The sequence below is a fragment of the Hymenobacter cellulosilyticus genome (assembly GCF_022919215.1).
Taxonomy (GTDB): Bacteria; Bacteroidota; Bacteroidia; order Cytophagales; family Hymenobacteraceae; genus Hymenobacter; species Hymenobacter cellulosilyticus.
On sequence record NZ_CP095047.1, the window covers coordinates 1 to 56,236 of the forward strand.

Annotated in this window: 55 protein-coding genes, 6 pseudogenes and 1 riboswitch (1 of these 62 cut by a window edge); of the genes and pseudogenes, 28 read left to right on the forward strand and 33 right to left on the reverse strand. The window is 55.5% G+C overall.

Going from position 1 to position 56,236, the window contains the following annotated elements:
- Positions 1-143 precede the first annotated feature (143 nt).
- Positions 144-1,682 carry an aldehyde dehydrogenase family protein gene (locus MUN79_RS28520; RefSeq protein ID WP_244678473.1) on the forward strand — a complete coding sequence of 513 codons (1,539 nt, stop codon included), beginning with the start codon at positions 144-146 and terminating at the stop codon, positions 1,680-1,682.
- Between the two features lie 183 nt (positions 1,683-1,865).
- On the opposite strand, the gene MUN79_RS28525 is transcribed toward MUN79_RS28520, so the two are convergent.
- Both MUN79_RS28525 and MUN79_RS28530 read right to left on the reverse strand, forming a co-directional pair.
- Positions 1,866-2,030: a hypothetical protein gene (locus MUN79_RS28525; protein WP_244678474.1), complete on the reverse strand. Its 165-nt coding sequence runs from the start codon at positions 2,028-2,030 to the stop codon at positions 1,866-1,868.
- Positions 1,988-2,830: an SDR family oxidoreductase gene (locus tag MUN79_RS28530; RefSeq protein ID WP_262923097.1), complete on the reverse strand. Its 843-nt coding sequence runs from the start codon at positions 2,828-2,830 to the stop codon at positions 1,988-1,990. The genes MUN79_RS28525 and MUN79_RS28530 overlap by 43 nt, the downstream gene beginning before the upstream one ends.
- A 57-nt stretch (positions 2,831-2,887) precedes the next feature.
- Between MUN79_RS28530 and MUN79_RS28535 the strand changes: the two genes are divergently transcribed.
- Entirely contained in the window at positions 2,888-3,280 is a 393-nt protein-coding gene (locus MUN79_RS28535; RefSeq protein WP_244678539.1) for a winged helix-turn-helix transcriptional regulator, read from the forward strand.
- 391 nt (positions 3,281-3,671) lie between these two features.
- Here the strand turns inward: MUN79_RS28535 and MUN79_RS30500 are convergent, their stop codons facing one another.
- Positions 3,672-3,794, reverse strand: a complete 123-nt coding sequence (locus MUN79_RS30500; protein ID WP_262923098.1) for a hypothetical protein — start codon at positions 3,792-3,794, stop codon at positions 3,672-3,674.
- A 240-nt stretch (positions 3,795-4,034) separates the two neighbouring features.
- On the opposite strand from MUN79_RS30500, the gene MUN79_RS28540 reads away from it, so the two are divergent.
- Complete coding sequence (locus MUN79_RS28540) at positions 4,035-4,730, forward strand: aldo/keto reductase (protein WP_244678476.1); 696 nt, start codon at positions 4,035-4,037, stop codon at positions 4,728-4,730.
- 181 nt (positions 4,731-4,911) lie between these two features.
- Positions 4,912-5,841: a helix-turn-helix transcriptional regulator gene (locus MUN79_RS28545; protein ID WP_244678477.1), complete on the forward strand. Its 930-nt coding sequence runs from the start codon at positions 4,912-4,914 to the stop codon at positions 5,839-5,841.
- Positions 5,842-5,877: 36 nt separating this feature from the next.
- On the opposite strand, the pseudogene MUN79_RS28550 reads toward MUN79_RS28545, so the two are convergent.
- Positions 5,878-6,775: pseudogene (locus MUN79_RS28550) on the reverse strand (alpha/beta hydrolase family protein).
- A gap of 258 nt (positions 6,776-7,033) precedes the next feature.
- Here MUN79_RS28550 and MUN79_RS28555 point away from each other — a divergent pair.
- Positions 7,034-7,845 (forward strand): annotated as a pseudogene (locus MUN79_RS28555) (IS5 family transposase).
- A gap of 6 nt (positions 7,846-7,851) precedes the next feature.
- Here the strand turns inward: MUN79_RS28555 and MUN79_RS28560 are convergent.
- Entirely contained in the window at positions 7,852-8,790 is a 939-nt protein-coding gene (locus MUN79_RS28560) for a replication initiation protein (protein ID WP_244678478.1), read from the reverse strand.
- A gap of 1,212 nt (positions 8,791-10,002) precedes the next feature.
- Between MUN79_RS28560 and MUN79_RS28565 the strand changes: the two genes are divergently transcribed.
- From MUN79_RS28565 to MUN79_RS28580, 4 genes are all read left to right on the forward strand, one after another.
- Positions 10,003-10,332 (forward strand): hypothetical protein, encoded by a 330-nt coding sequence (locus MUN79_RS28565; protein ID WP_244678479.1) that lies wholly within the window; start codon positions 10,003-10,005, stop codon positions 10,330-10,332.
- A 156-nt stretch (positions 10,333-10,488) separates the two neighbouring features.
- On the forward strand, positions 10,489-10,848 hold the full coding sequence (locus tag MUN79_RS28570; RefSeq protein WP_244678480.1) for a hypothetical protein: 360 nt from the start codon (positions 10,489-10,491) through the stop codon (positions 10,846-10,848).
- 124 nt (positions 10,849-10,972) lie between these two features.
- Entirely contained in the window at positions 10,973-11,254 is a 282-nt protein-coding gene (locus MUN79_RS28575) for an antitoxin VbhA family protein (protein WP_244678481.1), read from the forward strand.
- A 62-nt stretch (positions 11,255-11,316) separates the two neighbouring features.
- Positions 11,317-12,423: a Fic/DOC family protein gene (locus MUN79_RS28580; protein WP_244678482.1), complete on the forward strand. Its 1,107-nt coding sequence runs from the start codon at positions 11,317-11,319 to the stop codon at positions 12,421-12,423.
- 12 nt (positions 12,424-12,435) lie between these two features.
- Here the strand turns inward: MUN79_RS28580 and MUN79_RS28585 are convergent, their stop codons facing one another.
- From MUN79_RS28585 to MUN79_RS28595, 3 genes and pseudogenes are all read right to left on the reverse strand, one after another.
- Positions 12,436-13,254, reverse strand: coding sequence for a DinB/UmuC family translesion DNA polymerase (locus MUN79_RS28585; RefSeq protein WP_375378286.1), 819 nt, complete (start codon positions 13,252-13,254; stop codon positions 12,436-12,438).
- An 84-nt stretch (positions 13,255-13,338) separates the two neighbouring features.
- Positions 13,339-13,733: pseudogene (locus MUN79_RS32155) on the reverse strand (Y-family DNA polymerase); the annotation flags it as partial.
- Positions 13,734-13,735: 2 nt separating this feature from the next.
- The gene (locus tag MUN79_RS28595; protein WP_244678485.1) at positions 13,736-14,203 is read right to left on the reverse strand and encodes a LexA family protein; all 468 of its coding nucleotides are present in this window, start codon (positions 14,201-14,203) and stop codon (positions 13,736-13,738) included.
- 249 nt (positions 14,204-14,452) lie between these two features.
- On the opposite strand from MUN79_RS28595, the pseudogene MUN79_RS28600 reads away from it, so the two are divergent.
- The 6 genes and pseudogenes from MUN79_RS28600 to MUN79_RS28625 all read left to right on the forward strand — a co-directional run.
- Positions 14,453-14,599 (forward strand): annotated as a pseudogene (locus tag MUN79_RS28600) (hypothetical protein); the annotation flags it as partial.
- 81 nt (positions 14,600-14,680) lie between these two features.
- On the forward strand, positions 14,681-15,556 hold the full coding sequence (locus tag MUN79_RS28605; protein WP_244678540.1) for a hypothetical protein: 876 nt from the start codon (positions 14,681-14,683) through the stop codon (positions 15,554-15,556).
- A gap of 98 nt (positions 15,557-15,654) precedes the next feature.
- The gene (locus MUN79_RS28610; RefSeq protein ID WP_244678486.1) at positions 15,655-16,248 is read left to right on the forward strand and encodes a hypothetical protein; all 594 of its coding nucleotides are present in this window, start codon (positions 15,655-15,657) and stop codon (positions 16,246-16,248) included.
- 2 nt (positions 16,249-16,250) lie between these two features.
- The gene (locus tag MUN79_RS28615) at positions 16,251-18,347 is read left to right on the forward strand and encodes an N-6 DNA methylase (RefSeq protein ID WP_244678487.1); all 2,097 of its coding nucleotides are present in this window, start codon (positions 16,251-16,253) and stop codon (positions 18,345-18,347) included.
- Positions 18,347-21,631: a class I SAM-dependent methyltransferase gene (locus MUN79_RS28620; RefSeq protein WP_244678488.1), complete on the forward strand. Its 3,285-nt coding sequence runs from the start codon at positions 18,347-18,349 to the stop codon at positions 21,629-21,631. Before MUN79_RS28615 ends, MUN79_RS28620 begins: the two co-directional genes overlap by 1 nt.
- Positions 21,632-21,781: 150 nt before the next feature.
- Positions 21,782-22,174, forward strand: coding sequence for a hypothetical protein (locus tag MUN79_RS28625; protein WP_244678489.1), 393 nt, complete (start codon positions 21,782-21,784; stop codon positions 22,172-22,174).
- 194 nt (positions 22,175-22,368) lie between these two features.
- On the opposite strand, the gene MUN79_RS28630 is transcribed toward MUN79_RS28625, so the two are convergent.
- The 4 genes from MUN79_RS28630 to MUN79_RS28645 all read right to left on the reverse strand — a co-directional run bounded on the left by MUN79_RS28630 (position 22,369) and on the right by MUN79_RS28645 (position 26,325).
- Positions 22,369-23,667, reverse strand: a complete 1,299-nt coding sequence (locus MUN79_RS28630; protein WP_375378287.1) for an ABC-three component system protein — start codon at positions 23,665-23,667, stop codon at positions 22,369-22,371.
- A gap of 452 nt (positions 23,668-24,119) precedes the next feature.
- A complete protein-coding gene (locus tag MUN79_RS28635) occupies positions 24,120-24,359 on the reverse strand; it encodes an ABC-three component system middle component 6 (protein WP_244678491.1) in 240 nt (79 codons plus the stop codon).
- Positions 24,356-25,270 carry an ABC-three component system protein gene (locus tag MUN79_RS28640; RefSeq protein WP_244678492.1) on the reverse strand — a complete coding sequence of 305 codons (915 nt, stop codon included), beginning with the start codon at positions 25,268-25,270 and terminating at the stop codon, positions 24,356-24,358. Before MUN79_RS28640 ends, MUN79_RS28635 begins: the two co-directional genes overlap by 4 nt.
- Before the next feature lie 95 nt (positions 25,271-25,365).
- On the reverse strand, positions 25,366-26,325 hold the full coding sequence (locus MUN79_RS28645) for a site-specific integrase (RefSeq protein WP_244678493.1): 960 nt from the start codon (positions 26,323-26,325) through the stop codon (positions 25,366-25,368).
- A 224-nt stretch (positions 26,326-26,549) separates the two neighbouring features.
- Between MUN79_RS28645 and MUN79_RS28650 the strand changes: the two genes are divergently transcribed.
- The 5 genes from MUN79_RS28650 (at position 26,550) to MUN79_RS28670 (ending at position 33,570) form a co-directional block, all read left to right on the forward strand.
- Complete coding sequence (locus MUN79_RS28650) at positions 26,550-27,482, forward strand: toxin-antitoxin system YwqK family antitoxin (RefSeq protein WP_244678494.1); 933 nt, start codon at positions 26,550-26,552, stop codon at positions 27,480-27,482.
- Positions 27,483-27,596: 114 nt separating this feature from the next.
- On the forward strand, positions 27,597-28,223 hold the full coding sequence (locus MUN79_RS28655) for a hypothetical protein (RefSeq protein WP_244678495.1): 627 nt from the start codon (positions 27,597-27,599) through the stop codon (positions 28,221-28,223).
- 1,015 nt (positions 28,224-29,238) lie between these two features.
- The gene (locus tag MUN79_RS28660) at positions 29,239-29,511 is read left to right on the forward strand and encodes a helix-turn-helix transcriptional regulator (protein ID WP_244678496.1); all 273 of its coding nucleotides are present in this window, start codon (positions 29,239-29,241) and stop codon (positions 29,509-29,511) included.
- A gap of 70 nt (positions 29,512-29,581) precedes the next feature.
- The gene (locus tag MUN79_RS28665) at positions 29,582-29,770 is read left to right on the forward strand and encodes a hypothetical protein (protein ID WP_244678497.1); all 189 of its coding nucleotides are present in this window, start codon (positions 29,582-29,584) and stop codon (positions 29,768-29,770) included.
- Positions 29,771-29,940: 170 nt separating this feature from the next.
- Positions 29,941-33,570, forward strand: a complete 3,630-nt coding sequence (locus tag MUN79_RS28670; RefSeq protein ID WP_244678498.1) for a PIN domain-containing protein — start codon at positions 29,941-29,943, stop codon at positions 33,568-33,570.
- A gap of 325 nt (positions 33,571-33,895) precedes the next feature.
- Here the strand turns inward: MUN79_RS28670 and traN are convergent, their stop codons facing one another.
- The 15 genes from traN to MUN79_RS28745 all read right to left on the reverse strand — a co-directional run bounded on the left by traN (position 33,896) and on the right by MUN79_RS28745 (position 44,709).
- Positions 33,896-34,759 carry a conjugative transposon protein TraN gene (gene traN, locus MUN79_RS28675; RefSeq protein ID WP_244678499.1) on the reverse strand — a complete coding sequence of 288 codons (864 nt, stop codon included), beginning with the start codon at positions 34,757-34,759 and terminating at the stop codon, positions 33,896-33,898.
- Between the two features lie 14 nt (positions 34,760-34,773).
- Positions 34,774-35,973, reverse strand: a complete 1,200-nt coding sequence (gene traM / locus MUN79_RS28680; RefSeq protein WP_244678500.1) for a conjugative transposon protein TraM — start codon at positions 35,971-35,973, stop codon at positions 34,774-34,776.
- A 12-nt stretch (positions 35,974-35,985) separates the two neighbouring features.
- Positions 35,986-36,600, reverse strand: a complete 615-nt coding sequence (gene traK / locus MUN79_RS28685; protein WP_244678501.1) for a conjugative transposon protein TraK — start codon at positions 36,598-36,600, stop codon at positions 35,986-35,988.
- A gap of 39 nt (positions 36,601-36,639) precedes the next feature.
- Positions 36,640-37,620, reverse strand: coding sequence for a TraJ family protein (locus MUN79_RS28690; RefSeq protein WP_511177095.1), 981 nt, complete (start codon positions 37,618-37,620; stop codon positions 36,640-36,642).
- Positions 37,530-37,751: a hypothetical protein gene (locus MUN79_RS28695; RefSeq protein WP_244678503.1), complete on the reverse strand. Its 222-nt coding sequence runs from the start codon at positions 37,749-37,751 to the stop codon at positions 37,530-37,532. Before MUN79_RS28695 ends, MUN79_RS28690 begins: the two co-directional genes overlap by 91 nt.
- A 33-nt stretch (positions 37,752-37,784) precedes the next feature.
- Positions 37,785-38,231 carry a hypothetical protein gene (locus MUN79_RS28700; protein WP_244678504.1) on the reverse strand — a complete coding sequence of 149 codons (447 nt, stop codon included), beginning with the start codon at positions 38,229-38,231 and terminating at the stop codon, positions 37,785-37,787.
- Between the two features lie 40 nt (positions 38,232-38,271).
- Positions 38,272-38,913, reverse strand: coding sequence for a hypothetical protein (locus MUN79_RS28705; protein WP_244678505.1), 642 nt, complete (start codon positions 38,911-38,913; stop codon positions 38,272-38,274).
- 27 nt (positions 38,914-38,940) lie between these two features.
- Positions 38,941-39,588 carry a hypothetical protein gene (locus MUN79_RS28710; RefSeq protein WP_244678506.1) on the reverse strand — a complete coding sequence of 216 codons (648 nt, stop codon included), beginning with the start codon at positions 39,586-39,588 and terminating at the stop codon, positions 38,941-38,943.
- 21 nt (positions 39,589-39,609) lie between these two features.
- The gene (locus MUN79_RS28715; protein WP_244678507.1) at positions 39,610-42,105 is read right to left on the reverse strand and encodes a TraG family conjugative transposon ATPase; all 2,496 of its coding nucleotides are present in this window, start codon (positions 42,103-42,105) and stop codon (positions 39,610-39,612) included.
- A 26-nt stretch (positions 42,106-42,131) separates the two neighbouring features.
- Complete coding sequence (locus MUN79_RS28720; protein ID WP_244678508.1) at positions 42,132-42,464, reverse strand: DUF4133 domain-containing protein; 333 nt, start codon at positions 42,462-42,464, stop codon at positions 42,132-42,134.
- Between the two features lie 10 nt (positions 42,465-42,474).
- Complete coding sequence (locus tag MUN79_RS28725; protein ID WP_244678509.1) at positions 42,475-42,792, reverse strand: DUF4134 domain-containing protein; 318 nt, start codon at positions 42,790-42,792, stop codon at positions 42,475-42,477.
- A 60-nt stretch (positions 42,793-42,852) separates the two neighbouring features.
- Positions 42,853-43,311 carry a hypothetical protein gene (locus MUN79_RS28730; RefSeq protein ID WP_244678510.1) on the reverse strand — a complete coding sequence of 153 codons (459 nt, stop codon included), beginning with the start codon at positions 43,309-43,311 and terminating at the stop codon, positions 42,853-42,855.
- 53 nt (positions 43,312-43,364) lie between these two features.
- Complete coding sequence (locus tag MUN79_RS28735) at positions 43,365-43,673, reverse strand: hypothetical protein (RefSeq protein WP_244678511.1); 309 nt, start codon at positions 43,671-43,673, stop codon at positions 43,365-43,367.
- Between the two features lie 322 nt (positions 43,674-43,995).
- The gene (locus MUN79_RS28740) at positions 43,996-44,346 is read right to left on the reverse strand and encodes a helix-turn-helix domain-containing protein (protein WP_244678512.1); all 351 of its coding nucleotides are present in this window, start codon (positions 44,344-44,346) and stop codon (positions 43,996-43,998) included.
- Between the two features lie 51 nt (positions 44,347-44,397).
- A complete protein-coding gene (locus MUN79_RS28745) occupies positions 44,398-44,709 on the reverse strand; it encodes a type II toxin-antitoxin system HigB family toxin (RefSeq protein WP_244678513.1) in 312 nt (103 codons plus the stop codon).
- A gap of 233 nt (positions 44,710-44,942) precedes the next feature.
- On the opposite strand from MUN79_RS28745, the gene MUN79_RS28750 reads away from it, so the two are divergent.
- Positions 44,943-45,206: a hypothetical protein gene (locus MUN79_RS28750; protein ID WP_244678514.1), complete on the forward strand. Its 264-nt coding sequence runs from the start codon at positions 44,943-44,945 to the stop codon at positions 45,204-45,206.
- Positions 45,207-45,293: 87 nt separating this feature from the next.
- Here the strand turns inward: MUN79_RS28750 and MUN79_RS28755 are convergent, their stop codons facing one another.
- The 5 genes from MUN79_RS28755 to MUN79_RS28775 all read right to left on the reverse strand — a co-directional run bounded on the left by MUN79_RS28755 (position 45,294) and on the right by MUN79_RS28775 (position 49,513).
- Positions 45,294-46,058: a LytR/AlgR family response regulator transcription factor gene (locus MUN79_RS28755; RefSeq protein ID WP_244678515.1), complete on the reverse strand. Its 765-nt coding sequence runs from the start codon at positions 46,056-46,058 to the stop codon at positions 45,294-45,296.
- A gap of 41 nt (positions 46,059-46,099) precedes the next feature.
- The gene (locus tag MUN79_RS28760; protein ID WP_244678516.1) at positions 46,100-46,285 is read right to left on the reverse strand and encodes a hypothetical protein; all 186 of its coding nucleotides are present in this window, start codon (positions 46,283-46,285) and stop codon (positions 46,100-46,102) included.
- Positions 46,286-46,295: 10 nt separating this feature from the next.
- Positions 46,296-46,892: a sensor histidine kinase gene (locus tag MUN79_RS28765; RefSeq protein ID WP_244678517.1), complete on the reverse strand. Its 597-nt coding sequence runs from the start codon at positions 46,890-46,892 to the stop codon at positions 46,296-46,298.
- A 561-nt stretch (positions 46,893-47,453) separates the two neighbouring features.
- Positions 47,454-47,640: riboswitch (cobalamin riboswitch) on the reverse strand.
- 402 nt (positions 47,641-48,042) lie between these two features.
- On the reverse strand, positions 48,043-48,294 hold the full coding sequence (locus tag MUN79_RS28770; RefSeq protein ID WP_244678518.1) for a hypothetical protein: 252 nt from the start codon (positions 48,292-48,294) through the stop codon (positions 48,043-48,045).
- Between the two features lie 409 nt (positions 48,295-48,703).
- The gene (locus MUN79_RS28775) at positions 48,704-49,513 is read right to left on the reverse strand and encodes a ParA family protein (protein ID WP_244678519.1); all 810 of its coding nucleotides are present in this window, start codon (positions 49,511-49,513) and stop codon (positions 48,704-48,706) included.
- A gap of 770 nt (positions 49,514-50,283) precedes the next feature.
- Here MUN79_RS28775 and MUN79_RS28780 point away from each other — a divergent pair.
- The 3 genes from MUN79_RS28780 to MUN79_RS28790 all read left to right on the forward strand — a co-directional run bounded on the left by MUN79_RS28780 (position 50,284) and on the right by MUN79_RS28790 (position 52,438).
- Entirely contained in the window at positions 50,284-50,604 is a 321-nt protein-coding gene (locus MUN79_RS28780) for a plasmid mobilization protein (protein ID WP_244678520.1), read from the forward strand.
- Between the two features lie 103 nt (positions 50,605-50,707).
- Positions 50,708-51,133 (forward strand): relaxase/mobilization nuclease domain-containing protein, encoded by a 426-nt coding sequence (locus tag MUN79_RS28785; protein WP_244678521.1) that lies wholly within the window; start codon positions 50,708-50,710, stop codon positions 51,131-51,133.
- Between the two features lie 771 nt (positions 51,134-51,904).
- On the forward strand, positions 51,905-52,438 hold the full coding sequence (locus MUN79_RS28790) for a hypothetical protein (RefSeq protein ID WP_244678522.1): 534 nt from the start codon (positions 51,905-51,907) through the stop codon (positions 52,436-52,438).
- A 149-nt stretch (positions 52,439-52,587) separates the two neighbouring features.
- Here the strand turns inward: MUN79_RS28790 and MUN79_RS32160 are convergent.
- Positions 52,588-52,728: pseudogene (locus MUN79_RS32160) on the reverse strand (integrase core domain-containing protein); the annotation flags it as partial.
- A 426-nt stretch (positions 52,729-53,154) separates the two neighbouring features.
- On the opposite strand from MUN79_RS32160, the gene MUN79_RS28795 reads away from it, so the two are divergent.
- The 4 genes and pseudogenes from MUN79_RS28795 to MUN79_RS28805 all read left to right on the forward strand — a co-directional run.
- On the forward strand, positions 53,155-53,397 hold the full coding sequence (locus MUN79_RS28795; RefSeq protein WP_244678523.1) for a hypothetical protein: 243 nt from the start codon (positions 53,155-53,157) through the stop codon (positions 53,395-53,397).
- Between the two features lie 529 nt (positions 53,398-53,926).
- Complete coding sequence (locus MUN79_RS28800; protein ID WP_244678524.1) at positions 53,927-54,904, forward strand: hypothetical protein; 978 nt, start codon at positions 53,927-53,929, stop codon at positions 54,902-54,904.
- 343 nt (positions 54,905-55,247) lie between these two features.
- Positions 55,248-55,817: pseudogene (locus MUN79_RS32165) on the forward strand (LamG domain-containing protein); the annotation flags it as partial.
- Positions 55,818-55,850: 33 nt separating this feature from the next.
- Positions 55,851-56,236 carry the start of an RHS repeat domain-containing protein gene (locus MUN79_RS28805; RefSeq protein ID WP_244678525.1) on the forward strand. It continues 2,620 nt past the right edge of the window, so 386 of the gene's 3,006 nt are visible here — the first part of the coding sequence; it begins with the start codon at positions 55,851-55,853; its stop codon lies off the right edge, out of view.

The following is a 56,236-nucleotide window of genomic DNA, read 5'->3' on the forward strand; positions in this document are numbered from 1 at the left end:
GTTTAATTTTTTCAATAACGCTGCTTCTCGCAGCCTTAAAAGACTGAGCCCGGACTTAACCAGTAGAGGATAGTGGAACGCGATGGTGTAAGCCAGTGGCGCGCCTATTCCTACGCTATGGGCTCACTTGTTTTTTCGTTACCATGACCAAAATTGTTTCGCCTCAGGTCGCCTTTAGTGGCTTGCTGGCGCAGGTTCAGCAGATTGCGCCCGAGATAGTCAACCAAAACGGGCAGTTTCTCAACTTACTGGAAGCCCGTTGGCAGGAGCCCGGGACGCCCCGACCAGTTACCTCGCCCATTGATGGAACCCCGTTGGGCGCATTGCCCATGCTGGACCACGCTACGGCCCAGCGCGCCGTTGTTTTCGCCAAGCGGGAGGCGGGCAGCTGGGCAGCCGTTGAGCTAGACGAGCGCCGCGCGCAAGTGCAGAAGTGCCTCGCCCTCTTGCGGACGCACGCCGAGCTCATCGGCAAGCTGCTGATGTGGGAAATCGGCAAAACATATAAGGCCGGCTTCACCGACATCGACCGCGCCATTGAGGGCGTGCACTGGTACGTTGATAATATCGAAGGCCTACTGGGTAGTCGAACCCCGTTGGGCCTGGTCAGCAACATTGCCTCCTGGAACTACCCCATGTCGGTGCTGTTGCACGCCGTGCTGGTACAGGCCCTTTGCGGCAATGCCGTGATTGCTAAAACGCCTACGGATGGCGGCTTTATTTCCTTGAGCTTAGTCTTTGCGCTGGCGCGCCGGTGTGGCCTGCCCGTCACCCTGGTCAGCGGCTCCGGCGGCGAGCTGAGCGAGGTGCTGGTACGCCACAAGGCGGTCGACTGCCTCTCCTTCGTGGGCGGGCGCTACAACGGCCGCGTCATTGCCGACGCTCTCACGCAGCACCAGAAGCGCTACATGCTGGAGATGGAGGGCGTCAATACCTACGGCATCTGGGACTACACCGATTGGAAGAGCTTGGGCGAGCAGCTCAAGAAAGGCTACGACTACGGCAAGCAGCGGTGCACGGCCTACGTACGCTTCGTGGTCGAGCGGCGGCTGTTTCCGCAGTTTCTCGACACGTACACCCAAGCCATCGGCAGCCTCGCCGTTGGCAATCCGACCTTGGTCGACCACGCAACGGACGCCTTACCCAACCTGGATTTCGGGCCGGTTATCAACAAGGCGCAGGCTATGGCGCTGGACCAGCTCCACGCGGATGCGCTAAAAACCGGCGCCATCCCCATCTACGAAGGCCAGTTGGACGAGCGTCTGTTTCTGCCAGGACAGGACCGCGCCGCTTACCGCGCCCCCCGCGCCCTGGTGGGCTTGACCCGCCAGAGCGAACTGTATTTCAAGGAGCCCTTTGGCCCGCTCGACAGCATCGTGCTCGTGGACCGGGTAGATGAGCTGGTGGGCGAGATGAACATCAGCAACGGCGCCCTGGTGGCGTCGCTGGCCAGCGACGATGCCGCGTGGGCTTCCCGCACCGCCCAAGAGGTGCGGGCCTTCAAAGTGGGCATCAATCAACTCCGCTCACGGGGTGACCGCGACGAGGTGTTTGGTGGCCTGGGAGAGTCCTGGAAGGGGGCTTTTGTGGGCGGGGCACTGCTCGTGGAGGCCGTAACGGCCGGTGATAAACCGCTGCTGGGCAACTTTGGCAGCGCCACGCTGCTGCCCGTCGCGGGGTAGCGAATAGCTCATTAGAAGCTGGTACATCCTCTTGTTAGGTGGTCGGCTGCTGGTGCCAAAGCCAGCAGTTGAATAGCGAGTAGATGTAGCGAGAACCTGCTCCCCTCCCTTAAGCAAAAAAACCAGGACCGTCCGGATGACAGTCCTGGTTGCTTGGACAGCAATGGCAAACCATTTCGGCCCTTATTTCCCGTACACGGACTGTAGATACGTCAGCAGGCTGGTCGGCTCCTGACCCAGTAGCTGAGCGAGAGCAGACCCCGACACGTTGAACTCCTGGGCGTGCATGGCGGCCGCGATACCGCTCATGACGGCCACGAAGGGCTCGGGCACTTGGTGCTGCCGCATAGCAGCGGCCATGTCCGCCCCGAGATAGGCACGTAGTCCACCGCCCGGCCACTTACCTGGCTTAACGTCGCTGCCACGTCGGCGAACGAGTAGGCTGGACCGGGCGCAATGTCGTAGACCTGGTTTTCGTGCCCCGTAGTGGTCAGCACGGTGGCCAAGGCCTGGGCAATGTCATCGCGCAAGGCGTAGCTCACCTTTCCTTCCCCAGCGGCAAAGTAGAGGTGGCCCGTGGTCAAGGCTTCCGCCCCCACAAACAGGGGTACTAGATCCAGGTAGAGCGTGTTGCGGAAGACTGTGTAGGCCAGGCCCGAGGCCCGCAGGTAGTCTTCGGTGAGCAGGTGGCTAGCCGAGGCCCCGAACTGGGAATCAGGCGAGGGGTTCACCACGCTGGTATAGATAACGTGGCGCACGCCTGCCTGTTTGGCCGCGTCGATGGCATGCTGGTGCTGCTGCACCCGCAGCTGGTGCTGCGTCTCACTCGTGGAGATGAGCAGCACGGTATCAATACCCTGGAAGGCGGCTTCCAGCGACGCCGGGTCGTTGTAGTCGCCTGGTCGTACTTGTACCCCTTGCTGGGCTAGCGTGGAGGCCTTCTGCGGGTCCCGCACAACGGCCCTAATTTCGTGGGGGCGGCCTTGGTCAGCAAGGCCTGAATGGTGGCTTGGCCGAGGTGGCCCGTGGCGCCGGTGATGGCAAGCATAGCAGTTGGAAAAAGGGGGTTCAATGGTTACTTTTGGTAACTCAAAGGTACCCGCCGGTCTTTCCCAGCGCAAGAAGGCATCTTTTTCTTCCTCAGGCACATGCGTGTAACTACTGCTACTACTCAGACACTTAAAAATGCGGCGGCCGCAAAAAAAATGCTGACCGTACCCGAAGATGGCTTTGCGTTCTGCCCCGTGCGGGATGTGTTGGACCGGGTGGGCGACAAATGGTCGCTGTTGGCCATTCTGTACTTAGGCAGCGCTGAGCAGTTGCGCTTCAACGAATTGCGCAAAAACATTGCGGGCATCTCCCAACGCATGCTCACCGTCACGCTTCGTTCGCTGGAAAGCGACGGGCTGGTAGCGCGCACGGTGTATGCCGAGGTACCACCCCGCGTCGAGTACCAGCTCACCGACAGGGGACAGGGCTTGCTAGAGGCCGTGCTGCACTTGGGGCAGTGGGCCAAAGAGCACGCGCCAGCCATTCTGCAGGCCCGACAGCAAGCCTTGGCCCCAACCAAGCCCCGGTCAGTTAATGACCTCGGCTAAGACGCAACTGGTGCTGATGCCGCAAGTCCGCATCATGCTGAGCAATACCCTGGCTATTATGAAGGAAGACTTAGAAATGGCGCACAACCCCGCCGTGGAGGCCAGCGTGAAGCTAGCAGCGACCTAACTGTTTAAGCCGAAGAATGCCTTTATGGACAAGTTTGGCCTTAAGCAGTGCCCCCTTGCTATTCTACTGCCTGAGCCAATCGTGAGCCGATTCAATCGCTGTAAAAAAAAGCCCCACGGCGCTCATTCAACGAATTTCAATTAGATGCCGGCTCGTGGTGAGCCAATCATGGCCTTGGTTAAAAGTTTGGTCCAAAAGGTAATTGGTGGGCTGGTAGGCACCCGCTTTTTGGCAGCTATGAGTGACCAGGCCTCATTGCCTTAGCTACTTGTCGTGCGTGACCTTCGGACTGTTTAGGGGCTGGGCAAGCTGGTTGATGTTGAGTGGCTGCTCCCGGCAGGGCGTATCCACGATGATGGCTGGGCAGCGGGGTACTCTATTCCGCAATTTGTGCGAGTCAAACGCGCATTTGAATGGCTTGCTGCGTGGTGCCGCCGCTGAACTTTGTGGTACTCTTCGGCCTCGCGCCGCAGGAGTCCACACCCCCTATTATCCCCAGTCATGACCACTTCTTTGCCGCTAGAAACCACTTTTGCCCTTGGGGCGACTTACCGACCAGCCGGCTCGGCTTCGGGCGATGCGCATCACCGGTCCCGGTCTTTATGGTCCCCCACGGACCGACCGGCGATGCTCGCGCTACTAAGACGGGCCGTCGAACTCGGCGTGACCTTTATTGATACAGCCGACATGTACGGCCCCTTTGTGTCGGAAGAGTTGATTGCCGAGGCGCTGCATCCCTACCCCGCCGGGCTGGTGGTGGGCACCAAAGGCGGCGTGGTGCGCTACGGTCCCGGCCAGGAGGTGCTGCTCGATGGCACTCCCCAGCACTTGCACGAGGCCCTGGCCGGCAGCCTGCGCCGCCTGAAGCTCGAACGCCTCGACCTCTACCAGCTGCACCGCCTCGACCCGCGGGTGCCCGCCGAACGCACGTTTGCCGCCTTGGCGCAGGCCCAGCAGCAGGGCCTGGTGCGGCACCTGGGCTTATCGGAAGTGTCGGTCGAAGACATTCAACTCGCCCAGCAGCACTTTCCGGTGGCCTCCGTGCAGAACCGCTACAGCCTTTTCGACCGGGCGGCCGAGCCCGTGCTGGCGTACTGCCAAGCGCAGGGCATTGCCTTTATTCCGTGGTTCCCCATTGGTGGGGGCAGGTGCAGGAAACGGACGCCCTCCAGCAAGTCGCCGAACGGCACCAAGTTTCGGTCCGGCAAGTCGCCCTTAGTTGGTTGCTTCACCATGCCCCAACGTGTTGCCGATTCCCGGCACGACCAGCCTGACCCACCTGGCCGAAAATATGCAGGCGCTGCACCTGTCCCTTACGGCTGAGGATATGCAGGTCCTGGATGCGCGAAGCCACTAAGGAGCTTCGCGTCCAGACTGGCACCGCTAAGTCGCCGCACCGCCCGGTCACTTAGCCGGGTGCCCAGTTACCCGTGCTGTCCGCCACTACCATCTGGTAGTGGGCGGATAGCACGGGTTTCTTCGTAGTTTAGGTTTTATTAGCCCCATGAGTATTCCGCCCTTCGCTACCCTGTCCACTGTGGCCGACTTCACGCGGCACTACGGCTTTCCTGCCCCGGCCCACCCGTTGGTCGCGGTCGTGGACCTGGCCCAGCACCCACCCGCCGGGGTGGCCGCTGCTCCCGCTTGGCGCGCGCTCTACGTTATCCTGCTCAAGCGGCACTTTGACGGGCCACTTCCCTACGGGCAGCAGGAGTACGACTACCAGCCGGGCGAACTGGGCTTCTTCGCGCCCGGCCAGCCCGTGACGTTCTGCCCCAGCGCCGACCAGGCCGGCGCCGGCTGGCTGGTCGTCTTTCACCCGGATTTGCTGGGGCGCCCGTCAGCCAACTCGCCGCTGGGCCGCTATCCCTTCTTTAGCTATCGCGTGCGGCAGGCCCTGGCGCTCTCGGCCGCCGAGGAGCAACGACTACGGCATGCCGTGCAGGGGCTGCGACAGGAAAGCGCGCTGCCTGCCGATGCCTTCAGCCAGCAGCTGCTCGGCACCCAGCTCGACGTGCTGCTACAAGTAGCTAGCCGAGCCTACCACCGGCAATTTCCCACCGAACCGGTCGGCGGCCCCGACCTGCTCAGTCGCTTCGAGGCCCTGCTGGCAGCGTACCTGGACCACGCCGCCGACCAGCCCCTGCCCACCGTGCAGCACCTGGCGGAGGCCCTGCACGTGGCGCCCACCTACCTGGGCGAGGTCCTGCGCCGGCACACGGGCCAGAACGCCCAGCAGCACCTGCACGCCGCGCTGCTCGAAAAAGCCCGGCAACTGCTACTGAGCACGCCCTTGAGCGTGCGCGAGGTAGCCTTTCGCCTGGGCTTCGAAAGTCCCTCCTACCTCGGCCGCCTCTTCAAGCAGAAGACTGGCCTTACCCCTACCGAATTCAAGCAACTGGCAACTGAGGCGGCCATTCCGGTGCCAGCCTAACGCTCTCCGCCGGCTAGCAGGTAGGGGAGGGCAGCCCTAGCGGCACTCCACCTGACCGAGCGGCTGGGGCTGCGCCCGTAAGGCTGGCAGGCAGCCGGCCAGGCCGGGTCGGTGGGAAAAAGGGTACTGCGCAGGTAGGCCCAGGTCAGGTGCTGGAGGGCGGCGACGCGCGCCGGGCTTTCATCCGTGGTTTCCCGTGACTCGTACCCGGCAATGCCGCCCAGCGAGTGCTCGGCCCCGAACAACGTGAGCAAGCACTTGCCACCGGGCGGACTTAGCCGGTAGGCATCGGCCCGCCAGTCGGCCCCGCGCGGGCTCATGCTGGATACGTCGTGGTCCCCGACCACGACCAGCGTGGGGGTCGTCAGGTAGCGGAAGTCGGGCTGCAGAAAGGGGTGATTGCGGGCCGCCGCCGGGCTTAAATCGGCCCCACCCCGGCCTGGCGCGGCCAGCAGGATGCCCGCCTTCACCCGGGCATCCAACAGGTTGACTTCCTGCCCGTCGGCCGGGTCGGGCAGGCGGGCGCCGAGCAGCATACCCGCCGTCTGCCCGCCGTAGGAGTGCCCGGCCACGGCCACGCGGGCGTGGTCGAGGCGGCCGCGCAGGCCCGGAATGGCGTCCTCCACCATCGCCAGGTTGTCGAGGATGTGGCGCAGGTCCGCCACCCGGTGCCGCCAGATGACGGGCCGGCGGGCATCGTCGGGGGCAGGCCGAGGGTGCGCGAATCCAGGTGCGTCGGCTGCACCACGACGAAGCCGTGCGCCGCCCAGAATTGAACCAGGGGGCCGTAGCCGTGCAAAGAGGACCCGTTGCCGTGCGAAAAGAGGAGTACCGGCAGCTCACGCCCACTCACCGGCGCAGCAACCACGACCGGGCTAACGGAGATAACCGGGGCCGGCGAGCTGAGTGAGAGGCTACAAAGCAAGTCGTTCATGAGCATTAATCTTCGGGAAAAGCTGGGATATTGGGCGGCTGCTTCCACGACAAAAGTCCCGCCGTCAGGCCCATTACCAGGCATTCAGAATCCGGTTTATGCCGCACAAATTGCGGAAGCGTATAAAAAAAATCTTGTCATTTGGCTGCGAGCGCGGCTGTTTGTTCAGTTACACCTCCGTGTTTGTGTCTAACATGCTTCAACAACTAGCATCGAGCACCCTAGAGCGTGTTAATGACTAATTGAAGAAATTGGGGGATGACAAAGCCCCACCCTGGTTATCCGAGCGATGTCAGCGACGAAGAATGGGCCTTTGCCGCGCCCTACCTGACGTTGATGCGCGAAGCGGCCCCGCAACGGGAATACCCGCTGCGGAGCTTGTTCAACGCTGTGCGCTACCTGGCCCGCACCGGGGTGCCCTGGCGCTACCTACCGGGCGATTTTCCGGCCTGGCCGGCCGTTTACCAGCAGTTGCGCCGCTGGCTGGAGGCCCCCTGTTTCGAAACCATGGTCGACGATTTGCGCCAGTTGCTGCGCACAGCTTAAGGCCGACCGGCTGAGCCCTCGGCCATGCTGCTCGACAGCCGCACGCTGCAAAGCACGCCGGAAAGCGGCCCCGGGCCGGCTACGACGGGGCCAAACGGCGCAAGGGCAGCAAGGTGCACATCGCCGTCGACACGCTCGGGCACCTGCTGGCGGTGCTGGTCACGCCGGCCAACGAGCAGGACCGGGCCCAGGTAGCGGCCCTGGCCGAAGAAGTGCAGGCCATTACGGACCAATCGGTCACGCTGGCCTACGTCGACCAAGGCTACACAGGACAGGAACCGGCGCAGGCCGCCGCGGAGCAGGGCATCGCCCTGCACGTGGTGAAATTACCCGCGGCCAAACGCGGCTTTGTGCTGCTGCCCAAGCGCTGGGTTGTGGAACGCTCCTTTGCCTGGGCGGCCCGGTTCCGCCGATTGGCACGGGATTACGAACGCCTCACCAGCACCCTGGCAGGCATTCACTACTTTGTGTTTGCCTGCCTCATGCTCGTCAAAGCAAATTACATTAACCTGCTAAGTCATTAACACGCTCTAGCGCAGACCTACCATTTTGAGAAACAGCCCGCCCGGGTTTTTGTCCGCCTTTACCTTGCCGATTTTGTGCTTGTAGGTGAACGAGAACAAGGCATTGAGCTTCTTAGCATCACCCAGAATCTGGCTGATGAGCTTGGGGTCCCGGATTTCCAGCTCCTCCAGGTTCTGCAGGGCCCGGCGCTGCTTTTCTTCCTCGGCGCCATCCTCGAAGGGAATGGGCAGCTGCTGGGGCACTTGGCCATTGACAAAGAAGCGGATGCTGTGAAACGAGCGCCCTTTCTTGATCAGCTCGTAGTTGATGCGCAGGTCAGTGTGCTCGTTGATCTGGGTAGTGGCCACGTCGAGCACGTACTTCTGCAGAGCCGAAATCTTCTCGTACTGTTCCGGCTCGTGGCCCTTGGGGTCCTTGAGCGAGAGCATAATTTTGAACTCGTCCAGGGTAAAAGTCTTGGTCTCGCCGATGTCCTTCCACTGCGAAGCAATCTGGTAGATGCGTTTGGCGTACTTGCTCGATAGGCTGAACACCGACTGCAGGCGGTAGGAGGTAAAGTTGTTCTTCAGATCAATCAGGTAGCGCCGCATGCGCTCGGAGATTTCCAGTTCAATGATGCCCTCGCCCTTGATGTAGAGGGCCGAGGCCAGCAGACCCACCTGCAGCACGTGCTTGTTATCCTCGATGTGGTACTCGCGGCTGCGCAGGTTGGAGGTGGCCTCCAGCAGGCGCTGGTAGTTCCAGACCCGGCCCGTAAGCTGCTCCAGCTCCTTGACGCGGATGCGGTAGATGGTACCCGGCTTATCTTCCTTGCGCAGCACGGATAAGAGCGAGAAGACAATGTCCATCTCGCAGGCGCTCATCTCGTAACGGGCCGTGGTGATGGCATTGTGCTGCCGGATTTCCAGGTAGTTCGGGTCAGCAGTGGTAGCGGGCAGAGTCATAAGAGGGAGGCGAAATAAATAGCTTCAATAGATCAATTTACGAATAACTATGAATCTAAGGTAAGTCTTTCTTAAGTTTCTATCCTTTCGCTTACCATCTCTATCCCTTGCACTTACGATCTCTATCCTTTCGCTTACCATTTCTATCCTTTCGCTTACAATCACTATCCTTTGTACTTACCATCTCTATCCTTTCGCTTACAATCACTATCCTTAAGAGGGTATAAAAAACAGAAAATCAAGAGCTTGTGAGCCCTGCAAATAGAGTAAATACTTGACAAATAAAAAAAACTCACAAATTTGTTGATGTCCGGATTTCAAAAGGCTTTTAGGGGGTACAAAACGGGAGGGCGAGACAAGGAAACAACAAAACAGGGAGCATATTTTAGCACAAAAAAGCATTGCACTATTTCAAGAAAAAATTATACTTTTTATTACTTATAAGGCCTTCCCCGCTGACCGAATCAGCCCTGAAGATAGTATAAAAATAGCCATGGGGCTACACAGGAGCCATTTTTCAGATTCATCTGTTACTAAAGCACCAAAAGAAACTGCCGTTACCTACCCACCTGGCCGCGGAGTTGGTAAATGGCTGGTAAGGGACTCGCAAAAGGATAGAGATTGTTTGTCCTGGCCAGGTGCCGGAGGCGCAAAAGGATAGAAATGGTAAGCCAAATCACCCAGACTTTGCTGAAAGGATAGAAATGGTAAGCGTTTGCAGCCCCTCAAGCCACTATTCCTGCAAATCTGCGGCCGGCACGGGTGGTCAACCCCCGGTTTGACTTACCATTTCTATCCTTTCGAAGACGACAAGACGCTATGCTGGGTGCTTCAAAAGCTGCCTAAAATGGCCGAGAAGGCTGTTTTGATAGGTAAGCTTGCTGATTTTCGCTGCTGAACCAGGTCAGCCCGCTGTGGAGAACTCCGAGTACGGAGCCCGCGGGTCGACTTACAAAAACTATCCTTTCGCTAATCGAAAGCTATCCTTTCGCCACCGGTCCACTAGCTGAAGGGAGCCGTGATCAGGTGAAGGTGAGCTGGCTCTAATCTGGGCCGTCCCCTACCTACTGCCAGTCAGGCATGCCCAGGGAGAAGAAAGCTCCTTGAAAAACCACTTTTTATAAGTGAACAACCAGAGGAAGAAATGTCACCTCTTATGCGATAATTGCGCCGGCGCGTAAGTATGCCAATTTAGCTTCTTTATTTCACGGCATGAAAACCCCTAAACCCGCGCCGCTGACCATTCAGGTGCTGCCCCTGGAGCGCGAGCAACCCCCAAAAGTGCCCGTGGCCTGCCGCTCGCTGGCGGAGCTGATTCACTCGCTGGGCACCCGCAAGGAAGTGTCAGAGGCCTGGAAAGTTGTGCCGCGCACCCTGGCCCTGCGCATGCAGAAGCCTGAAACTGCCACGCTCGAGGAACTGCAGCGCCTAGCCGAGCTGGCCAAGCTGGACCTGCCCACCGTGTTCGAGCTGGCCTACTACCAGATGCGGCACCCGGTGGTGGTCCCCACCCCGCAGCTGGGCCGGCCCAAGCAGCACTAGCCTGGTGCGTCGCCGGCCCATTCGCGTGGGCGTGGTGCATTTCATCACCAACTTTTTACCACTCGTCCTTTTTTCGCCCTGGGCGTGCCTAGGCGTAGTAGTTTCGTCGTGTCTTAGCCGGCGGAATAGCACCCCGGATGATAAAACCTGAATTGTATGGAAGTTGCCCAGTGCCCGGAAGTGGCCCCGTTACCCTTTCCCAACCTGAGTCTGACCGTTTCCTATCCCGAGGCCCTGAGCTATGCCCAGGGGCGGCTGAAAATGCTGGGCAGCGGTGGATTGAAGCCTTTTTGTGAAACACATCAGCTCACCTACACCAACGTCATCAATCTCAAAAACGGCAAGCTTAAGCGCGAGGAACCGCGCTTGGTGCAGCGGTTGCTCAGCACCCTGGCCGTGCCCACCGAGCTGCTGCACTACCCGCTGGGCAGCAAGACCCCGTGCTTTCTGCTGCCGGATGCCGAAGCGCTGGCCGCCTTTCAAAGCCAGCTGAAGTTTCTCACAGCGGCGGAATAGGGTCCCCGCATCATCCTTTTCAGTGCGAAAATTGTCACGGTAATCCCGACAGTTCTTGCCGCAACGGGAGCCATTTAGTACGGAAATACGTTTACTTTAGTGTATCACCCTTGACCCTCGACCGATGAACAACAGCATCACGTATTCCGAGCGGGAGCAGACCACCGCCCAGCGGCAGGAGCTCATCGACAAGGCCCGCGCCTGGAGCGTCGCCCAGGGGGCCGTGCCCGGTCCGGCCGCTGAAGCTGTATACGCCCGCTACGTGGCCGGCGAGCTGACGCTGCAGGACGTCACTGACGAGCTGAAAAGTTACTACGCCAACCGGGCCGCTGCCCCGGCTGGAGCTGCTAGCCCGGCTGCGCCGCAAGGCATGATGGAGCCCGAGGAGCTGCTGCTGGCTTCTTAGCCCCTCACTACGCTACCTGATAACCCGCCCGGCCTTCGGCTGGGCGGGTTTTTTATCACTCATTGCTGCACGCCTTGGCTATTCAGGATGGATTCTACGACCCCACCCACCAAGTCATCTACAACCGGCTGGGCATCACCAACCAGGACGAGTTGCGGGAAGCCGAGGGCGCTCTGTCCATCCCCGCCATGCTGCGCGTGGTGCTCGGGCTGGTGGACATCCCGGGCCAGTTTGATGCGGCGCATATCAAGCAGATCCACCGCGAGCTGTTCAAGGACGTGTACGATTGGGCTGGCCAGACCCGCGCCCATGGACCCAACGGCCCATTCCAGGGACAGAAGCCCACCTATGTGCTCAATCCTAAGGGTGACCTCATGCGCTATGGTCCCTATGAGCAGCTTGACCAGCGCCTTGATGCCATCGGCGCCCAGCTTCAGCTGGAAAACAACCTGCGCGGCCTGACCCCGCCGCAGTTCGCCCAGCGGGCCGCGTACTACTTCGACCAGTACAACCACACCCATGCCTTTCGCGAAGGCAACGGCCGCACCATCCAGACCGTGATGGCCGTGCTGGGTCGGCAAGCCGGCTACGAAGTTGAACTCGTACCGGCTGCCGCCGCGCAGCTCAACAACGTGCGCGACCTGGCCATCATCCGCCCCTACGGTCCTTTGCAGCCGGAAAAGAACTTAGAGCCGCTGGCCCTGCTGCTGAGCACGGCCATCAAGCACATTCCCGGCCCGGAGGCTGAAAAGCTGCGTGACCCCAGCCAGGCGCGACCCCTGGCGGCGCCTACATCTGACATGCAGCGGATGGAAGCACAGCGGGTGCTGCAGGCTAGTGCCTACGTCATCGGGGGAGCCTTGCGGGACATTGACCGGGGTGATACTACCCGCGGCAACCAGCTGCTGCAGCAGATGAGCCAGGTACTGAACGGCCAGGCCACTGCAACCCAACGAGGCGGTAGCATTCAGGAAGCGGCCCTCGAAGTGTCCAAGCACCCGGTACTCAAACAGGAAGCGCCGCTGGTGCTGCACGCGGTTGCCTTGGCGCAGAGCGTGCAGCAGTTGGTGAAGCTGGAGCAGACGGCGCAGAGTCAAATCCAAGCAAAGGTCTCGGCAGAGGTCAAGCAAAAAGCTCCAGTACCCAAGCGACGTGGGCCCAAGCTATAAGCTTTTGCTAGCTCAACCAACCAGCAATAAATCCTCCAACCGTGTCGTGTACTGCGGCGTTCGCCATTGTGCCTGTCCTTCCCATGGAGCTACTTGCTGACCAGGCGCTAGGACCGTAGCTGCGAGCTTCACGGTGCCTTTTCCGAAGCGCCGGTTGAGCGCGTCCAGCTCGGCCATCAGGCGGATGCGTTTTTCCGAGACGGGAGCGGCCTCAAACAAGGTTAGCTGGGTTTGCCCTGCTGGCTCCAACCCGTCGAGTATCACCCCGGCCTTGGTGTAACGCATCCCTGGTTGCCAGAGCTTCTTCAGCGCAGCTCGGGCAAAGCGGACTAACTCCACCGTATCATTTGTAGCCACCGGCAACGTGAAAATACAAGAGCAGGAATAGGGTGGGGGTTCCAGGCCGTAACGGCTCTTGCTGATAAAAACAGTCATTGTATGCGCTGCATCCCCTTGCCGGCGCAGCTTCTCCGCTGCCCGCGAGACAAAAGCACTCACGGCCCCGGCCACGTCGGGAAAGGCACTCAGCGGCTTGCCGAAGGTGCGCGAGCAGCACAAACTGCGGCGCGAAAGCGTGCCGTCTTCACTAGGGGCCAGGCCCTGACAGGGATAGCCCTGCAGCTCGCGCACGAGCCGGGCACCAACGACCCCACCCAGGTGTTTGCGGGCAAAAGCCTCGGAGCAACCCGCCAAGCCGGCCGCGGTGGTGATGCCGGCGGTGTAGAGCTTCTGGGCGTATTGGCGGCCGATGCCCCATACATCTTCTACGGCGACTTGCTCCAAGGCCCAGCAACGCCGTGCAACCGTATCCAAATAGCAAACCCCTCCCATTGATGGGTTCTTCTTTGCCAGTCGATTAGCCAGCTTGGCTAACGTCTTGGTAGGAGCCACCCCCACACAGGTGGGAATACCGGTGCGTGCCAGCACATTGGACCGTACTTGTCGGGCAAATGTGTCTAGGCTATCAACTAGGAAGCGCTCCATGCCGTGCAGGTCCAGGAAGGCTTCGTCGATGGAGTAGATTTCGACTTCCGGTGCCACCTGCTGCAGGTACCACATTACGCGCCGTGACATGTCACCGTATAGGGCATAGTTGCTTGAAAACACGGCTACGTCGTGCAGTTCCAGCAGAGGTTTAACTTGGAAGTAAGGGTCCCCATGAGTAGGCCCAGGGCCTTAGCCTCGGCACTGCGGGATATCAAACAACCGTCGTTATTTGAAAGCACGACAACGGGGCGGCCTTCGAGCCGAGGTTGAAAGACTCGCTCGCAGGATACGTAGAAATTGTTGCAGTCGACTAGGGCGTACATAACTAGTCGCGGGTGCGCAACAGAGCTGCCAGTTTACCCGGTATCAGTTCGTGGAGCACATGGGTCACCACACCCCAGATTTTCACGTCGCCGGCATCGTGGATTTCCCAGGCCTTGTAGTCAGGGTTTTCCGGCTTGAGCCACCAGGTCCCATGCTCGCATACCAAGCGTTTGACAGTGCACTCCCCGTCCACCACGGCCACGACGATGTGGTTGTGGTCGGCTTCCATCTGCTTGTCCACTGCTAGCAGGTCGCCTTCGTGAATTTCTGCATTTTTCATGCTCTCTCCGCTCACCCGCACCAAGTAGGTCGCATCCGGATGGCGGAGTAGTAGGCGGTTCAAATCGAACAGTTCATCGATATGGTCAGAGGCCGGGGAGGGAAAGCCAGCAGATACTGTGCAACTGAAAAGCGGAAGTAAAAAGGGTGTTTGTAAGTCGTGGACTGGGATTAATTCAACATTGTGCATAATAGGCGGAGGCAAGATTTGTCCGCAAGTATACGTTATGCTAATAAAATTAGTATAAAAAATGCTAAAATTAGTGGCAGGGCGTGTAGTTTTGCTATTGATGTCCTAACAACATGTTTAGGATTGGTACCTTTACTGAGGGACATCCGAAAGTCTTAGCAATGCAAGGTGCACGTGAAATAATAGGTCCCGCTGCATTTGGGATTAAGAATTCATCACACACCGATTGCCCTTTAAATACATAGCCCAGTGACAAAAATTTCAAAGAGCCTAGTAAGCGTTTACTCAAAACCTTTGCCTTCAACTCGCTCCGGAGCTCTTTACAACGCGTTCTCCTACGTAACCAAGATTTCACCGGAAGCAATAGCTGTCTTCATAGCAACGCATACGAAACCCGGTGATAAGGTATTAGATGTTTTTGGTGGGAGTGGCACAACAGGCCTAGCTGCTCTGTTATGTGATAAGCCCTCGGAGGTAATGATTAAGATGGCCCTGGATTTGGGTGTAGAGCCTGAATGGGGACCCCGCCACGCCGTTGTGCATGAACTGAGTACCCTCGGAGCATTTGTAGCCAAGGTCTTATCGTGCCCCATTGACCCACAAAGGTTCGAGGCTGCTGCAAAACAGCTATTGGCGAAGGCAGAAAAAAAGCTAGGATGGGCGTACGAGGCTCTGGACCCCCATGGGGAAATGGGGTTCATTCGGTATTCCATCTGGTCGGATGTGCTCGTTTGCCCCAGCTGTAAAACGGAAGTATCCTATTGGGATGCTGCGGTGCGGTGGGACCCTATCCGGTTGGTAGATTCCTTTACCTGCCCTGCTTGCGAGAAGGCTTTGGCTGTCAATGCTTGTGAGCGCGCCTCAGAGACGGTGAACGACCCCTTTCTTGGAGTACCCATTGAAAGAAAAAAACGTGTTCTGGCTCAGATTTACGGCAAGTCCAAAACGGGTAACTGGAACCGTAAGCCTTCTCAGCTGGACGAACAGGTGTACGCAAGGGCGACCAATACGCTTCTGCCCACCTCGGCTCCCAATGAAGCCGTCTTCTGGGGAGACCTGTACCGAGCTGGTTATCATAAGGGCATCACTCACTTCCATCATTTCTATACTTCCCGGAATTTCTTGGCAATTGCTACTCTGTGGGAACTGACGAATGAGTTTTCGGAGGACTTGCGTGACTCGCTGCGATTGCTCATTCTGAGCTATAACGGCAGTCATTCTACCTTGATGACCCGGGTAGTAGTGAAAGAAGGGGCAGTGAATTTGTTCTCACCGGCGCCCAAACGGGCGTGCTCTATATCAGTGGCCTCCCGGTTGAAAAGAACGTCTTTGAGGGCATTAAGCGAAAAGTAGGTTCCTTGTCCCGGGCTTTTGAGACCGTCAAGGGTAGCCGAAGTACGGTCCAGGTAATCAACGCAAGCAGTACGAACGTTCAGCTTCCTGATGCCAGTGTGGATTATGTTTTTACCGACCCGCCTTTCGGGGACTACATCCCCTATGCGGAAATCAATCAGATTAATGAGGTATGGCTCGGGCGGATGACCGACCGAACAGAGGAAGTCATCATGAGCAATGCCCAAGGCAAAGGCGTTGACGACTATGGCCGCATGATGGGGCAGGTTTTCAAGGAAGTATCCCGCGTGATGAAGCCCGATGCCCTGGCTACGGTGGTGTTCCATTCGGCCAAAGCCTCCGTGTGGAAAGCCCTTACCGAAGCCTATGATTCTGCCGGTCTTTCCGTCCGGGCAACGAGCGTTCTCGACAAGATTCAAGCAAGCTTTAAACAAGTTGTATCAACTGTGTCAGTGAAAGGGGACCCGCTGCTGTTACTTTCCAAAGGGGCCACTTCATTGGGCGTAACTGGTCTTACGGCAGAGGATATAGCTACCCAAATCATTGAGCAAGCGAAAGAAGCCGTCGAATCAGAACGGGGCTCCCAACGCCTCTATTCCCGCTTTATATCCCGGTGCTTGGAAGTGGGCGAAGATGTGCACCTTGGGGCACGTGAGTTTTATGAGCGTGCCGAAAAAGCCTTAAAAGAGTAGTTATGGAGGCGACCAAGGCGTTGAGCCAGCGCGAAGGTTTTGCTAGCGATGCAGCGAGACGCAAAAGGCTTGGACAGTACTTTACAGGCACGAAGCTTGGCCGGCTTTTGGCTGCACTAGCAGGTGCTGAGCAGGCGGCGAGCATCATTGACCCCATGGCCGGGAATGGGGATATGCTGGTTGCTTGCCGCCAATATGGGGCACTTTCTGCCTCATTCGGGGCGATGGAGATAGACCCGATTGCATTGAAGGCCTGTATGGAGCGTATCCCAGACGCTGCTCCAATATTGGGCAGCGCCTTTGCGCCCGAGTCTCTCCAACAGCTTGCAAGGAACCAGTGGGATTTGGTGATTACCAATCCGCCTTATGTCCGCTATCAAAGCTTGGCCAGTGGTGCCGGCGAGGACTTTCCTATTCCATCCGGGCAAGAGATTCGTCACCATTTACTGGCTGCCATTGGCAATGCTGCAGGACTCGATGCAGAGGACAAAAGCTTGTTCAAGCAGCTTGCTTTAGCCTATTCTGGCTTGGCGGACTTGGCTGTTCCTTCGTGGATACTGTGTGCGGCACTTTGTGCACCGGGGGGACGCCTGGCGCTGGTGCTTCCTGAATCTTGGCTAAGCCGCGATTATGCCGCTATTGTTCATTATTTGCTGCTGCGTTGGTTCAAAATCAAGTACATAGTAGAGGATTCGCATGCTGTTTGGTTTCCTGACGCGCAGGTGAAAACGACGCTGCTCATTGCTGACCGAATCCCACGAAAAAGCAGCGCGTTTGACTGGCAAGAATCGGATACATTTCTCCGTATCAGACTATCCAGTGGCACAATTGGCGTTGGCAGTGTAGTAGACAATGTTTTTGATGGAGTAGAAACAAATCCAGAAAAAGCATTTTCTAGGCTGGTCTCTGGTTGGCTGGCTTCCGGTATTGTGGAGAGTACCCCATTGGTAGAGGCCGAGCTTGTTTCATTAAGTGGTGTTGCAGGCAACTTACGGCGGGCTTGCACCAAGCGCAAATGGTTGAGTAAGCTGGAGTCCTTGGGCAATTCAGCACAAGCGGGGCCGACCGAAGCCTACTCTATGCCTGCCGCATTGGCGCAGTGGTTGGGGCACCGGCCCCATTCCGAAATCACTAGCCTGCACTCCTTCGGTGTCAGCGTAGGGCAGGGGTTACGAACAGGGGCCAACTTCTTCTTTTATGCGGATGCTATCAATGAGTCTGAGGACGAAGTAGAACTGCAAACCAGTAAAGAATTTGGACGAACAAGGTACCAAGTGCCCAAATCGCAGGTACTGCCTGTCCTACGAAAGCAATCGGAGCTTCCCAAAGGGTATGTAGTCGAAGCACAGGCCTTGAAAGGGCGTGTACTTGCTTTGCAACACTCTGCCCTGCCTGAAGACATTCTCTTGGCCACGAGCAAGAGCGGAGCAGCTTCGCCCTATACAGAGATTTCAAGCCCCCTAGCGGACTTCATCCGCGTCGCTGATGAATTAGAGGTGGACGAGGACGGCAAACACATCCGGGAACTATCGGCCGTCGCTCCCAATGTGCGGGCAGGAGGAAGTAAAAAGGCTCCAGCTCCTAGATTTTGGTACATGCTGCCCGACTTTGCGCCACGGCATCGACCAGACCTCTTCGTCGCAAGAGTCAATAGCGGTTCACCGCGCACCTTCCTCAATAAAAACCGGGAAGCAATAGTGGACGCAAACTTCTCCACTATCTGGCTTAACACGGAAAGTGTGGCTGATGCTTGGGGCTTGCTGGCTTTAATGAATAGTACTTGGTGTAGCGCTGCCTTAGAGCTTTCTGCCGCGGTAATGGGTGGAGGTGCACTGAAAGTAGAAGCTTCTCATCTTCTCCGGATACCTGTACCAAGATTTACCCAAGCCGAGTGGGCCGGGCTATCGAGAATCGGGAGGAAGCTTGCAAACCAAAGCAACGACCAACTGCAAGCCGACATTGATGAGTTAGTTTGCAGCGCACTTTTGGGCCGCCCAGCTACCAGGGGTGAGTTGCAAGCACTATCCCTTATTGCTTTGGAAGCAAGAATGAGACGGGAGCGTCGGAAAAAAATGGATTTAACAGCTAATGTCTCATAATGAAAAATCAGTACGATGTCGTGGTAGGCCAGAAATGGCTTGCTGAAGGGATTAAGTTAATCAGCCAAGGAAGCAAAGAGGATGTTATTCGACATCAGTTTGCTGCTTACCTACCGCAGTTGTTCCCCGAAAAGCCTTGGTGGGTTGAGCAGCACGCTTTGGGGGCTGAAAGCTATGTTAAATTCAGAAAAGCCGGTAAAAACACCGGTGGATTTGTAGACACACTGGTCGGTCTAACTGCCATTGAGTATGAGAAAGACCTTAACAAAGGCGATTTATTTACTCATGGCCTTGAACAGGTCAAGGACTACTGCGCAGGACTGTTAAATGATGGCCACCCCCAAGAGCTTATCATAGGCATTCTTTCGGATACAGTACGCTGGCATGCCTATCGGATAGCATCCGTAACGTCTCCCGATGTTGTTGAGAAGAAGGCTTGTGGTGCGGAGCACGTCGTATTAGAGGAAATCCAGGCGCTTGTGCTCACGGATTCCGATGAGCGGAGTTCCCGTCAGCTAGGTGAATTTTTGATTCGCCATTTAGGAAGGGAGGGAGCACGTCCCCTGAGCGCTCACACTCTTGCCCATGACCTAGGGTTTGAAAGCGATTTCTGCAAGCGGCATGTTAATGGGATAGAGAAACTAGTCGATTTGGCTTTTGCTGCTGATGCCAATTATGCTGGCCTAATCACCAAGTTATGGAATGACTTTGTAGCATATCTCGGAGACAATAGCGCTGCAGGTGGCTTCGAGAAAGACGTTTATGTCCGAGAGCTGTACCTGCTTACCCTTGCAAAGCTTCTTTGCGCCAACATCATTGCGAAAAAAGCGCTGGTCAGCAACGACGACGACATAAGGGCCATCCTGAACGGAGACCATTTTAAAAATCAGGGCTTAACGAACTTAGTAGAATACGACTACTTCGGCTGGCTCAACTCGGACCCCCATGTAAGTGCGTTGATTCCGGTTGCGATGGCCATTCAGGATGACCTTCGGGCCTATGACTTTAAATCCGCGCCTGCGGAAGACCTGTTTGGCGCTACCATGGCACAATTAGCCAAACGCTCCCAGCGCCTGCTTCTTGGGCAAGAATGGACGCCGGCCTGGTTGGCAGCCAAATTAGTGGAGCGAGTTTTTGCGGCTTTACCAGCAGGGGAGGCGCCAAAACTTATCGATATGTGTTGCGGCTCAGGCGCAATGGTGGTAGAAGCTGTAAAGCTTGCCAAAGCCCGCCTCGACGCCTCAGGCGTACCCGTGGATGCAGCTTACGTTTCCGAGTTAGCGCATTCCATTACCGGGTTTGACATTGACCCACTAGCAGTCATGCTATCGAAGGTAAGTTGGGTGGTGGCAGCCCGCGACCGATTAGAGCCTTTTGGTTCCTCCCAAGTCGTAATCCCTATTTATCACGCTGATTCCCTTTTTACCGCTACTCCACTTTCTAAAAACGTGGATAAAGAGTCGGGTACTAACCAGTATGCTCTCAACTTAGATGATAAGAAAGTAGGCCTGCCTAGCTTTCTAGTCTCGCCAGAGGCAAGAGCACTCTTCGATGCGATACTGAATGGTAGTTATGAAATGGCCATGGTAAGTGCGCGGGCACCATCTCCTATGTTTACTCCTGCTGAGCTGGCGGCGTTGCTTGCAATTTCAGAGAGAAGTTCCGGTATAGAGCTAAACACTAAAAACAAGGCGGCAGCTTTAAAATTCTGTGGAGAGCTTGTTTCCATTCTCGACGGCTTACAGCGAAGCGGACGTAACGGCATATGGGCTTTTATTCTGCGCAATAGCTACCGACCAGGCTTGGTTGCCGGTTTGTTTAATGGGTTGATCTCCAATCCGCCGTGGCTGGCACTCAGCAAAATTGCTGATAATCCTTATAAGAAAGCCCTACGTTCTCGGGCCGACCGTTACGGAATAAAGCCCCAGGGACCATCCCATTTACACATTGAGCTGGCTACAATCTTCTTACTACATGCAGTAGAGCGTTACCTGAAGGACGGCGCGGCTATTGGCTGTATTCTGCCAGAAACGGTATTAAGTGGAGACCATCACGAACCCTTTAGAACTGGAGCCTTTCTCACGAGTGCAAAACCTGTACAAATGGGACTAGACGAGGTATGGAGAATAGAGCGGGGCACATTCAAAAATGAAGCAATCATTTTCTTTGGTAAGAAGGAAGCGAGGTCTTCGTTTGTTACCGGGCCGATTCCTGGAAATCAAGTTGCTCCGCATGGGTTAACGCCCATCCAATTTAATCAAATAACCCAAGGGAATCGGGTAGCATGGAGTGACCGAGTGCCAGTCAGTAGCAGTTCGCCAGCAAGCAGCTCGGTTAGTAGCCTGCCAACTGTCTACTATCGACCTGCGATATTCCGGCAGGGAGCAGATATCATGCCTCGCACGCTCATTTTCCATGAGGCCACTCCAGTAAATAACCAGTGGGCACTTGGCCCAATTGACAGAAACAGCAGTTCAAACCGGTACTTGGTTAATGGAGCTAAGCTCCACAAGGCATTTAGTCTACCATCCAGCATGGTGCCAGGTCAGTATGTTTTTGATGTTTTGATGTCAAATCATTTAACAGCATTTGACATTGTTGAACCAGCCAAGGGCCTGCTTCCAATTGTAAGAAACCGGGCAGGCAATTGGGAGCCAGAAACCCCAACGATGCTTGCTACCCAGGGAGCAGCAAGGCAGGCATTCGGCCGGATATTTGCCGCCGTGGGCCCCACAACCACTTCTACGGAGTTCTTTAAAAAGCTTGATACCAACCTGCGTAAATTATCAACTCAGCTGATTCCTTCCAGTGGTTGGTTAGTTATTATGGGTGCCGGTGGCGATTTGCCTTGTGCTGCCTACACGGACATTACAGTCTTTGATACCACCAAATTAATAATTGACCAGACACTTTACTGGTCAGTTGTTTCTAGTGAGGACGAAGCAGTGTACTTAACAGGTTTGCTCAATAGTGAAGCCCTTAATGGAATCATAAAGGATTTTCAAGCGCGAGGCCAATGGGGTAGTCGCCATGTGCATACTTTGCCCATAGGAGTTACGCCGCAATATGATGCGACTAATGCAGTACATACCGAAGTGGTAAACAAGACACGTGTCCTTCTACAACAATGGAAAAATCTTAAAGCAACTGATGCCACTATTGCCCAGTTACTTGACCCCAACCAAAGACTTCCGCAAAGACGTAGTTCGCTGAGAGTCAAAATTACAGCTTTACCTAGCTATAGTAGCTATGCCTTTGCTTGTCGCTCACTTTATGGAGTGTAATTTCTTGGGTTATGATAGTTAGTGCTTTTCGTACGCAAAATCCGTGTAATTTGTCCTCTCGGTGAAAGCATATTTTGTATTCGGTAGAGTTTTTAGTTTGAAGCTTTGAACGCACTAAGAAGCGTAAAATAACAACTAAATAGTACTGGCATGGCTAGAGCAACCCTGATTTCTGACAGAGGTAACGAGAGAGATTACCAAATTCGTGATGGTAGAATAATCACACTAGTTTACGATGACTGGGATTACTCTATAAGGTTTAAAGAAAACAATCAATATATCGGTGATGAATTTAGGTTTATTGACGAAGATGTTGATGAGGATGGTATTGGCAATGGTGAAAGCTATCTGCTTGCGCGTATGTATTCGCCCGTTCCTAAATCAGGCTTAGGGAGAGAAGCAGTAAAATTCTTCATTGATATGACAGGTGCTAGAATTTACGCACGCCCGAATGACGGGCAAACAAGAGATGATGGAAGTCATTTGACAGAGGACGCACCTGGTTTTGTGGAAAGGATGCGGGGCGAACATTTAATTCAATGACTAAAAGCATGTCGCAATTATAGATTGTGTTTATGCGGTGCTCGCTACAGTGAGTAGAGAGATCCAATGAGCACATTAGGGTATTTTAGCTTTAAAGGGTAAATGCAGGCTAACAAGCTCATTATTATAAGATTGTTAGCCTGCATTTACCGATTTATGAGAGAGCCCACTATAGGGGTTTATACACCCGATTGTTAGTTAAATTCAATCCCAAAAAGGCCACCACCAGGTTCATCAGTCAACAGTGGGGGTACGATATAGGCCTCTAAGGGGAAGTTAGTGACCCTTTCTTTCGGAATCTGGTCTGAGTTTAAGGTTACAATATATTGAAAGCCAATCTGATCAGCCAGCTTAGCGCCATATTCTAAGGCTCTCTCTTTCTGCCGTTCGTCAATAGGGTCAAATAGGCTGCTGTCGTGTATCAAAAAACCAGGGGAAATTCCACGCCTTGTAGCCATTCGCATAAGCATCATGTCAAAGCAAAAAATCTGTGCGTTGTTAACCCCTTGGCTTTTCATTCCTTGAATGGTCACCTCAAAATTGGGTCCTGTTTCACTTGGATAGATATTGAGGTTACCTGCATTCTCATACAGAGCTCGCGAAGCTTCCTCAAATGCTAAAATTGCGTCTTTTAGTAACTGTTCGTTCTCGATAAAGTCACGCTGTAAGCGTAAGTACAGGCGCTGCTGATCAATCTTAAACTGTGCAACACGCTCTGCTACTTCGTGTAAAATAGACTGCTGTTGCTTTATCTGTTCTGCCCTGGCCTCTGCTCTACTCAATTCGCTCTGCAGCTTGGAGTAATGCTGTAAGGCGCCATGTGTTTTTAAAAGTGTCATGACTTCGGTTCGCCTCTCATCAAGTTGAAGCATTTTTCGTAGCCTAGTTTCAACATTTAGGCGAGCTTGGGTCAACTCTTCCTCCAGATACATTTTGCGGTTGCGCACTACCGATTCGTGAAACTTGCGCACCTCTTCAAATCGCTGCAATGCTACTCCTGGTAAAGACACACCTGCCTCTAAGTACATTCGGTGCACATCATCAAGCTGTGGGGCCAGCTCCGAGCTTAGCGAAACTTCCAAATCATGGATGTATAGACTGTCTTGAGCATTCTCGTCTGCTAGCTTGTTTATCTCACGGGTGAGAGAATTGGCCTCCTTCTCGCGCTCAGCGTAATCGGGAAGCATTCTAAAGCTGCGAACAGCTTCTGTCATTCTGTTGACATCTTCCTGGACCAACACAGATTGAGTAAGCAGTTGCTTCGGATCACCAGTAAGCCCCTCTAAAAGACCATCCTGTGCAGCTTTTTGCAGCTTCTTGGTATTCTCCGTAGACTGCCTAAGCTGTTCACGTTCTACACTGATGCGCCAATCCAATCCCAGTAGATAGGATAGAGCTACCCTAGTGTCAGCTGGGCTTTGTTTACTTGACTGTTGCTGTGGGTAAAGGAATGCTCCGCTACTTGCTCGGCGAGCGAAGTAATTGAAGAGCATGCCAAATTTAGGCCCAAACTTTTCTGGTTTTTCTGGCAGTTGGAAGATGATTCTCCCCAAATCGGATTCCCATTTCGCACTGGAAACAGTCGCTTCCCATCCTCCATCCAATGCATCAACGGGCCAATCATTAAGAGCTTTGGATCCGTCAACTTGTGTCAAATGTATCTTGCCAAAATTCCCACCCGAACGGGTAACGCGAACACGTACTCCTTTGAGGTCAAATTCTATCCCAAAACTATGGTCCTTCAACTCAGGCTTGCGGAATAGAGAACTAGGGTCTCCTTCTTTACCAAGCGCAAAATGAATCAATAGCACAATGCTAGATTTGCCAGCCTTATTGCGAGTTTGCCCAGCCCCTGACGCTTCGCCTTTATCAGCTATGATAATGTTTAAGCCTGAGCGGAAAGCAAAAGGCTTGAAACTAGGTAACGAGCTGAAAATAGAATAAATCATGCAGTGGTTGTTCGGGCAATTCGCTCGTTTGCGAAATGAATGGTGCCCATGGCTGATAAAAGATCAAGAGCAAGCACAAACCAGTCAAAGGAGATAGAATTATACTGAGATGAGTCGTGCTTGATGTCGGTCCAAAGTCGTGAAACTGATTTGGGTTCTTGTAGGTGCATAAGTAGTCGCGCACCAATAGTGAGCAAGGCGCGCTCGGTTGGAAGGTGTTTAGTAGGTAGAATCATGCCCCTTGCAAGGTTGGCTCACTGCTAAGCGGCTCAAAAATGTCACAACGCTCGAAGAAATAGGCTAAAATGGCTAACGCCGCGGCCTCTGATGAGTGTTGATGTTGTTTAATCAGGTTGAAGAGAGCACTATAAATCGCATCAGGACCAATGCGAGACTCTTTCAATCGTATGTATTCGTTTCTGAGTACTTTGGCAACTCGGTTGCCGAGCTCTGGATCAAATCGGTGAGTTCCAAAAAAATCGCCAACCCGAGGGGCAAGTCCCATCCCCATTCGCACAAGGTTCCGGCTGTTTGAGTTCAGGCTATTTGCCTCTAACTTTCCTGGGGGTACTTCATGTATGTGAGCAGGTTGTTCAGGAAGCGAGTGTGTTAGCTGTTCTAAAACATGCTTAATTTCCTCAAATGTGATTTGAGATGGCCGCGTAGGTTTGTAGGGCAATCCTAGTACCGCGATAATGTCTTCTTCATCGAGGCTAAACAGCTTCTTTGAAAGGTCAATAGGGCTGAACGGTGTAAGCTTTATAGGGCTGTGCTTCTTTTCTAGAGCAAATATTGTCTGCTGTATATGAGGCCCTAAACCATCAAAAGCATTGTGTACAAAAGACCATTTATCGAAGTCTGAACCCCAGTGAGGTAGTGCACCCAGGAAGTCTTCTTCAATCTTCTTGATAGCTTGCGCCGCGTTCATCTCATTCGGGGCATAGACTTGATACAGATGACGCTCTGACTTTAAAAAACCATCATTCTTTTTATCTCCTAGGTTGCCCCACGGCCGCGTTTTCATGAAATCCTCTGGATGGGCCCGTTGCATTACATCTGAGAAAAGCGCTTGGTATACATCGCCCTTGCCTTCGTAAACGCGAAGTCTAAACCGCATTTCATACATTTCACGGGTTTCAGGATGCATCAAGCTAAGGGGTCTTGATTATGTTTTTATAAGTCAGTTACTAGCTTCTCGCAAGCTACGAACCTGCGCGACAGATGAGAAGCAGCCTATAGGTTTTATAAGCCTAGTTCCTTGGCAGCATTATGCTGCTGGACGTTATCAAGTCGCGTATATCGTCGAATCATGGCACTGGTCTTGTGCTTGGTTTGGTTCATGATTTTGCTGTCATCGGCCCCATTTAGCTTGGCCACTGTCACAAAGGAAGCTCGCAGTGAGTGAGCAGTGTAGCTCGGACCTAGATAACGCTGCACTAACGTATTGATGGTCTGGTCTGAGAGGCGGTTGGTGGTGAGTCGGTTGCCTTTGCGCAACATAACGAACACAGGTCCTTCGTTGCGTTCCAGTTGCTCCAACCAAGCCTTCAAGGAGCGAATAGGGCAAACCGCCGGCTCGGGAGAATAGAAAATGGCCTTCTCTTCATAGTCACCTAACTGGTTGGTTTTGCTCTTGCCCAGCGAAACGACGAGACATTCCTCAGTAAAGCGCAAATCTTGCACGTTCAGGGCGGTCAATTCCGAGCGGCGGAACGCCCCCGTAAATCCGAGCAGCAGAATGGCCCGGTCCCGCAGTCCGGTCAGCGTCTGCACATCCAGGCTGCGCACCAGCTGCTTGAGCTGCACCAGCGAAAATGCCGGCGCCTGTTTCTGACGCACCCCATGAACCCGTCGCACACCATCCATGAAAATCTTGAACTGCTTGTCGTCTGTAGGCGAGTGGACGCCACGCACCGCGTGCGCTTTGCTGATGGCCGCGCAGTGCTGCTCCAGAGTGCCAACCTTTTTGCCGGATTCGGCCAAATGGGTGCAAAAACCAACCAACGCATCGACGGGCGCCGGCAGTGCCGAGAACCCGTGCTCGGTGCACCAAGCGCTAAAGCGCTTCAAGTGGGCGCCGTATGCCCGGGCCGTATTCGGGGCGCCGGTAAGTCCGGCCTCGACATAGCGAGCGGCCGCTCCGGTGTGGTGCGACAGCCCGTGCCTAATAGGATTCACCGTTAGTGCGTCTACCTTTTCCATGCAGCCTATATAAGGTATCGTTGCCCAGTTTTGAGTTGGGCCGGCAAGATAGCGGATAGGTAGTGATAAGACTTACTAATCGATACCTATTGTCTAAAGAAAAAGGCTACTGGCAAGAGTACCCATTTAGGTATCATAAGTAAGAGTTGGCCGGATCAACATAAAACTAACTTGTTACTACATTTACCGACCGCCTTTTTACTTTTTCTCTTTGCTTTCCGTCTATGGCTAAACTTTACTTTATACAGTTTTTGCTTCTTATAAGTGGCCCTGCACTGGCTCAGAAGTCCAAAACTACCGTGCCCTTACCACCAACCGACACAGTTTACTTTGACCATGATTGGGAGCGCACTGATATTCCACAAGACCGAGTCTATGCCCGCATTGCGCGGCATGGTTCTGATGGGCTCACCGTCGGCACTGTAAGAGATTACTTCTATCCATCCTGGAAGAAGCAATTCGAGGGCAAACTGCTAGGTGAAGCACCTGACGTTGCCTCCGGACTTTGTGCGGCGTGGTACGAGAATGGCAAGCCTCACTTCACCGGTACCTATATAAAGGGTGCTCCGCAGGGCGACTACCGGGAATGGCGAGAGGACGGGCGTGAGATTAAGATAAAGCTTAAGTGGCAGGAAGCACTTGCCTTGTCGACAGCAAAACTTCATTCTTATTACAACTCGGGCAGTTCACGGGTAATGGTTCCGGTACCGTTGCCTCCTGGTACCGTTGGTGTGGTATACAAAATTGATATCCGGGATGAAGGTCAGCCACCGATTACCTGGAGTACTGCAATCACCTTGGCTGCAGCCTACGCAGCGGCGCCAGTAACTGGAGGTGCAAGTCTGCTACTTACAGCAGGAGCGAAAGCGTTAGCTTCTGAAGCCCAGCAGACACCACCTGAGGTCAGTACCAAATGCCGGTTTTTCGTTACTGATGATACTCAACAGACTGTGCCATTCATGGCACCTGCAACGAAAGGACAAATGCCTGCTGCTGAGCATTGCTTTCGAACCGCTGTGAATGTCACCCAAGAGTCCAGGTCATTTGCGGTAGCTCCTGGCACAAACCAGATATATATCTGTGTGCAAAATGATAATTCACGTACTGCCGCAAAGCTCAGTATATCAGTTAATGCGCTAGTCAAGAGCCGGGAGTAGAAACCAAGCCGCAATAAAGCAGAGTAAAGAAATAAGTTTACTCGTTTATCACCGGGTCAGTTTCGATAAGAGCTTGGCTCATTCTTTTCAGGCTCCTGTTTAACGTTTCTATAAATGGACGACTTTCACTACACCCCTCCCCTTGCTGAGCGCCTTCCCCTAAAGCTGACCGTTGAGGAAGACACGACTACCGTCGCTAGCTTAGCAGCACGTCCATGGGTCGACGAAGAGCTTCGCGCCTCCTTGCACCGAGCGAACATAGTCTTTGTGCAATGGGAATCATTCCGCGATATTGACCGGCCAGTGTTTCCGACGCATACCGCGGAGCTGTTCCATTATTTTCAAGAAAATACCCCGCCAGATATCCAAAGCGAAGTCGCTGTGCGTGATGAAGACTTTAGCGAAGTCTCTTTGCATGCGGACTTGGTTTGGCTGCCAGACATCCTAATACCGGTGGGTACTCTGGTGGTGCTACCCGTCGTAGTCAACTTGATTTCCGAGTGGTTGAAGCAGCGCCTATTAGACCGTCATGCGCGAACCGATGCCAAACTGCAAGTCATAATAGAATCTCCTGATGGGGGCTCAAAGCGTCTGATTTACGAAGGTCCGGCGGACGAATTGTGGCGAATTACAAATTTTGCGCAACAAGTGGCAAGCGACGATGCTACCGCACTCGCTCCTGTACCATCGGTGCCAAAATCGTTGGAAAAGCCAGCCGATACGGCTTCAGATAAGCAATGACTGATTCAGAAACGCTGATCTCCGATCACCCTCTGCTAGCGCGTCCCCGATCTTTACTGGCCGACTACAAACGCACCACTCCGCAGCACGCGACACTGCTCCGCGAACTTATGCCGTGCCTCGCCTCGATTAAACGTACCGCTGTTACTGACGGAGACCAGCACCTAGCCAAGGCGGTTTGGTGTTTGGAAACAGTAGCTGCGATTCAACGAGGGTATTTGCGGGCTTTTGCGCTCTTAAAGAAAGCGCGGTTCTATGCCGCCTGGCGTGAGCTAGAGACCATCGAGCTTACGCTTCGCGCGTTGGCCCAACATTTTACCCCGTTTGATGAGTCGTACGGCTTAGCCTTTATCCGGACCACTACGGCACGTTGGCAGTCGCTTTATCCCTATGCCGTATTCGCGAGCCCCGAAATCTGGAAGCGGGAAGTACGGTGCGGGCTTTGTGACGCGGTAATATCTCTGCGCAAGGGGTGTGGACACCAACCTGGGGAAATTTACGACGGCGAGCGTTGCTTTCGTAGAGTCACCAGAGCGGACGTGCTTGCAATAGCCATTGTTCACAATCCGGTCCAGAAGTATTCGGTGCTGTTTACTTCTGACCCCGCCGCGAGTGGCGGAAAACCGAATAAAGAAGCCTACCCTTTGCTGCAGTATGTCATCAAAGGTCTATCATCGCCATGGAATGAATGGAAGATAGAACGAACAACAATCCGTCATCCCCATGTCCGCTATAGAGATGCTGACCCCAACGAGGCATGTCCATGCGTAAACCCACAGGGAAGCTACGCGCAATGTTGCCTGCCACAAGAAGGCGTGCTACGCCCTCATGTGGTCGTTCAGTTCTCTGTACCGCCGCCCTCGAAGTTCTTAAAGCGTGTTTATACTTGATTTAAGCCATAGGCCGAAGAGCAATTTAGTCTTGGCATTTAGTATAATATGCCCCATAGCAACAAGGCCACTGGTTTTCTAAACATGTTGTGCAAACGCAACAAATAGGTTACATTCGGTTATATTTGTTGCGTCTGTATAACATGAACTGGTACGCTATTTCCGATTTAGCCATCCTGCGGGAACTGGGCAGCAGCCTGCGTCAGGTGCGCCTCAACCGCAACCAGTCCCAGCAGGCGGTAGCCGATGCGGCTGGCATTGACCGGGCAACCCTGAGCCAGGTTGAGCACGGCCGGCCCACTTCCTTGCTGACCTTTGTGCAGCTGCTGCGCACGCTCGAACAACTCGATTTGCTGGAGGTCTTCTTGACCAAGGCCGAAATCAGCCCCAGGCTATAGCTCGCTTGGCTAAGAAACAGCGCCGCAACGCTTCCCCTTCATCACCCACTCCGCCACCCGCCCCATCTGAATGGTAGACCTTGCGCTTGTTCGCTTGTGGGGCCAACTCGTCGGGGCCGTACGCTGGCGCTGGACCAGCCAGCACCAAATGTCGGTGAACGGCAAGCATGACGGCTTCACCCGGGCCGACCTCAAGGCCGTAGCCCGGGAGATGAACATCCACGGGGCCGACGACCTCGTGGCCGAGGTGCTGGCATAGGTGGCGCGGTGGCCAGAGTTTGCCGCCGCCGCAGGTATGAGTGACGAGCGAACGGCCGCTATCAGCGCGGCGCACCGACACTTGACTTGACTAGAAACGGATAGTGGCAACCACTAAATAGTCACGAAGTGAATCCATTCTTAGAAAATGAATCTTGAATAATTCGCCTTATGGAGTTAACAACTGCAACTGCGCTAGTAACAACAGCTATTGGTGTATTGGATTATATTGGTTTAAATCCAATCAAGCTAACAGGGCGTGAAATCGGTAAGCAGAGCACCGATTACGTTAAGAAACTGATTGCGAATCCTTCTTATAAAGCACAACTCACGAAGATTATTCAGCGCCTGTTGGACGAGTGCCACCAGGAATATGGAGTTAGTCCGCTGGATACCCAGTTTAGATTCTTTCAATTTCCTGCCTTCTGGGAGATTGTGCTAACGTATCAGCTTTTTGGGGAAGACCCTCAATTATCGCCCGATGATTTTGCTGGGTCCGTACAACTTATCCGACCAACCCAGCGGGAGCTAGATGACTTTGTCGGGCGTTTAATGACTGCGATAAAGGAAGATAAGGAACTGAAAAAGCGGTTTGTTGAAGAAAACTATAAGGAAGCAGCTCTACGCTTTGCGTTAACGGGCACCCAACAGTTGGCTGAATTGATAGCACGGCCTGACGCAGTAAGCTCCGGCATCGTGAATGCTGTGCTGGACAGCGTCGAGCGAGAAGAGCTGGCAAATTATCGACCTTATTCAGCCTTACGTCAACTCCAGCGCCTACAATCGGTCGTAAGCCGTCAGTTAGCAGCGGATTTGCCACTGCAAGCAAGGTTGAACTATTTATTGGGCAAAACCCACCAGGAAATTGCCGAAACGGACCAAGCTGATAAGTTTTTCATCCAGGCATACGCGTTACACCCAATTACAATACTTTATGCCGAGCAGGCCGCCCGCGCCTATTTTAGTCAAAACTTAATGGCTGAGGCAGCTGCAACTGCCTCAGCCATTAAGGTCATGCACCCGTTAAACCCCATCGCTGCGGCCGTGCTGTTATCACTAGATAACCCTACAGATTTTGAAGCGCGTTTAGCGGAAGTACCTCAGCTAATTGCGCAGGACGAACAGTTTAAAACGACGACGTTACACCTAATGGCTGGTAAGGCCACTGCTGGTTCTGATTTGGCTGAAGTATTGTTGCGGAAGGACCTAAGCCCTTATCGTCCTAGCAAACAACTCACGCCGGAAAATCGGCGTTTTCAAATCGTGTTAGCGCTGTTCGTGATTGAGCGGGCACTGAAGCAAATTTCACCGATAATAACCATTGATGAACCTCATGTACCGCTTCGGGACGAGGCAGTGAGTGCTGCATATGAGGTAATAAAGCAGTTTACTGATTTACTACAGCCCACCGAAAAGGCTGCCTTTCTTACACATCACTACTATGTTAGAGGCTTAACTAGGTGGCTGCTTAACGGTGATATAGAAGATTACGCCGAACTACGTCGTCGCTTTAGCGCACTATCGGCGGAAGAGCGGCAGCGCTATGGCCATCAACTCGTTTTTGCGCTGTACCAAGCAGCAGAATACGAAGAAGCTCTGAAGATTATTAATCAGATTGATACTAGCAAGCTGCCCGAGCTAGGGTTTATGCGGTACACCGTGCTGCGAAAGCTTCAGCGGCCTCGTGCCGAAGTTCGCGTTGCATTGGGGCAGCACATAAAGGAATTGCAACGGATTGACGACGTCACATTTTATCGAGCACTTATCTACTTAGAGCACTGTGAAACAAACGCAGAGCAGTTGGCTATTGTCGAAGAAATTCTCCAACGCGAGCAAGTAAAGCCGGGCTTAGCAGCCACACTTTTGCAAGCACATGCGCGGGTAGCTGCGCCCGAACACCGAGAGGAGGCCATTGAGCTGCTACAAAAAGCTGCAGACTTACTGCAGCCAACCACCGATGCTGTCTATAGACAGGAGGTGGCCAACCTTTATCACGCACTGAAAGAATACGAGTTAGCTGGGGTAGTGCTGGAAGGATGGCCTGGGTTCCCGCATGCACTAGACAAAGGTGCTGAGTGGCTGCGCTTGAGTATTCAGTACCATCGGCGTAGTGACAGTGCCGAGTTGCGCGAAGGCCTGAGGGCGTGGCGGCAACAGCACGGAATTCACTCAGAATTTTGCATCTGGGAAATCCAATTAGCTGAGATGCTACGCGATTGGGAGCGGATGTTGGAAGTGGTAGCAGCTGCAAAAGGTCATATTTCAGATGTTTCGGGACTACGTTGGGCAAAACTAGTGGCCTTAAATAAGCTGCAGCGTAAACCGGAACTGGAAACCGAATTGCGAGAGATTGTGTCAGAACCGACCAGCGTTGAGCGGCGGCATGTGTTTAAGGTTGCTGAGTTGGCTGCCCGCATAGGCCACCTAGATTGGGGTCTTGAGTTGGTTTATCCGCTGGCCAGCAATAAAGACGACAAAGTAGCCCGTGGGCATTTCTTTCATCTTATGCTGGGCCAGCGGCAGGAAGAATCCCTGATGGAATATGCTCAAGCTCAAGTAGGTACTGCCCTGAAGTACAGTGTTGACGGCATTGTTCAGCCTAGACTGGCACTAACTGCGGCAATAGTTGATGGTGGACTAAATCCCCTGGCTGACGAACTCCTCGGCAAAACAAAGGGCCACAAATACCCAATGACCCACCCGGCCACGGGACGGCCAATAACGGTGGAGATTTTGGAGATTACTGATGTCTACGATGGCTTGATGCGGGAGATATTTGAAGATGGGGGCCAGAAAGATGCTACCCTTCCATTTGAGGCTATGGATATCGAAGGGCCTGAAATTGAGCATATTCATGCAGCGCTTAGCAAATTAGCGGGCGCTGAAGGGGCCGCGCGGCAAATTCGGACACAGCAACTTTTGGCTGAGTACGAAACTGGTGAAAGCACATTCTCGACGCTTACCGCAGCTCTGTTTGATGGTGATGGCTTAAATACCTGGCATACCCTCACGGCACAAAGCCAGACGGGCGTTCCTGGTGTTATGGTGCCGCCCCGAAGTGTATTCGATGCCGTATCGATATCCAGCGACCAGCAATATATCCTAGACTGGACTTCGCTTTCCTTACTCTATCAACTGAGTCAAGAATTTGAAGTTACTCCACCGCAAAGACTGGGAATTTCACTCTATATCGTAGAATTCCTCGAGGATAGGCTTCAAAAGCAGCAGAGTGCCAAACCCGTTGAAACCACCGCTGAAGTAATTGGGACGAGCGTTCGGGCTCATGTGTACCCGGTTAGCATGCATGATAGACAGATTGCTTATATACAAAGCCTGCTGGTTTGGATTAAAGCGCACTGCGAAACACGTGTGGTGGTAGAAAAGCTAGATGTGTTGCGACAGGCAACGTTGAGCGAAGGGCATCACCAGGAGCACATGCAGTATATAATCGACACAGCTTTTCTGGCGGCACCCATCAATACGCTGCTGGTTTCAGACGATACAACCTTCCTTCAGTTTTCTCTGCGTTCGGGGAATACCATTAGCTCAGAAGCATTTCTAGCAGCTTATTTTCCGGATCAGTTTCAGAAGCAATTGTTGCCTAAAATGCTAGATCTACATTACGTGGGCTTAACAATTGACAAAGATACTTTGCTTCGTGAGTTTAAGCAGGCTGGGGGAGCTTTACTGGTCGAGCACTGCAATGCCTCAAAAGCCTTCCCCGACAAGTGGTTTCGCACCCGGACACGATGCAAGAAATTACACTGTTTCTGCGTGAAGTCTATTTGCTCCCTACTCTAATGCCTGAGCAGCGGAGCCGGGCAGCTAGCTTGGTGTTATCAACTTGCCTCACCCACTTGACGCTGTCACCAAAACTAAAGACGCTGATTCAAATGATGCTTAATCTGAAATTTAATTTACTGCCTATGCAGCTGCGGGCAGTTACATCTGATTTTGAACAAGCATGGCAGATTAGCTTGAATTCCAGGAATGCATAAAACTTAAACAGCGTGTGAGGTAGCTGCAAATCCGCGATGTACAGACAGCTAGTCTTACATTTCTGCTATAAGTGTGCTTGAGTAAAGGATGGTGGCGCTCGTGAGGAATATAAGGACTGCGCAGCGTCTTATTTGAAGGTCCGCGCCTTGAGCAGGTCGGCATTGCCCAGCTTGAGCTTGAGGTTGCGCCCGCCGCCTTTCTCGTAGATTTCGATGATGAGCTGCTTCTGTTCGGGGATGGTAAACTTCTTGAAGATGTAGACCTGATGAAGCTGGCCCTTGGCGTCAATCTTTTTCAGCCCGCCGTTGAACACGTAAATGGGCGCAATCTCCAGCGCCTGTTCGGCGGTACGCTTGGCCACCTGCTTGTCCTGGATGTAGAATTTAACGAAATCCACGTCGTAGGTCACGTTTGACTTATTGGCGATGTGCAAGGGGAAAAACAGGGTTTCCTGCTTGTACCCCACATTGCCGGCGCGCACGCTAAGCTGGTTAGCACTCTCGCTGGCCGCTGAGCCGCCGGCTGCCAGGGCCTGCCGGGAATAGGCATCCAGATTGCCCTGCGGGATAGGTGAGTTCGACAGAATGGCCGCTCCCTGAGGCGATGAAGTGGACCCGGCAGCCCCCAGATCGAGGCTGAGTACCTTCGGGTCGTGCTGGTAGTTCACCACGAAGGAGTAAAGCTTGCCGTCCGATGTCAGCACAGTCATATTGGACTCAGGGAAACCCGCCGAGGCTGCCTTCACACGCACAATGTTCTCCGCGCCCGTGGCTTTGGCAGCAATCAGCCCTGAGCTGCCCAGGTCGACGTAGGTGACCGGGAAGGGAAAGACCAAGTGGGTGGTTTTCTGGTCGCTGATGTAGAGCGGATACGTCGGTAGCTTGTTGGCTTCAGAGTACTGCAACATGCGGGCTGCCGAGGTTTGGGCCAGAGCTGGAGCGCCGCCCAGGGCCAATACCAGAACACCAATAGCAAAAAGAGAGATTTTCATGAAGGTGGGTGGGGTTATTCCTTGTCTACTTTGAGCATCACATTGTACCCGGCCTTGAGGCGGACCTTGACCAGGCGGATTTTCTTCTGGCCGATGCCTTTGACCGCGCTTATGGCCACGCCGGCGGCCGCCATGGCCGGCTCGGCGCTCATCGTCATCATATCGGCCGCGCCCAGTCCTTCCGCGCCCGCCTGCTTGGCTGCGTCGCGGGTGATGGCGCCCGGAATGTGCAGACCTTCCAGGCCATCCACGTCATACACTTCCAGGGCGGCCGGAAAGACGCTGTTGCCGGATTTGAGCGTCTCAATAACAATGCTCAGGCGTTCCCCGGCCAGGCTGCACTTGCCGTAGATGAAGGTGTTGGCCGGCAGCTGGTGGCCGTTAATGACGGCCGACTCCGTGAGCCGCATTTTCACCAGCGAGCCGCTGACAACTTCCTGTGATTCGTGGATGACGGCCGGCAGGGTGTTGGCGTCCCCGCTCGCCCCGGTTTCCGTGTCAAATCCCTGAAACGATGCCGTACGCCGACGCCTTGGGCCGTTGGAGCCCAAGCGCGATACGACGGCATCATCGTCAATCGCGCGGAGCCTGGTCGAGGGCTTCTTCTTTTTAGGGGTTGCTGCCACTGCCCGCGGGGCAGCTGCACCCGCGCTGCTGGATTGGGTTAGTAGTGCGGCCATCTGCGCCTGGGCCCGGGCCTCGGATAGCTCCCGCTCGTGCTCCGAGCGCATGAGCTGCATTTGCTCTTCCGGGGTGAGAGCCCCGGGTTGGGTAGCCGGCTGCGCCGTTGTGTTGGTGGCTCCTCCGTTGAGCTGGGCCTGCTGCGCGGCAATGAGCTGCTGCTGCGCCTCGGCTACGGACCGGTCCACCGACCCATTGGGCCCGGGTCTGCCGTCGACGCCCACGGCATACGAAAGCCCGTTGCTTGTGGCAGTATCGACGCGGGCGTCCACCAGGCCCCGGTTGCGTAGGGTATCCACGGGACTTGCATAGGCCTCCAGCTTGCTTGATGTGATGGAAGCCTGCTCGGCCTTGGGCAGGTTGGTGTTGAAGCCTGACTCGGTGTTTTGCGCTTGCGCCGGCGTGCCGGTGCCGCCCCCGCCCAGGTAGAACATCACGGCCAGAAAGGGCACCCCCACCACGGGCAGGAAGGTGGCCATCTTGCGGGTCCGGTAAAATTGCGCGTCACGCGGGGTGCTGGTTGCCGTTGCCATACAGAAGGAGAGTTAGCGGGGAAGCGTGCTGAGGTCCTCGTTCTTGAGCACGCGCCAATTTTCCATCAGGAAGCCGTGGGGGTTGTTTTCCGAGCGCGTCACGTCCCGCAGCGAGCACTCGGAAAGGAAGTTGCGGGTGGTGACGGAGGTCGCCCGGATGACCCGCTGATGCCCGTAGCATCGTGCTGCCAAGGGCCGGGAGTTGGTGATGACCACGCTGTCCACGCTCATCTCCAGGCTGATGTTGGCGGCAATCAGGTCGTTGTAAAAGCCCTTCTCCTTGAAGTTCTCATACTGCCGCTTGGCGGAGTTGTCGGCCAGGTACAAGGCCTTGTCGACGTTGCTGTCAATGGCTTTCTGGTCGGGGTCGAGCGTGAAAAACAACTCGTGAAAGCGGGTGACGTGACTGCGGGCCTCCACCGGCCGGTTGGCCCGCGCGTCCCGGGCGCCGGCGGTGAGCAGCTGTCCGCCTTCCAGGACGTAGATGCGCTGCGCCGCGGCGTTGGTGGTTTGGAATGCGAAGTAGGCGATGGTGCCGGCCAGCAGCAGCACGGCCAGGATGAAGACCAGCGCCAGGGTTTTGACCTGCTGGAAGGCCGAATCAATGGTTTTCAGGGATGCGAACATGAGCGTCGGAATAGGTGGGAGAAAAGGAGCGCGAGCGGGTTAGCTCCGCATGCGGTTGATGCGCTCCCGCATGGCCGCGCCGGCCCGGTGGCCCAGAGACTCACCCCGGGTCATGTTGGCGGTGCCGGCCATTCCGGCCAGACCTTGGCCCGCGCCTACCGCGCTTCCCAGGGCATCCGCCCCGGTCCGTAGGCCCGCTCCGCCCATTGCTCCGGTTACCCCGGCGGTGGTGGCAGTGGCAGTGGTGATGAAACGCGTGGCGGCCCGCCCGATGTCGGAGCCGTCAAGGAGCATATCCGCCGCTTTGGGCACAAACAGATAGCCGGCAATGGCCAGCACGAGCATGCACAGGTAGGCGATGTCGGCCGACTCGACACTGCCGCCAGCCTGCAGCTGACGGATGTTCTCGTGGAGCATGGTCACCTGCACGTGGGCCAGCACCGCGGCGTAGATGTTCGCGACCGGTACCCAAAGCGAAATCGTGAGGAAGTAGCCAAACCATTTCATCAGCCCGCCCCCAAAGCCGGGGATGATGGCAATGCCGAAAGCCAGCGGGCCGGCCACGCTGAGCAGAACTAGCAGGAAGGTGGAGATAAGGCTGATGGCCAGCTTTGCGGCAAGAGCGCCCAGCTCCAGGATGGACTTGGTCCACTCCCGGAAGTTCTGGCCCACCGAGTACTGTACCTGGTTCATGGCTAGGCTGGCTTTGCGTCCAACATCGAGCGCCCCCAACTTGCCTAGTTCCCGCTCGTAATCTTCGTTGATTTGCATATCGGACTTGGCTTTGGCGTCGGCTGCTAATTGGTCACGCTGAGCCGTGAGGCGGTTTACTTCCGCTAGCTGGCCCATCCGTATATCATTAGTGCCGTGCGCTACGGCCGTTGTCAGGCCTCTTAGCGCCCCGCACAGCGGCACGAACAGCAGGATAGCTAGGCCGATAGCAAAGGGTCGGAGCAAGGGAAATAAATCGACAGGCTCAGCCCGAGCGATGTTGCCCCAAACCTGGCTGCTGATGTACAACAGGGCACCAATGCCCCAACGGCCCGGCCCAGGTTAATGAACAACGAGGTAAATGTGAGCATCTCCGTGTAAATGGCTTCGAGCTTTTGCTCATACACAGCCATGTTCAAATCAATAGCAGTAGGGTCCATTTAGAGAAGGGGATTAAACAAGCCAAGAGTGACCTATCTGTTGTTTAAGTAGTGCTCATTGTGAATGCCCGCCAACTGCCTTTCGCCTAAGGTGACGAGGTAGGCTTCTTTCTCAGCTATCTCCCCTACCAGAGAAACTTGCGCCGGGTCTTGGGCCTTATCAGGGTTCAGCTGGCCCAGGGCAGTAAGGTTTGCTTGGCTTCGTTCTATTAGCGAGGCGAATTGCTCTTTCGATTTCTTTTCGCGTTGCGGAGTTAGCTTTTCGTACCCTTTGAGCTGGCCGAGTTGAGCTTCGTACTCCTTTTGCTTGGCTAGCAATAACTCGTGTTGTTTGCGAATGGTGGTAACGCGAGGGTCCGGGTTGGCACTGGACGTAGGCGAGGCAACGGCCGTAGCGGAAGTGGTAGCTGTACCGGTGGTGGAGTCCGAGCCGCAGCTGGCCACGGCCAGCCCGAGCACCAAGAGGAAGGTGGTTTTCATAACTCAGAAAGGGTAGGTGGAATGGGGACGAGCTGGCTTCTTAGCGGGCCGTCATTATGGCATTCATGGCCTGGCGGTCCTGCAGCTCCTGGGCATGCTGCTGCGCGATGGCTCGGCACTTATTGCTGAAGTAGTTCATCAGGTGGTGTTGCCGGGCGATGCGGTCGGCGATGTTGTCGATGAACTCAATCCGCTCCGGGTCCGTCATCTTCGCCTTGCCCACGCTGAGCACCCCGGCCAGTTCGCTCAGCAGACCGATGTTCTCCTGCAGGATGCCCTGGTACACGGTGGCGGCCTCGCTGAGCTGGGCCGGCGAGAGCTGCTTGGTGCGCAGCTCCGGGATGGCATTCGAAAACTCGCTAATCATCTCGCTTTGGTGGGTGTAGATTTCCCGCACCCGGCGGTAGTTGCGCACCCCGGCACTGATTTGCAGCAGACTGCTGTACCACTGGTCGTGCAGCTGCTGGGTTTTGTCGATGATGCCCTTGATCCTGCCGCTGACCACTTTCATGTCGCCTGCCAGCTTCTTGCCCTGCCCCAGCAGCGTGGTAGAAACGCCCTGGTGCACAACCTGCTTGCGGGACTGGCTCTCCGCAATCGGGGCCGAGATAACGGCTTGCGCGTAAGCCGGCGCAGCGAACAGGGCCAGGCCCAGCGCGAGAACGTTGATGCTTGCTTTCATAGGAGGGCGCGTAAAAAAGTGGTAGGGCTAGCGGGCCCCCATCAGGGCGTTGAGGGCCTGTATGTCCTGCGCTTTCTGCTCGGCCAGGTGCATCTGCACGAGGTTGCGCTGGGTGTAGTAGTTGATCAGGCCCAGCTGGTCGGATATCTTGACGTCCAGCTTGTCGATGAAGCGCATGCGTTCGGCGTCGGTCATTTTGAGCATGGCCGGGCTGACGATGGTTCGCAGGTCCTGGAGCGTGTTGGAGCTTTCCGTCAGCATCTTGGTATACACGCTGGTCATCAGCGAGAGCTGTTCCGGCTGCACGTAGGGTGACTGCCGCAGGGTCTCGATGGCCGTGGAGTAGGTCTGGATGATGCGCCCCTGCTTCTCGAACACCGACTGCACGCGCCGGTAGGTACGCACCGCGGAGCTGACCTGCAGCAGCCCGTCGTACCAGGTCTTGGCCAGCTGCAGGTTCTTTTCCGAGAAGACCTTGGTCAGCTCCTGCTCCTTCACGCCGGCTTTGACCAGCAAGTTGGCCGCTTTGGAGAGGCCCTTCATGGTGTTCTGCAGCCCGGTCTGCACGCCCGACTGCACTTCCAGCACGGGGGCGGTTACCACGAGCTGCGCGGCAGCGTTGGAGGCGCTGAGCGCCAGCATGGCCCCGCCCAGGAGGATGACTTTCGTTTTCATGCTTTTTCCCTTTTGTTGAAATCAGGCGCCCACCCCTTCCCGCAGCTCGGCGGCGAACAGCTTGATGGCCGTGGGCATGTCGCCGGTCTGGCGGAACTTCTCGAACAGCCGCACTTTCTCGGTTTCCTCGGTGGTGTAGGTCACGTACTCTTCCTTCGACACCTCAATGGCGTAGACCTTGGAGACGACCCCACCCAGGCTGATGAATACCTCGGTGTAGCGGCCTCGGGCGGCCTTGTTGTCGCGGTTGATGCTCAGCACCAAGTCCTTTTCCTTGGGCGTGAGCGAGAGCAGGGCCTGTATCTCATCGAAGCGGCCCAAGAACTTGCGCTGGTCGAGCAGAATCTTGCAGTCCGAGTTGTTGATGATGGCGTCCTTGACTAGCTCGTTGCCGATGATGTCGTCAATCTCCTGGGTCACCACGATGGCCTCGCCGAAGAACTTGCGCACCGTCTTGAAGAGGTACTTGATGTAGGCGGCCATGCCCGGCGTGGTCAGCGCTTTCCAGGCTTCCTCAATCAGAATCATCTTCCGCACCCCCTTGAGCTTGCGCATCTTGGAGATGAAGGTTTCCATGATGATGAGCGTGACCACCGGAAACAGGATGGGGTGGTCCTTGATGTTGTCGAGTTCGAAGACGATGAAGGGGGCCTGCACCAGGTCCAGCTCCTTTTCTGAATTGAGCAGGTAGTCGTACTCCCCGCCCCGGTAGTAGGGCCCGAGCACGTAGAGGAAGTTGTCGATGTCGAAGTCCTTTTCGCGCACCTTTTCCTCTTCCAGCACTCTTCGATACGTGGTTTTTACAAACTCGTAGAACGTGTTGAAACTGGGCTTGATATGCGCGTTGGCTTCGAGCATCACGTAATACAAACTCACGGCCGTGGACAGTGACACGTACTCGGACTGGCTCACCGTCTCGTCGTCTTTTTTCCAGAGCGCCTGCAGCAGCGTTTTGATGGATTCCTTCTTCTCGACGTCCAGCTTGCCCGAAATCAGGAAGGGGTTGAAGGCAATCGGGTCATCCTCCTCGTAGGTGAAGTACACCCCGCCCACCAGTTCGCAGAGGCCTTTGTAGGAGTTGCCGGTGTCGACCAGCAGCACGTGGGCGCCCTGCTCGTAGTACTGGCGCACCATGTGGTTGGTGAAAAACGACTTGCCCGAGCCCGAGGGGCCCAGCACGAACTTGTTGCGGTTGAAGATAATTTGCCGCTTCATGGGCTCGTCCGAGAGGTCCACCAGCACGGGCTTGCCGGTGAGCCGGTCGGAGAGCTTGACGCCCTTGGTGGCGCCCGTACTGCGGTAATTGGTTTCGCAGGCCCAGAAGCAGACGGCCTGCTCGATGAAGGTGTAGAAGGTTTCCTCGGAAGGGAAGTCGCCGGCGTTGCCCGGGATGCCGCCCCAGTAGAGCGCAGCGATGTCCACCGTGTTCTGCCGGGGCTTGCAGTTCATGGCGTTGAAGGCGGCATTCACGAGCTTGCGCACCTCACTCAGCGTGTCCTCCTTATGGGACCAGGTAAGCACGTTGCAGTGCACCCGCACCGGGCGGCGCTTGTGGGTTAGCAGTTCGTTGAGGAAGGCATTGTAGTACGCGTGGTTGATGGCGTTTTGCCGCGAGTAGAGCGAGAGCGAGTTGAGCCGGTCCTTCTTCTGCTCGAAGGTTTTGACCGTCTTCTGGGTGTTATCCAGGAACACGTACTGGTTCAGGATGTGATTACAGCCCAACAGCAACCCCAGCGGGGCGGCGAAGGAGATGGGAAAGTCGGAGTGCTCGGTGCTGTAGGGCTCGTAGCGAATGTCCGTTTCCACCGACGTGGGCAAGTCATCGAGGTTGGCCACCGAGAACATCTGGCAGTACTCGGTGCCTACTTTCAGGCCGCCCGTCAAATCCAGATCCACCTGCCGGGCCTGGTCGGACAGATCCAGGGCCAGGTACTTTTCCAGCAGGCCCGCTGCCTGCTCGGTGCCGGCCAGCTCATCGGAGGTCAGGCGGTGGGACTTGATGTAGGGCGCAGAAGTGGGCCCCACCCCTTCCAGCGTGCGCACGAACTGGCCGACGCTGTCGAAAAAACTTTCCAGCTCCCGGGCGTCGAGCATCTGGCGGGGCACGATGTGGCGCCGGGCCAGCAGGCCGGCCGAACTGCCCCAGTCCGGGCGCTCGGAGGAGCACTTGGTGATGTACAGGTAGCAGAAGTGGTTGAGGAAGGGCCGCTCGTGGAAGTGGCGCTCGTAGGAGGAGGAAAGCAGCGTGCGCTCGGCCTCGAAGCCCGGAGCGTACTGGTCCTCCACGTACCAGTCCTGCTTGTGCACCACGCAGTGGTCGGGCAGCAGGCGCACGGCCTTGACAAAGGCCGCTTGCAGCTGGGCGTAGTCTTCCCGCGAGAGGGTGAAGATTTCGGGCAGCTCCAACCGGAAGGCCACCGTCACGTCGGCATTCTTCGAGACCAGGCAGTCCTTTTCCACCTTGTAGATGGGCTGCTTGGATTCCAGGGAAGCGGAGGGCAGAACCTTGTTGCTCATGGGCAGAAAAGCACCCGGACCGGCCGCTACGCGCGGCCAGCCAAGTCCTCGTTAAGGCGTTGGAATAAGCGGCTGTGCCGGTTGGTAATGTACTTGGGCGAGGAGCGGCGGGCCGCGGCCTTCATCAGCCCGTGCTCGCCATACTTGCGGTTCAGGGCAAAGACCCCGGCCCACATCCCGCCCCCGGCGGCGAAGGTGAGCAGCATGGTCAGCAGCAGCGGCACGCCCGTCAGGTAGCCCGTCACGAACAGGGCAAACACGAAGGCGATGCCGGCCACCAGAAAGTAGATGTTGCTTCCCACCAGCCCCTTGAACTCCACGGGCTTGTTGATGCCCCGGTTCAGGTCGTACACGGGCATGGCCGGCGGCTTAGAGGAAGAACGAACGGACCACCGTGGCCACGATGACCAGGAAGATCATGGAGCCAAACCACGACACCGCCGTTTTCTGGGTGTCCTGGTCGCCCGAGTTCCACTTGCTATACACCTTGATGGCGCCGACCAGACCCAGCACCGCGCCGATGGCATACATGAGCTTGGTGAGCGGGTCAAAGTAGCTGGTCACCTGCGTGGTCGCATCCTGAATGCCGGCCGTGCCATTGCCGCCACCGGTCTGGGCATAGAGCTGTGGCGAAGCGAGCAGGAGCGCGAGCAACACCAGGGAAGTGAAAAGATCCTTCTTGTTCATGGCAACAGGGTAAGAAATTGGCGGAAAGGGAATGGGAGGGAAGAAATGCGGGCTGTCGGGCTACACCTCGTCGGCTTCGAAGAGGGCGGCTAGCTCGGCGTTGTAGTGGTCCAGGTGCTGGGCCATCTGCTCGGCCAGGCAGGAGCCCTGCAGGCCGGCAGGCAGGGGCGGGTTCTGCCCGGCCTGCAGCCGGGCGATGTATTCGCTGACCGAGTCGGCATCCACTAACTGCGCCGAGGGCTCGGCTGTGATAATGTCGAGCAGGGAAGCCACGGGTTCGTCGAAGGAGGCAAGCGGCTCGTAGCCGGCCAGTAGTGGTTCAACCGGTAAGGTCTCCGGATCCAGGGCCTGGGCGGTGGGCTGAGCTTCGTCTTCCCCGGAATGCGAAGGCACCTGCTGCCGGACCAGCGCCGCCAGCCGTTCATCCGCCTGGTCAGCCTCTTCGGTCCGGGCTTCGTCCTGCAGCTGCGCCTCGGGCTGCGCAGCATGGGCGGCCTCCAGGGCAGTGGCCTCGTGCATACGCTCGTCCTGACCGGTAGCAGCCGCACTGGAAGCGGGCAACTCCCCTCCTACTACTGGCTCAGCCGCCGTGGGCAGGTTTTCTGCTGCGCCGGCGGCGGGCTTTCCGTTTCCGCATCGGCAGGTGCGGAACCTGCTGACGCGGCAGCCGGAGCGAAGGCAGAGGTTGGGCGCACCAGCGCCGGCGGAGCAACCACACCGGTTGCATTCGCAGTCAGGGCAGGACTGCCAGACTTCCGACGGGACGAGAGCAGGCCGGTGAGCTCCTGCCGGTAATACAGTAATCCAACCACCAGGTAGTAGAGCAGGACCAGAGCCAGGATAAACAGGCCAAACTGGCTCCAGGAGTAAGCGCTGAGCATCGGCAGGCAACATGCGTGACACCCCGGGGCAGCTGACCCGGGCGGGAACATGCCAAACCGGAGTTTGACGCTGCAAACCTATCGGGGCCCTACACCCGATTGGTAGAAAGTTGACGAACGGTTGAAAATGGGTGGTGAGGTGCAGAAGCCGCACACGAACGGCAGGCAGCAGGAGCCGCATTCCGCACACTCCAGCCCGGCCCCCTCCCCAGGCCAGGACTGTGCTAACGCGGCATAAAAAAAGGCCGCCCCATAGTGGAGCGGCCCTTTTGCCGGTTAAGTAAGTGTAGTGTCCGAAAGACGGCCCGAAATAGGCCGCCTGTTAGGCGTGCATGAGCACGAAGTCCGCCGGGATGTGGAGCTTGGTGTGCAGGCGCCGGGCCAGGTCGATGTTGACCGCGCGCTTGCCGTTGAGCACCTCACTCAGGCGGCTGTTGGTGATGCCCAGCAGCTGTGCCAATTCCTGTTTCTTGAGGCGGTGCTCGAACATGTAGCGCTCGATGCGGTAAATAAGCGTATCTGGATGCACAGGAGCATGCCCGTGGCTTTCTTCATAGGCTTCGAGGGCATTGCCCAGGGCCTCCATTTCCGCCAGATTAGCGGGGTTGTTACTATCGAGGGCTTCCAAGCGGCTCATACCGGCCTGGTACTCTGCATCTGTTTGGATAGTCATGTTGTACGGTCTTTTAGAGTTTACTAGAGGGTAGAGAGGCTGCTCCCCGGCTCAGAGATTTGAAATGTCTGAGATGCGGTCATATTCAGCGTGGGTGCCGATAAAGCGGATGAAAATCTGGCCTGTGAACTCCGGTAGCTTGGAATAGTCAACCTTGACTATCAAGCGGTACCGATTGCGAAGCAAGTTGAAAACCCAGCGGTTATTGCCCACGTGGGTGGCACTGGGGTCGTAGGCTTTCACATCCGCCGCATTGCTCCAACTCGCAGCTTTCATATCCTTGTACACTTCCCAAATCTCTTTGGCTACATCCTGGTGTTCAATGGCATAATCTCTTATAGTTTTTTGTTTTAATACATTCATAATGTGATTGTTACTATTTTAAATCTTCTATTACATGCGTTGCTGTTTAGTGGCTAACATTACAAAGATACGTTAAATTTACCAAAAACGAAAATATTTTACCAATAACGAAAAATAATGCCTTAGCTTGCGAACGGCCCTTTTCGTGTTACAGGAGTCATCTGAGCCAGTAGCCGGTGCTTTGCCCCGCTGCCCAATTACCCTGTCAAGCGACACAGTTCGTAGAAGGGCCTATGCTTGTACCTGAACTAACGCTGGTAGCAACTGGCCGGCGGTTGGCCTTCGCCAGCCACGCTTACGAACGCGCCCACATATTCCGCCGCGTCGGCAGATCCGCTGGCCCCTGGCACCGTGTGGCCGTTAATGCCCGCTCTCCCTTTCTGGACGAGGATGTGCTCGCGCCGGGTACGGTTGTGGAATACTATATCCACGTGCAAGACGAAGCGGGCGATGGTGCGCCCCAGGAGCGCAGCCATCTGCTTAGCATCACGACATAAAGAGGGGAAGCCCCGGGCAGTTGCAGGATGGCATGGTGGGGTCGGCTTCCGCTGACCAAGCTTCTCTTTCTCCGCCATCAAGGCACCTTAGCCCACCAGGTGAATCCGGTTCTTGAGCTCGTCTTTGCAAGAGCGGCTGACCGGGATGTAATCCTTGCCCAGCAGCACACTGCTTTCCTCATAGGCCTGCACGTGGTCGAGGTTCACGATGTGAGAGCGGTGGGTCTTCAAAAACTGGTCGGGCAGCTTCTGCTCCAGCTCCTTGAGGGTAGAGTCAAATACGAAGTTCTCTTTGACCGTGTGCAGGCGCACGTAGTTCTGCAGGGCCTCGAAGTAGAGGATGTCCCGGAGCAGCACCTTGACGTGGCCCGAGCCTTTGCGCACGAACAGGTATTCCTTGAACTTGGGGCAGCGCTCGGCGGCGCCCAACATCTCGTCGCCAGCGGCTCCCGCCAGGTCCATTACCGGACCGGTAGGCCCGGCCTGGTAGGCATTGTAGAGGGCGAGCTCAATCTGAGCCCGCAGGGAATCATCCGTGAAGGGCTTGACCAGGTAGCCGTAGGGCTGGGCCCGCTTGGCGCGGTTGAGCGTGGCCGAGTCGGAGCGGGCGGTGAGAAACACCACGGGCACGGCAAACTGCCGACGCACCAACAGGGCTGTGGCAATGCCATCACAGTCGCCGGCGATATTGATATCCATCAGCACCAGTTCCACGGGGTGGCGGGCCATGACACCAAGCGCCTCGTCCCCATTGTCCACGGGTTCCAGGGGATGGTGGCCCAGACGGGTGAGCCCGCGGGCGATTTCATCGGCAATCAGAATCTCATCTTCGACAATCAGGATAGTGGCCATGGGATACGAGCGTGTGGGTGGGAAGCGAGTAGCACAGAACCTCAGGAGCGAGTGACTTCAATGCAGGTTCCGGTCGGGTGATGCGCCGTGGCTGTTAGGCTGGCTTTTAGCTGCTTGGCCAGAGACGTAACGAGCTGCAGGCCCAGCGATTCGGGCTTGCTGGTGAGCCCCGCGTCGGGTAGGCCTACCCCATTATCAATGACGCGCAGCTGGAACCCATGGGGCATGTGAGCTTTGTCAGCGTGATGTGCAGCCTGCTGCGGGTCTGGGGGTGAAGGCATGCTTGTACGCGTTGGTAACCAGCTCATTGACCAGCAGGCCGAAGGCGCTGGCCTCCCGAGCATCCATCACGACGGCATCAAGCTCGGCGCTGAGCTCGATGGGCTGCTGCGCGGAGTTAAGGGACGTGTGCAGGGAGTTTAGCAGCTCGGCCAGGTAGGTGTCCAAGCGTACGTGGGCCAGATTATCGGCCCGGTAGAGGAAGTCGTGCACCAGGGCCATACTTTGGATGCGTGCCCGACTGCTGGTAAGCTCGTCGACCACAGCCGGGTCCGACGAGCGGCTGCTCTGCCAGGCCAGCAGGCTGCTGATCAGCTGCAGATTGTTTTTCACCCGGTGATGGATTTCCTGCACCAGGACTTCCTTTTCGGCCACGGCCGCCTTCAGCTCCCGGTGGGCGCCGGCCAGCAGAACGCGGTTACGGCGCAGGTGCCAGTACGCGAAGCAAGCGCCAGCTAGTCCCAGGGTCAGCAGCCAGGCGACGCCGAGCAAGGCGCGCTGGCGCTGCTGCTCCCGCGCCTGAGCTACGGCCATACGGGCCTCCTGCTGGGACAATAGCTGCAGCTGCTGGTTCCGGACCGGTAGCTCCCGTTGGATTTGCTGCGCAGGTGCCGCTGCTGGCTGCGCTGGGCGGGCTCCTGCTGCAGGGGCAGGCGGGGAAGAACCGGCCCTAAGGGAGGGTAGCTTCCTGCCAACGACGGGGAGCACCCCCTCCCCTGCTCACCCGCCTCATAGCTGAGCAGAGCGGCGAAAAAAAGGACGATTCCTAGCGGCATGGCTGGCTGCTACGTGGAACCATCTGGCTGGCAGCCATCAGAGGCTGGCCATCTAGAGGTGTTCGACTGGTAGCGGCCCGCGGGCGCATGGAAAGCGGGGTGGGAAACAGAAGCGATAAACTGGATAGAGCAGACTGGTACTCGAGCATAGGGAGGTAGCGCAGAAAATGTCTGAAGGGATGTTTGCTCCAAACTCCTACCCTCCGTCACCGGGGTATCGATAATCATGTGAAAGGCGGTAATACGCGAGTACATACCGGCAAGGCTGCCGTCAATAGCCGTCGGTATCCACCGGCATTCAATTCGCTAGAGCGTTACCCCTACATGCGAGGGCAGTCGTCTGGTAGCCGTAACGGGCAAGTAATCTGACTTGTGCCAGCAGGAGCGTCCACCAGTAGCCCGTAAGAAATGGGTTAGGAGTAGACGATGCCTACGTAAAGCACTTACAGTTGCGCGACAGTCCGTGAGTTGCACACGGTTCCTTGCTTGGCTCGGTCTTACCCGAAACCCCCGCTACGGTAATTGAAAAATGCAAAGAACGGATGCTGCTTCATACGATACAGGCGATACGCTGGTTGCTATATATAGGCCTTTTTAGTGGTAAAAACGCGCTTTCCTGCTCTTTGGCAATCGGCAAATGCCTTGTAGCCAGTGAGCGTACCCCAGTAGGCAAGCGCTTACGGAAGCGTGCAAAAAAGCAACAGTTCCTACTAACGTACCCGCCTTGGCCAGGACAGCAGCGGGCCGCCCGACCGGGCTAAGCGTTGTGGCAGCAGCCATCAGTGGTTGATTCGATGGGCAACCATCGGAGGCTACGCTGGGTTGAGCTTGTCGGCAGGCAAGACAGAATAAGGTCGGAACAGGAACACGTATAGCCAGGGTTGCACCTCAGGGCGCAACCCTATCCGCCATAACAGGACTTGTTGCCCTTATTTCTTCGGCGTCATCATCTGGCGCATCTGCTTTTTCATGGCCTTCTGAATCTGTGCCTCGTGGTCGGCCCGGAAGCGGGTCAGGATGTTATGGATGATGTCCGGGGCGGAGGCGCCGTTACCGAGCAGAAACCCCATGTTGGTGAAGAACTGCTGGTGGTCGGCCGTGATGCGCAGCGTAGTGCCCTTCTTTTCACTGGACGGCACGAACAGCCGGGCTAGGTCCAGCTCGCCGGATTCGCTAGGCACTGAGGCCTCCATCTGCGGGGCATCCATCTCCGCGTCCTCCTCGGCCTCCGGCTCGGCTTCACCCTTTGCCGGGGCGGAGGCTGCCTTGGGCGACGCAGCGGGCCCCTCCCCTACCCTCTTCGCCGGCGCCGTTGCTGGCGCGGCCTTCCCATGGGCAGGTGTCTCCACGACCGGCGGAGCCGCTGCTTTCTTTCCCTCTGGTTCCTGTACCGGCTCCGGCACGGGCGCAGCCGCCGGGGCTACGGCTGACGGCGCGGCCGGAGCTTCCACCGGCGCCGGGCTGGCGGGGCGTCTCTCCCATGAGGCTGAACGCCGCGACGCCCGAAGTAAGCGCCGCTAAATCACGTTGGCGCCGAGCGGCTGCTTCTTCTTTCGATTCTGGTGTTTTCTTGGCCATGAGGAGAGGAGGTTATTTGGCGTTGTCGTCGAGGGTGGTGGCAGGCGTGGACTGCTCGAACTCTACCGGCGCGAACTCCAGGCGCTTGCCCGAAGGCGTCACCGCGCCCTGCCCGACCACCAGCGTCAGTATCTCGGTAATGAGGTTGCCCAGCCCAAGCTTTCTCAACTCTTTTTCGGGCATGGGGAACATCGTGGAGCGCTTGTCCTTGATGCTGACTAGGGACTCCACCCGGCTGTTGAGCAGCGGGTAGCCCTTCTCGCGAAACAGGTCAGCGGTTTTGGTGTAGACCGTGCGCTTCTCGGCCTTGAGAAACTTGTTCCAGAAGGCGTAGAAACCCACCAGGTTGGATTCAGGCCGTTGCGCCTGGGTGAAGTTGCCCAGGATGTGCATATAGGACATCGTGGAGGCAATAGTGCCCATGTCCGGCTCCATGGGCAGGAAGATGTAGTCCACCCGCTCCAGCAGCTCGCTCAGGCCCGAGACGTTTACCGTGCCCGGCGTGTCGACCAGGATGAAGTCAAACTCTTTCTCCGCCAGCGTGTCAATGGCGTCCACAGCCTTTTCCATGCTGGAAATGGCGATGGGATACGGGGTGACGCCCTGCTTGATAAGCCGCTCCTGAAAGGCCACGTCCGATTGCAGCAACTGCTGCTCGTGGTTGCGGTAGGCGTGCAGGGTATTTTGCGGATAGTCGCAGTCGAGCATGGCCACCTTGTAGCCGTAGAGGTAGCAGAGCGCCGAGGCGACGTGCGTCCCAATGGTTGACTTGCCCGCCCCTCCTTTCTGAGTCGCGAAGGCAATTACACGGGGTTTATTCATAAAGGGAAGAGCGGTTGAAGGCGTTATGTTTCAGAGATGATTTTGCTTCATTGCTCCAATACTTCAAAGAAGCATCGAAGCAATGCTTCACTGCTTCAATATATCAGTGTTTATGTGATGCGTTGAAGCAACGAAGTAATTCTTCAAAGATATAGCGAAGCAATGAGACTACGAAGCAGTGAAGCAATGAAAATTAGAAGCACTGAAGTAGTACTTCATAGAAGCACTGAATTATTGCTTCAATGAAGCATTGAAGCGATGATGCGAAGAAGCGTCATATCGCAGATCAATTGTACAAACTTCATGATGCTTTGAAGCAGTGAAGTAGTGAAGCAATGGAGCAGTGAAGCGTGTTTGGGTGGTCCTAACAAGCGTAGTTATTCTTGCTTTGTGTGAAGCAATGAAGCGCCGAAGTATTGAAGCAAGGTTGAACAGTGCCCAATAGCATTTCCCAGCACGCTACTTCCGACTGCTGTTTCCTGACAATATGGGCCAAAACCATGCTTCATTGAAGCAATGAAATACCGAAGCAATGAAGCATCAGATATCATAGCCTTAGCCTCGTTCAACGGCTGTTCAGCGGCCTCGTTCTTACGATTCGTTCAACGGTTAGCAAGCCATGTCATTGTGTACACAAACTCTGTTTGCGTCCGACAATGACACCGCCTAGCTCGCAGGCTCACTAGGCTTGGCTTGCTAAAGCGAACGATAAAATTATCCTTGAAATGGATTTAGCCGTAGGTTAGCTGCAGCAACCAACCAGAGGGAATATGACTGACGAAGCCAAGCCGGAAGTGGCAGAACCAAACCGTGACCAGCAGATTCATTTTCGCGTAACTGCTGAGGAGAAGAGAGCAATCGAAGTCAAGGCCAAAGCCGCGGGCTATAAGAAGGTATCGGATTACCTGCGGGTGCTTGGAATGGGCAATGAGGTAAAGGAAGTATTGCCAGCGGAACTGCGTCGGCAATTGGTCGGCATCGGTACCAACTTAAACCAAATAGCCCGCCTAGCTCAGGCTGGTAAAGCTTTCACCAACCACGAAGCACAACTAGTGCAAGCACTTTCTGTTATTCGTAGCTACTTGGTATGATAGCAAAAACCACCATAGGCAGCGACTTTGAAGGCGCGCTGACCTACGGGGCAGGGCAGCGGCGCGGCAAAGGAAAGGAGCCGGGGAGGCCCCGCTGCTAGTTGTGTCCAACGTCATTCCTGGTAGCCCGGTGGAGATGGCCCAGGAGATGAAAGGCACGGCCAGCCGGAGCCGGAAAGTGCAGAAGCCGGTGTGGCACACGGTGCTTTCCTGGAAGGAAGGGGAGGAGGTGAGCCAGGCGCAAAAGGTCGCGGCGGCACAGCGCTACTGTGAGCTGATTGGTGCGCCCATTGCCCGCCACCAAGTGGTCGTATATGAGCACCGAGATAAGAAGCATGCGCACGTGCATATTTACATAAACCGGGTGCCGATTGATGGCGGGCCGGCACTGCGAACAGACAATAATTTCTATCGGCAGCCGGCTATCACCAAGCAGATAAGCCAAGAGTTGGGCATGCAGCCCATTCCTGAGCGCCGCCGCAGTATCAAGGATTTGGATCCCAAGAAGCAAGCTGTTCGCCAGGGGTGAGCCAGGCTTTGCTGAACGTTCTCAGCCAACCGAACAGGGGAGGGAGGAGTGGTTAGCTGCGCAGCTGCACCAGTTGCAGATAAGCGTACGCTACACCCGCGACAAAGGCGGTACCTTGCGCGGGGTCAGCTTCGAATTTCAAGGGATAGCAGTGAAAGGGCAGGAGGTCGGCTTTAAAGCGGCACAGCTGCGAGAAGCTTTTACCAACCAACAAGCCGAACGGCCGCTACTATCGGAAGCCCAGACTCCTCAACCTGCTTCACCGAAGAGCAAGGAGTTGCCAACACGTAAGAATAGACTAAAATAGCTGTCGTCAACAAGTCAATCAGTAGGCTTGATGAAGGGGCGATAGCAAAATGAAGCGTTGGCAACAACTGTAGAAAAACGCCTGACTAGAATGTAGCGTTAAGTGGAAATTAGAGCCAGAATGCAGTACTACTGGTATCACTGACTTGGAAGGTGCGCATGCTGATGCCCGCGAGCCTTCCGTCCTCGAACGCGTAAGCTATGATTTGGCTGAAACGCACCAGCTCCGCACTGTAGAGCAACGACAAATAGTGGTCGAGTGATGATAGCACCGAAAGGGAGTTGCCGACTTATCACTCACGCTTAGTATATTCTGATTGTTCAGTTATTCGACCCTATAAGTGTACTATTTTCTTTCTTCTACATGTTCTCTGATACTATAACTTTTTTATTTTAAGAATGAGCTCGTTGCCCAGCTTCTATAAGGTATCGGATAAAAGCTTACGTTTGATAGTTTGTTTCTAAATGGCTTTGCCGCTCTATTCGCTTTCTGTAATGATTTTTTCCGCATCCAATTGCAATCGTCTGGGATACCTTGCACGTTTGACCAAAAGCACTCTCGTATTTATAGTCTGTTCCCCCTTGTTTTTTGCTTGTAGCGACCAGGATAAGGCCGTGGACCCAGCTCCAGCCCCTAAAACGCATACTGTTCTAATTGAATATTTCCCATTTCGTGTCCCTGCTAACTTTGGGGCGACGGTTACGAGTCAGAGTGCTTTGCCTGATGGAACGCAAGTAGCCAACAAAAACTCGGTAGCCGTTTCCGGCGACACGTTTGGCTACTACTCCGAAACCGTATCGGAAGATCGAAATTTTACGGTGCGTGCCTCCTATCTCAACCGCAGCGTCAGTGGCCTCCCATACCCCTATGATGCCAATTTGCGCGTGCAAATTAAGGTTGATGGCAAAGTTCGGCGCAACTTCGAGGTGCCTAGTCTTATCCAACCAGGCGATACGTATCCGAGTTTGGGCTACACCATCCTGTCAACGGAATGGTAGTGCCACTTCGTCAAACTGTGCTGCCCAGCTCTTAAAAAGCGCTATTCGCGTTTTTACTTCTTCCTTCCATCAATACTACCTTTCTTATGCCCCAACTGCAACTATCTTCTGAGATGGTCTAGCCAGGCTGGCCACGTTTGGGACATGGTTTACAGATGGATTTCGAAGTGGTTGGGCGAGTGGTAGCCTAGGGCGGAGTGGCATCGCTCGTCGTTGTAGGAAGGCATATAGTGTGCTAGTTCGAGTCGGGCCTCGTCTAGGCCAGGAAAGAGGCTGCTGTTGAGCAATCCAGTCTGGAGCCGACTCTAGAAGGATTCGGCCTGGGCATTGTCAGGGCAGTTGCCGTGCCGGCTCATAACTTGTGCGGCCCCGTGCTGCGTTAGCAGGGCCCGAAAGCGGGTGGCGGTATACTGGCTGGCGCACGGCTAAAGCCTAGTGCAGCGCTTCGCTGACCAAGCCCTCGGGCCTAGTTTCGCGCACGTCTTACGCCCTGGCGACACCAAAGCCCACAGCTTTGTGCGAGCAGGCATCCTGCTAGCTGGCTAGGTACGGCTAGCCGACGCCCTGAATGGGCAGGCACATGATGTTGCCCACCGACCTGGATGGGGCGGTGGGGCAAGGCTGGCCCAGCAACGGGTTGGGTGCCATCCGCCATCCGTGGGCGGAGTCGGATGGTGCGCGGCACAAAGGAGCGCGGCTGCTGAGCTAGCCTTGCCGTGGGTAACCAAGTAGTGCCAGTGGCCCACGCGGTGGCCTTGCACCTGCACTGCGGCCCGGAAGTGCGTGCTGTAGCGTCACTCACGGCGAGTAAAGGCCTGTATCACCGCCTGCTGCCCACGTCGCTGGCTCTAGGCATACTAGCTGCTAGCGGCCACCTGCAGCATGGCGCACAACTCCTGCACCTGTGCTCGGTGACAGTCGATGAAGCGGTAGCGGCTCACGGCATATTGCGGCTGTAGATGGCCAACGCTTTTTAGCGCCCAAGGCACGCACTTCCGGGTAGCGGGCCCGCTCGTCACTGCCCATCTCGGCAGCGTCTTGCTGCTGTTGCCAGCGGTAGAGTAGCTTCTCGCTGATAGCCGACTGCCGCGCCGCAGCGCGAGTCAAACGGCTTTCCTAGACTAGGCGCAAGGCCTCGGCCTTAAATGCGTCGTGGTATTTACGCCGTTTACCTAACCTGATTACTGCTGGGGTGCTATCATGACAGCGGAAGGCACATCCTACTTTTGTCTTTCACAGGTAGATCCCCTCACATCGATACCGTCTGATTCTTAACTATAGGAGTTAAGAATCAGACGACTACTAGTACCATTACTTACAAGCAAATAATTAGAGTATAGCAATACCGAAATTGTACAGATATGTACCTACTTTTGAGAGTTACACTAAAGAGCATGTTCTCAGTATACGCGTGGAACTGCTACGTAGGCAAGCGGTAATTTTTGTGCTTGTCATCTTTCTTACAAGGCTTTACCTATTCTGCCTTCTATGCCTTTACCTCTACGCTCCCTCAGCCAGCTGTTCGCTGTCAAGCTCCTTTGCATTGTCTTTCTGCTACTCCCTGCCTCTGCAAGAGCCCAAGTGCCTGCTGGGGAAGGGGAGGTGGCTGATGCCGATGAAATCGCGGCCCTGCGAGCCCTGTATTTGGCAACCGATGGTGGCAACAATCTGTGGTCCAATCATTCTTATTGGCCTTCCCGGGCTCAGTGGCTGTCTTCTCCTATCACAACGTTCACCCTGGAGCAAGCAAAGAACTGGTATGGGGTGACAGTCCGTTATGGTGATGTGGTAGAATTACGATTGCAAAACAACCACTTGCAAGGTTCTCTTCCTGAATCGGTCACAACATTGACGCGCTTAGAGCACTTGCAGCTTAAGGGTAATGCACTCACGGGAAGGTTGCCCCAAAATTTACAGCGCTTTGACGCCATAAAGTATTTCGATGTCTCGCACAACCAGTTGACAGGGGCCTTGCCACCCGCACTGGGATCAATGAGCCCAGCGTATTATATCATACTAAATAACAACCAGTTTGAAGGCTTCTTACTGGATTGGATGGAGAATCTAAAAGAGTGTATCCTCTTTGATGCCAGCTATAATCGTCTTACAGGTGTGCTCCCCGAAGCCATCGGGAGGATGCCGTATTTATCTGATTGTTACTTAAATGACAATGATTTTTATGGAGAAGTACCGTCCAAGATAGCCAGTTCTACTTCTTACCTCAATCGATTAGTCGTTTCCCATAATCGATTAGAAGGGAAGCTACCTGCTTCGCTGACCTCGTTACCCCATATCTGGCTTCTAAAGTTTAGTGATAACCACCTAACGGAAATTCCTTGTTGGATACCCACAACAACCCCCCGACCAAAGCAGAAGATGTTCCAGTGCCTAGTATCGATGTCAGTAGCAATTATCTGGATTTTGGTACGATCGAACCCAATTTCAGTGGCCCGGGACAACCGATAGGCGGTTTTGTAAGTTTTGACTATACCAATCAAACCAATCCCGACCCACCACAAGAAGTAACCTTCCGCGAAGGCGCTACGCTGACCAGCTCCCAGCCGATGGGAGGGAAACAAAACCACTATCAGTGGCAGCGGTTGGTGAATGAGGGACAGCCAACAGAAGCGTGGGAAGATATAGTGCATCCGGATTCGCCTACGCTCTCTATTGCTAACGCAACCCAGGCTCAACAAGGATCTTACCGGGCTCGTATCACGAATGCGTGGGTCATTCATCCCTATAGTTCTTATAACCTTGTCCTCTATTCACGAGTGGTCAAGGCTCAGATGCTACCGGCATTGACCTGGTGCCCACCCATTGCGGTGACGGCTTCCGAGGATGTGCGCATTGCCCCTGGTACCAGTACGACTCTGCGCGCCAGTGCAACTCTTGGGGCAATGCGTTGCAGTTGGACGGCCAGCAGGATCAGGTGCAACTCCCTACGCTGCCGGATGTCGTAAATACCTTCACGGTCGAGGCCTGGGTGAAGCCGACCGCCGCACATGGCCCCGGCTCAACCGGAACAGCTGCTCGCTACGTGCTCCACCCAACCAAGGCTACTGGAGCCTGGGGAGCCGGACAGGCGGGGTTAGGTATCTCTGTCGGGACGGATGGGGTGCGGCTCTATGCCGGAGAGGATACGCAGGTCCTGCCCCTGCTGGTGTGGACGTCTGCCGCTCCCCTGAATAATTGGGTACATCTGACTATCGTGTGTGCCAACGGCACGCCGAGCCTGTATGTCAATGGAACGCTACAGGCAACGGGTAGCGCCAGCTCTTTTCCCTTGCACTTGCCGCAAACTGTTGGGGGTGGCCCCTCGGGTTTCTTCGCCGGCCAACTGGATGAACTTCGCCTCTGGAATACAGCGCTTACACAAACCCAGATTAGTACCAGTTATACCCAACTGGTTTTGGAGCCCAATACGCAGCTTCTAGCCTATTACCGTTTTGATGAGGCAGCTGGAACAACCATCAAAGACCTTACCTCGGGTGCCCATAACGGCACTTTCGTAGCGTCTGCTTCTCCACAGCGGCTGCTTTCCACGGTTCCTTTTTCCCCACCAACGTTACGCTGGAGTCCAGCTGCATCCTTATCGGCTTCCTCGGGCACACAGGTCGTTGCCAGCCCTTCGGCAACGACCAGCTACCTGGTATCCGTCCAGGGGCCCGGAGACTGTGCCGAAGCCCAGGCCGGCCTGGTTGTGCACGTAGGGGAGCTACCCCCGGCTTCCCCGGCAGAGGACCTGGATAAAAACTGGTCCATGACCCGTTCCTTTGCCGGAGCCAATCAGCTGTT

Coding starts and splice junctions, on each gene's coding strand:
- MUN79_RS28520 (WP_244678473.1), top strand. CDS start 144: ATGACCAAAATTGTTTCGCCTCAGGTCGCCTTTAGTGGCTTGCTGGCG.
- MUN79_RS28525 (WP_244678474.1), bottom strand. CDS start 2,030: ATGCGGCAGCACCAAGTGCCCGAGCCCTTCGTGGCCGTCATGAGCGGT.
- MUN79_RS28535 (WP_244678539.1), top strand. CDS start 2,888: ATGCTGACCGTACCCGAAGATGGCTTTGCGTTCTGCCCCGTGCGGGAT.
- MUN79_RS28540 (WP_244678476.1), top strand. CDS start 4,035: ATGCTCGCGCTACTAAGACGGGCCGTCGAACTCGGCGTGACCTTTATT.
- MUN79_RS28545 (WP_244678477.1), top strand. CDS start 4,912: ATGAGTATTCCGCCCTTCGCTACCCTGTCCACTGTGGCCGACTTCACG.
- MUN79_RS28560 (WP_244678478.1), bottom strand. CDS start 8,790: ATGACTCTGCCCGCTACCACTGCTGACCCGAACTACCTGGAAATCCGG.
- MUN79_RS28565 (WP_244678479.1), top strand. CDS start 10,003: ATGAAAACCCCTAAACCCGCGCCGCTGACCATTCAGGTGCTGCCCCTG.
- MUN79_RS28570 (WP_244678480.1), top strand. CDS start 10,489: ATGGAAGTTGCCCAGTGCCCGGAAGTGGCCCCGTTACCCTTTCCCAAC.
- MUN79_RS28575 (WP_244678481.1), top strand. CDS start 10,973: ATGAACAACAGCATCACGTATTCCGAGCGGGAGCAGACCACCGCCCAG.
- MUN79_RS28585 (WP_375378286.1), bottom strand. CDS start 13,254: ATGGGAGGGGTTTGCTATTTGGATACGGTTGCACGGCGTTGCTGGGCC.
- MUN79_RS28595 (WP_244678485.1), bottom strand. CDS start 14,203: ATGCACAATGTTGAATTAATCCCAGTCCACGACTTACAAACACCCTTT.
- MUN79_RS28605 (WP_244678540.1), top strand. CDS start 14,681: ATGATTAAGATGGCCCTGGATTTGGGTGTAGAGCCTGAATGGGGACCC.
- MUN79_RS28615 (WP_244678487.1), top strand. CDS start 16,251: ATGGAGGCGACCAAGGCGTTGAGCCAGCGCGAAGGTTTTGCTAGCGAT.
- MUN79_RS28620 (WP_244678488.1), top strand. CDS start 18,347: ATGAAAAATCAGTACGATGTCGTGGTAGGCCAGAAATGGCTTGCTGAA.
- MUN79_RS28625 (WP_244678489.1), top strand. CDS start 21,782: ATGGCTAGAGCAACCCTGATTTCTGACAGAGGTAACGAGAGAGATTAC.
- MUN79_RS28630 (WP_375378287.1), bottom strand. CDS start 23,667: ATGCTCTTCAATTACTTCGCTCGCCGAGCAAGTAGCGGAGCATTCCTT.
- MUN79_RS28635 (WP_244678491.1), bottom strand. CDS start 24,359: ATGATTCTACCTACTAAACACCTTCCAACCGAGCGCGCCTTGCTCACT.
- MUN79_RS28640 (WP_244678492.1), bottom strand. CDS start 25,270: ATGCATCCTGAAACCCGTGAAATGTATGAAATGCGGTTTAGACTTCGC.
- MUN79_RS28645 (WP_244678493.1), bottom strand. CDS start 26,325: ATGGAAAAGGTAGACGCACTAACGGTGAATCCTATTAGGCACGGGCTG.
- MUN79_RS28650 (WP_244678494.1), top strand. CDS start 26,550: ATGGCTAAACTTTACTTTATACAGTTTTTGCTTCTTATAAGTGGCCCT.
- MUN79_RS28655 (WP_244678495.1), top strand. CDS start 27,597: ATGGACGACTTTCACTACACCCCTCCCCTTGCTGAGCGCCTTCCCCTA.
- MUN79_RS28665 (WP_244678497.1), top strand. CDS start 29,582: ATGGTAGACCTTGCGCTTGTTCGCTTGTGGGGCCAACTCGTCGGGGCC.
- MUN79_RS28670 (WP_244678498.1), top strand. CDS start 29,941: ATGGAGTTAACAACTGCAACTGCGCTAGTAACAACAGCTATTGGTGTA.
- traN (WP_244678499.1), bottom strand. CDS start 34,759: ATGAAAATCTCTCTTTTTGCTATTGGTGTTCTGGTATTGGCCCTGGGC.
- traM (WP_244678500.1), bottom strand. CDS start 35,973: ATGGCAACGGCAACCAGCACCCCGCGTGACGCGCAATTTTACCGGACC.
- traK (WP_244678501.1), bottom strand. CDS start 36,600: ATGTTCGCATCCCTGAAAACCATTGATTCGGCCTTCCAGCAGGTCAAA.
- MUN79_RS28695 (WP_244678503.1), bottom strand. CDS start 37,751: ATGGACCCTACTGCTATTGATTTGAACATGGCTGTGTATGAGCAAAAG.
- MUN79_RS28700 (WP_244678504.1), bottom strand. CDS start 38,231: ATGAAAACCACCTTCCTCTTGGTGCTCGGGCTGGCCGTGGCCAGCTGC.
- MUN79_RS28705 (WP_244678505.1), bottom strand. CDS start 38,913: ATGAAAGCAAGCATCAACGTTCTCGCGCTGGGCCTGGCCCTGTTCGCT.
- MUN79_RS28710 (WP_244678506.1), bottom strand. CDS start 39,588: ATGAAAACGAAAGTCATCCTCCTGGGCGGGGCCATGCTGGCGCTCAGC.
- MUN79_RS28715 (WP_244678507.1), bottom strand. CDS start 42,105: ATGAGCAACAAGGTTCTGCCCTCCGCTTCCCTGGAATCCAAGCAGCCC.
- MUN79_RS28720 (WP_244678508.1), bottom strand. CDS start 42,464: ATGCCCGTGTACGACCTGAACCGGGGCATCAACAAGCCCGTGGAGTTC.
- MUN79_RS28725 (WP_244678509.1), bottom strand. CDS start 42,792: ATGAACAAGAAGGATCTTTTCACTTCCCTGGTGTTGCTCGCGCTCCTG.
- MUN79_RS28730 (WP_244678510.1), bottom strand. CDS start 43,311: ATGCACGAGGCCACTGCCCTGGAGGCCGCCCATGCTGCGCAGCCCGAG.
- MUN79_RS28735 (WP_244678511.1), bottom strand. CDS start 43,673: ATGCTCAGCGCTTACTCCTGGAGCCAGTTTGGCCTGTTTATCCTGGCT.
- MUN79_RS28740 (WP_244678512.1), bottom strand. CDS start 44,346: ATGACTATCCAAACAGATGCAGAGTACCAGGCCGGTATGAGCCGCTTG.
- MUN79_RS28745 (WP_244678513.1), bottom strand. CDS start 44,709: ATGAATGTATTAAAACAAAAAACTATAAGAGATTATGCCATTGAACAC.
- MUN79_RS28750 (WP_244678514.1), top strand. CDS start 44,943: ATGCTTGTACCTGAACTAACGCTGGTAGCAACTGGCCGGCGGTTGGCC.
- MUN79_RS28755 (WP_244678515.1), bottom strand. CDS start 46,058: ATGGCCACTATCCTGATTGTCGAAGATGAGATTCTGATTGCCGATGAA.
- MUN79_RS28760 (WP_244678516.1), bottom strand. CDS start 46,285: ATGCCCCATGGGTTCCAGCTGCGCGTCATTGATAATGGGGTAGGCCTA.
- MUN79_RS28775 (WP_244678519.1), bottom strand. CDS start 49,513: ATGAATAAACCCCGTGTAATTGCCTTCGCGACTCAGAAAGGAGGGGCG.
- MUN79_RS28780 (WP_244678520.1), top strand. CDS start 50,284: ATGACTGACGAAGCCAAGCCGGAAGTGGCAGAACCAAACCGTGACCAG.
- MUN79_RS28790 (WP_244678522.1), top strand. CDS start 51,905: ATGGCTTTGCCGCTCTATTCGCTTTCTGTAATGATTTTTTCCGCATCC.
- MUN79_RS28800 (WP_244678524.1), top strand. CDS start 53,927: ATGCCTTTACCTCTACGCTCCCTCAGCCAGCTGTTCGCTGTCAAGCTC.